We start from the raw sequence: 54187 nt of genomic DNA on the forward strand, positions 1-54187 counted from the left end.
GAAGGAGGATCCGTTCGCGGTGGCGCGGGAGCGGGTGGACTCGGACGGGACGTCCTGGGTCGAGACCTACACCCGCGACCTCCGCTGGGAGGCGTCCTCCCGGTTGACCGCCATCCGCGCGGGCCGCAGTGACGACGATGCCGAGCTGATCACGGCGGACGTCGTCGAACGGTTCATCGCCGGCATGAAGAAGAGCGTTGAGCTGAAAGAGCAAGGCTGAGCACGGGGAAGGGCCTCCCGCGAGTTCGTTCGCGGGAGGCCCTTCTTCATGTCCACACAGGACTCGGCTGCCGCACCCCGCGAGCTGCTCGAGACCGACCCCTCACGCGGTCTCGAACCGCCCTCACTTCTAGAGCACGTTGAACACCTCCTCCGCCCGGTCCCGCTTGACGAACATCTGCCACGCGGCCTCCGCGATGTCGTCCGGGTCGAGCGTGCGCCCGCCCAGTTCGCCGAACTTCTCGGGCTTGCTCGCGACCAGCTCGTAGATGTCGCTGCGCTCGATGGCACCGCCGATCGTGAGCGTGCCCGCGTACACACCCTTCTCGGCCAACGCCGCGTTCAGCGTCACGGCGTAGTTGCGCAACGCGGCCGCCCCCAGCGCCAGCGCACCGAGCATCGGCATCGGCACCACCGCGCTCAGCCCACCGGCGAACAGCAGGCCGCCGCCGCGTCCGGTCACGCCCGGCAGCACGTGCTGGACGACGTCGATCGCCGGGTAGAGCCACTCCATGGCGGCACGCGCCTCGGCGGACGTGGTCGACGTGATCTCCCCCGGAATGTCGTTCAGATCGCTGGCACCCGGCCCGTAGTACACGACGTCCACCGCCCCGACCTCGTCCAATGTGGACAGCAACCGCACGCGGTCGCGCAGGTCGACGGCGAACGCCCGGGCCTTCACACCCGCGTCGGCGAGCGCGGCGAGATATCCGGCGTGCCGGTCACCGCGCCGCGACACCAGCATGACCTCGTACCCCTCACGCCCGAACCGATGCGCAATGGACATGCCGAGCCCAGGACCGACGCCGAGCACAACTGCGGTGGGAGACATGGGTTTCACCCTTCAGAAGACTAATTCGAGGCCACCCTCGACTTACTGCGCCCGACGCTACCACAGAACTCGAGGCAACCCTCGACTTAGCCGCCGAGTAGGATCCGCCCATGGTCACCGCGTCGAGGCCCCTGCGTGCGGACGCGGCACGCAACCGGGAGAAGCTGCTGGCAGCGGCCGCGGAACTCTTCGCGGAACGCGGCCTCGACGTGCCGCTGGAACACATCGCCCGCCGCGCCGAGGTCAGCATCGGCACGCTCTACAAGCACTTCCCGACCCGCGAGGACTTCGCGTCGGCGATCTTCCCCGAACGCCTCGGCGCCCTGGACGTCATCGGCGAGAAGGCCCTGACCGACCCGGACCCGTGGCACGCGTTCGCCGGCTACCTCGACGACCTCTACGCCCTGCAGGCCGAGGACCGCGGCCTGAACGACGTGCTCGCCCGCGACCTCCCCAACGCCCCGGAAGTCGTCTCAGCCTGCCACCGAGGCGCGGGCCACGCGGAAACCCTGATCACGCGCGCGGTCGAGGCCGGAGTGCTGCGCGCCGACTACTCGGTCGCGGACCTGGCCACGCTGACCAGGGCGATGGCCCAGGTCATCCGGGACTCGCCCGGCGAGTGGCGGCGCTTCCTGTCGATCTACGTCGAAGGCCTGCGCGCGACCTGACACGCGGTGGGCGAAACCGGAACCCGGCCACGCTGGGCCGGACCGACCACGCCGTGGGGGGTTTGGGGGCTCGGCCCCCCACCATCACGACGGCCGACCTGGCGAAAGTGGCGCAGCCACTGAGCATGGTCAGCCCGAGGCCGTGGGGCAGGTCGGATTCGAACCGACAACCTGACAGATTATGAGTCTGCTGCTCTGACCGGTTGAGCTACTGCCCCCTGCAGCGGCGGACCAACTCCACCAAAGCCGCTAACGCTGCGTGGTGGAGGATACCGATCACGCCGAACGGCCCTTGCGCACCCCCGTGGCGAGCGACACATAGGCTGCACGCGTGCGTTTGACCCTCCGCGACTTCACCCCGGCGGACGAGCCCGAGGTGCTGCGGCTGTTCGCCGACTGCGACGACTGGTTCCAGGCTGCCACGGGCCACCCGTCCGGGCCCGGTGACGTGCAGAGCCTCTTCTACGCGCTGCCCGAAGGTGCCCGCGACGAGCAGAAGCACCTGCTCGTCGCCGAGGCCCAGGGCATGATCGGGTTCGTCGACCTGGTCGTCGACCATCCCGCGCCGCACCACGCGAGCATCGGGTTCTTCCTGGTGCCCAAGGATCTTCGCAGGTGGGGCATCGGCAGCGAGATGGTCCGGGCGCTCACGCAGCGCTACCCCGCCATCACGCACGTCCACGTCCGCCTCGACGAGTTCAAGCCCGGCAACGAGTTCCTCAAAGCCATGGGCTTCTCGCTCAACGGTCAGCTCGCGGTGCTGGAGATCGCCCCGAGGTCCGACGGCCGGTAGCCGTCCGGGTAGCCGGGGTAGGTGCGGTTGCGCGCACGGGTCAGCTTCAGCTCGCGCCGCACGGGCATCCGCCGCACCACCGAAGCCCGCACCCGCAACGCCAGCCGGCCCGCGGCGCCGACCCAGGCAGGTGGCGAGGAGAACCCGAACGCCCGCACCATCAGCGGGTCCAGCATCGCGACCACGGCCCGTGAGACGACAGGCGAGAGCGCCGACGGGTACCACGAGCAGAACAGGTCCAGCGTGTACTGGCCGATGCGGTGGTTCGACGGCGCGAACACGAAGTGCTCCTGCTCGTAGGCCACCTTGAAGGCCCGATAAGCGTCGAAGTCCTCGGGAATCTCCCGGATTCCCATGCGAGAGCCGACCGCGCGGTAGAAGTGGAACGCCGCGAGCTGCTCGCCCAGCGTCAGCGGTCTCCAGCCGTACTGCGTGAGCCAGTCGATCGGGTCGTAGATGAACGTCGACAGCACGTAGAGCATGTCGTCGTTGGAGATGTCGTAACGGCCGTGCTGCCGGTTCACCACACGCAACGCCTCACGCCCGCGCGGCGAGTCGTAGCCGTGTTCGACGAGTTCGGCCATCAGCACGGCGGTGTCGTCGTAGCGCTTCTGCGGGCGGCGTTCGAACTCGCCGGTGCGCTCCAGCAGGCCCGAGATCGAAGGCACGCAGTACGTGCGGAAAAGCGCCAGCTCCAGCGACTTCTGGTAGTCCCACGGGAACTCCAGGCCCGCGGAGATCCGCATGATCTCCTCGTGGTCGGCGACGGGGTCCAGCGACGTGATGCGGCGGAGGTTCGCGAAGCGGGCCATCCACCCAAGCTGACCGAACCACCGGCGAAGCACCAGGCCCCAGTCGGATGACATGCTGAGTGCTCTCCTAGGCAAGGAACGACGTTGCGCATCACATTCGTCCTGCCCGTCTTCCCGCGCGGCCCGATCGGCGGCTTCCGGGTCGTCTACGAGTACGCGAACCGGTTGACGGCGTTGGGATGCGAGGTCACCGTCGTCCACGAACGGTGGAAGGGCGACGTTCGCGAGGCCATGCGCGACCTGTGGCACGGCCGCAGCCAGCCTCGTCTGCGGTCCGCCCTGAGCTGGTTCGAGATCGACCCAGGGGTCCGGTTGGTGATCGTGCCGGAACTGGAGCCGCACGCCCTCCCGCCGGCCGACGTCACGTTCGCGACGCACTGGAAGACCGGCCGCCTGCTCCCCCACGTCCAGAGCAGGCCGTTCCACCTCGTCCAGGCCTACGACACGTGGGACGACATCGAAGAAGTACACGAAGTGCTGAAGCTGGACGTGCCCAAAGTCGCCGTCTCCACCTACGTGGCAGGAAAACTCGAAGACCTCGGCAACCAGCACGTCGCGGTCGTGCCGAACGGCCTGGACCACGACACGTTCCGGCCACCGGCAGAAGACCGTCCACGCGGCCACTCGGTCTCACTGCTCGTCAGCAAGCATCCCGCCAAGGGATTCGCAACGGGCGTGGCCGCGCTCAGCGAGGTCCGGCGGACCATCCCGGACCTCACGGTGAACGCGTTCGGCGTCGGCCCGAGGCCCGACGACCTGCCGGAGTGGATGACCTACCACCACGGCCTGAGCGGCGAGAAGCTCGTCGACCAGGTCTATCACCGCAGCGCCGTCCACCTGTGCAGCTCGGCGTCGGAAGGCTGGGGCTTCCCCGTGGCCGAGGCGATGGCGTGCGGAACCGCGGTGGTCAGCACACGCAACGGCGGAGTCGAGGACTTCTGCAGCCACAACGAGAACGCGCTGCTCGCGGACAGCACCGGGCTCGCCGAAGCCGTCACGAGAATGCTCGAAGACGAAGCCCTGCGGACCAGGTGCGTCCAAGCCGCCTACCTGACGGCGTCCCGCATGGACTGGAGCGCCTCGGCCCGTTCGTTGATCAGCTTCATCCGCGCGTTCCACTCGACGGCCTCGTAGTGCTCGCTGCCCTCCGAAGACCCCTGCCCAGGCCACTTCCGGTAGTGCAGCCCGACCGCCGACTCGAAAAAACCACTCGAAAGAACACTCGCGGCGATCAACAGCCCGGTGTCGTCACTGCCCGGCACGGCCATCCACCCGCCCAGCATCACCGCGAGATCGCGTCGCATGCACATCGTGGTCGGGTGCACGGGCAAGCGGAAGTTGTTGCGGCGCCAGAGTTCGAGCACCACACCGGGTTCAAGCCGGCCGTGCGCGGGGTCGCCGTCGAACGCGACCAGCGAGCCGTCGGGCATCAGGTCGAGCGCCCGCGACGTGGTCCACTGGACGCCGGAGGAGATCGCGGCGACGTCCCTGGCCAGCACTCCCGCGGTCAGAACGTCGTCCTGGTCCAGGTTCTTCACCAGTTCGCCCCGCGCACGGGACAGCGCGAGGTTGCGGGTGATCGCCACCCCGCCGTGCCGTCCGGAGCCGTGGCTGACGCGATCGTCATGCGGCAGAACCGAAGCGGCGACGCCGGTGCGCCCGTCCTGCTGCACCAGCCATTCCCACGTCCAGCCGTCCGGAAGCTCCTGCGACGCCAGCGATCGGTACGCCTGCAGGAGGTGGTGGGGCTCCGGGTCGTAGACGGCGGTAATCACCGAGATCATGCGCACAGGCCAACTCCGCACGAAACGAGAAGAGGCCCTATCCGCAACGGATAGGGCCTCACCTGCTGTTACGCTCCCCCAACTGGACTCGAACCAGTAACCCTGCGATTAACAGTCGCATGCTCTGCCAATTGAGCTATGGGGGAATGTTCTGTTGTGTCCCGCGCGTCAGGCTTGGTTCCTCCTGACAGTGGGTAACTCTACATGAGTCTCAAAACGGGTTCTTCAACCACCCCCCGTTTTGCGGCAGGATGGCTTCTGACCAGCCACGATGTGAGAGGAGACCCCATGAAGGGCATCATGGTCGGCATGGCGGTCGGCTACGTGCTCGGCGCCAAGGCCGGACGGGAGCGCTACGACCAGATCGTGCGCATGTGGCACCGCTTCACCTCCAACCCCACGGTGCGCAGGACGGCGAGCCAGGCCAAGGACAAGGCGTTCGAGGCCGCTCACCAGGCAAAAGACCTGGCCGCGGACGCTGCGGAGAAGGCGGCGGAGAAGGCTCCGTGGCGCCACCAGGAGGAGGCCAACGGACGTCCTGTGACGCCGCCGGCCACCACTCCGCGTGCCTAGGGCGTGACGATCTTCACACCTGGGCCACCACGAAGATCCGCCTGAACGGGAACCACGTGGTGCCGTCGGCTCGCTCGGGGTACGCCTCGCGCAGCCGCGGCGCCAGTTCCGCGACGTAGGCGTCCCAGTCCGATGAGGACAGCGCCGCCCGCACCGGCCGCAAAGCCGTGCCACTGACCCATTCCAGCACCGGGTCGGGCCCGGCGAGCCGCTGCACGTACGTGGTCTCCCAAGCGTCCACAGAGGAACAGCCAGCCAGCAGCTCCGCGTACTCGATCGGGTCCAGCACGGGCTTCTCCGCCCGGAAGACGTGCTCCAGCGACGGCCCTGCGACCTCGCGGATCAGCCGGTGCGACGCGTCGGCGTAGTTGCCGGGCACCTGGAACGCCAGCCACGCGCCGGAAGGCAGTGCCGCGACCCACTTCTCCACGATCGAGGGATGCGACGGGACCCACTGCAGGACCGCGTTGGACACCACGACATCGGTGTCGGGCAACGGTTCCCAGGTGGTCACGTCATCCACCCGAGCGTCGACACCCGCGGCACGGGCGGCCTCGACCATCTCCGGCGACGAGTCGAACGCCTCCACCACAGCGGAAGGCCACCGCGAAGACAGCGACGCGGTCAGGTTTCCGGGCCCACAGCCCACATCGACCACGCGGCGCGGGGACTCGGCCCCCACGCGCGCCACAAGCTCGTAGAACGGCCGCGCCCGGTGATCGGCGAAGGCCAGGTACTGCGCCGGATCCCACATGCGGCTAACAGTACACGCGTACTGCTAGCCTGCAAGCCTTGAAGCGAACGCGGAAACAGCCGCCCGCACGGCTTCCAGGTCCACGCCGGCGTCGCCCCGCGCCTGCCACACGAACCCGTCCCGGCCGGGGATCTTGCGCTGCAGGATCCACACCCCGGGCGACTCGACGCGCTCGCGGTGCCGGATCGACCCCTCGACGCGCTGGCTGATCGCCTTCAGCACCCGACCGGGTTCCTCGACGGCGAACCGTTGCGCGGGAAGGTCTTCAAGCAACACGACGGGACCTTCCACGCCGGCCTCCCGCGCCTCGATCACCCGCAGCGCGCCCTCCCACTTCGCCTTGCTGATCAGGTGCCACCCGATCCGCCGCGGCCCCGGCACCCACAGCCCGAGCGACGTGGCGACAAGATGCCCGTCCGGCACGGGTGCATGAGCGACCACGGTCTCGTCCGGCTCCAGCGACCCCGTGAACCCGTCCGGCGCACCAGAGCCGAACAACCGGCGGAACAGCCCCACTACAGCACTCCAGCGCTCTGCTGCACGAGTCCCTTGCGGTACTCCTCCAACGCGGCCAGGTCGCCCCACAGCGCCCGGTACTCGTCGGCGTCCTTGATCGGCGACAGCCTGCGCAGCCGCGACTTCACGTCCTCGATCTGCTTGCCGACCTGCACGGCCTGCAGGCGCGCGATCACCATCGACACGTACCGGAACTCGTCGTCCTGCTTGACGGTCAGCGGTTCCACCGCGAGCTCCGTCAGCACCGACCGCACCGACGCGTGCGAACACTGCTGCGAGATCGCGTCCAGGTACGCCGTGCCCGCCAGGCCCGACGACGCGCCACCGGCGTCGCGGATCGCCCGGTGCAGCGCCATGTACGCGGGGTGCGTGAAGGCTTCCTCGGGCAGCGAGTCGTACAGCGGACCGGCGTACTCGGGCAGCCGCAGCGCGACCTTGAGCACCTCTCGTTCCGGTGACAGCGAGATGTCCCGCGGGTTCGGCCGGGGCGGTCCGTCGACCTCCACGCCCAGCGCGATCTGGTTCGGGTCGACGCGCTGAGCGGCCGCCATGGGCGCCTTGCCCCCGGCGACCTGCCGGACCCGCCGCACGACCATGGCCTCGTCGTCCCAGCCCACCCACCAGGCGAGCCTGGTCGCGTAGCCGTCGCGCTTGGCGCGGTCCTTGATCTGCGCGACGAACGGCACCATCTTCTTCAACGCCTCGACGCGCCCGTCCACGGAGTCGAGGTCGTACGCCAGCAGCTGCGCCTTGATCGCGAACTCGATCAACGGCGTGCGCCGCGCCACCAGGTCGCGCACCGCCACATCGCCCTTGGCCTGCCGCAGCTCGCACGGGTCCATGCCGTCCGGCGCCACCGCGATGTAGGTCTGCGCGGAGAACTGCTGCTCCCCCTCGAACGCCTTGAGCGCGGCCTTCTGACCTGCCTCGTCGCCGTCGAAGGTGAAGATGACCTCGCCGTTCACGTCGTCGTCGATCAGCAGCCTGCGCAGCACGTTCATGTGGTCGGTGCCGAACGCCGTGCCGCACGACGCGACCGCCGTCGGCACGCCCGCCAGGTGCATCGCCATCACGTCGGTGTAGCCCTCGACGATGACCGCCTGCTTGCGCTTCGCGATCTCCCGCTTGGCCTGGTCGAGCCCGAACAGCACCTGCGACTTCTTGTAGATCATCGACTCGCTGGTGTTGAGGTACTTCGCCTGGATCGGGTCGTCGTCGAAGATCCGCCTCGCGCCGAACCCGACGGTCTCGCCGCCGATGTCCTTGATCGGCCACAGCAGCCGCCGGTGGAACCGGTCGATCGGCCCCTGGCGGCCCTCCTTGGTGAGCTGCGACTTGATCAGCTCCTGCAGCTCGAACCCGCGGCCCAGCAGGTGCTTGGTGAGCTTGTCCCAGCCGCCGGGCGCGAAGCCGCAGCCGAACTGGCGTGCCGCCGCCTCGTCGAACCCGCGCTCGGCCAGGAACTCGCGCGCCGCCTTCGCGTCAGGCGTCGCGAGCTGCTCCGCGTAGTACTCGGCCGCCGCCTTGTGCGCCTCGATGAGCCTGCTGCGGGTGCCGCGGTCGCGCTGGCTCGTGGCGCCGCCGCCCTCGTAGGTGAGCTGGATGCCCGCCCGGTCCGCGAGCCGCTCGACGGCCTCCACGAACGACAGGTGCTCGACCTTGATCACGAAGGCGATCACGTCGCCGCCCTCGCCGCAGCCGAAGCAGTGGAACGTGCCGTGCGAGGGGCGGACGTTGAACGACGGCGTCTTCTCGTCGTGGAACGGACAGAGCCCCTTGAGCGCTCCACCGCCGGCTCGCTTCAGCGAGACGTGGTCGCCGACGACCTCGTCGATGCGGCTGCGCTCACGCACCAATGCGATGTCGCTTTCCCTGATGCGTCCTGCCACACCCCGAGTCTATGCGCTGACGAACCCGATCCGTTCGTCCACTCCCCGCCACCTGCCGTTGTCCTCTGACAGCGAATGTCCTGGCGCACGCCGACGGGTCCGGACACGCCCGTCCGCGGCTCCTGTCAGACTGCGAAGGTGAGCTTCGACGAGCACCGCAGTCACCTCATCGGCGTCGCGTACCGGCTGACCGGCAGTGTCGCCGACGCCGAGGACGCCGTGCAGGAGGCGTGGCTGCGCTACTCGGCGGCCGAGGGCATCCAGGAGGACCGCGCCTGGCTCACGACCGTCGTCAGCCGCATCTGCCTGGACCGGCTGCGGTCCGCGGCCGTGCGCCGTGAGACCTACGTGGGCTCGTGGCTGCCGGAACCGCTGCTCACCACCACCGAGGCCGACGATCCGCTGGCGTCCGTGGTGCGGTCGGACGGCGTGCGCATGGCGGCGCTGGTCGTGCTGGACAAGCTCACTCCCGACCAGCGCGTGGCGTTCGTGCTGCACGACGCGTTCTCCTTGCCGTTCAACGAGATCGCGGACGTGCTGCAGGTCTCGGAAGCCTCCGCCCGGCAGCACGCCTCCCGTGCGCGCAAGGCCGTCTCGGGCGCCGAGCCGCCACCCCGCGCGGCGCTGGCCGAGCAGCAGGAGGTGCTGGAGAAGTTCCTCCAGGCCATGTCCAGCGGTGACATCGACGCGGTGCTGGGCCTGTTGCACCCGGACGCGGTGATGGTCGGCGACGGCGGCGGCAAGGTGCGCACGACGGTCAACATGGTCACCGGCGCGGACAAGGTGGCCCGCTTCCTCCTCGGTCTCCTGCGCAAGTACGGCTTCGAGGACGACCTCCCCGAGATGCGGCCCGTGCTGGTCAACGGCGAGCTCGGCATCGTCTTCCCCGCGCAGGGGGACGTGGCGGCCCGCGTCACGACGTTCGCCGTGCACGACGGCAAGGTGTTCGCCGTCTACGACATCGCGAACCCGGACAAGCTCGGCCACGTGGACTTTGGTCCAGACCGTAACTAGGCCCGGGATCGTTTAGTCACTAACGTTCTGCGTTGGTCCAGCCCAAGCCCCCTGCCGCGGGTTGCAACCAACGGAGTCCGATCATGCCCGAACAAGACAAACCCACCCGCCGGACGTTCATGGCGACAGGTGCGGCGGCGGCGATCGCGCTGACCGCGGCCGGTACCACGACCGCCCGCAGCGCCCCTCTTCCCCTCACGCCGACCTGCGTCGATGACGACGACACCCCGTCGAACATCGAAGGTCCCTACTTCAAGCGCAACTCCCCGGAACGCACGAACCTGCGCACCACCGGTGTCACCGGGGTCGTGCTCAGCCTGACCGGGTTCGTCTACACGATGAAGTGCGCCCCCATTCAGCACGCACTGCTGGACTTCTGGCAGGCAGATGACAAGGGCGTGTACGACAACACGACGTTCAAGATGCGCGGGCACCAGTTCACCGGCGCGTCGGGTGCGTACGTGCTGGAAACCGTCATTCCCAAGGACTATCCGGGTCGCACGCCGCACATCCACGTCAAGGTGCAGGCGGCGAACGGCCCGATCCTCACCACGCAGCTGTTCTTCCCGGACAACCTCAAGGCGTACGGGATGAACGTGGCCGCGCTGAACCGGCGCGACCGCTACCTCGACCGCGAGTGCGAGGTCGCGCTCGGCCCGCTCGTCGGCAACCGCTACACCGCCAAGTTCGACTTCGTCATCGAGTAGTCACCACCGGAGCCTGAGCACCTTCCCGACGTCGCGGAGCTTCGGGATCGCGCTCACGACCTTCATCTGGATCCTGCCGGACCTGGGCAACGCGCCCAGGTGCGGCAGGTCCACGCTGCGCCAGGCGTCCACTGTGGTCAGTCCGGGCCGCAGTGCCTCGATCTCGCGCGGGTCGTCGACGCCCCAGTGCAGCGTCGCACCGGCGTTGCGCACGGCCGGAACGAGCTTCTGCAGCTTGATCCCCCACGAGCCGTAGACGTCGAACAGCAGCTCACCGCTGGCGAACCTGGTGGTGATCCTGCTGATCAACGCGTGGCCTTCTTCTCGCGTCAGGTACATCGAGAGGCCTTCGAACACGGCCACCGCAGGCCGGTCGGCCGGGATCTGATCGAGCCACGCGTCCTCGGTGACCGACGACGCCACGAGCTGGTAGTCGCCGGTCGGTTCGGGCAACAGCTTGTGCCGCAACGCGACGACGTCCGGCATGTCGACGTCGACCCAGCGCACGGTGTCCGGCCGTTCGACACGATGCGCGCGGGTGTCGAGCCCACACGCGAGGTGCAGCACCGTGCACGTCGGGCTGCGCTCGATGAACTCACGGGTCCAGTCGTCGAGAACCCTTGCGCGGATGGCGACACCGACCGCGCTCGTCAGGTTCATCCCGGTCTTGGCGAAGTCGTAGTCGATGCGGTCGACGGCACGCTTCGCCTCGTCGTCGTGCAGCACGGAGACGGGCTGCTCGCTGTCCACCGCGCGGCCGTACAGAGTGGCGAGCATGGTCTCCTGGGCACCCGTCAGGGTGATCTTCTCCACCTCTCTAGTGTGCCGGGATCCGGCAGGCGTCGCCGCTGGTGAATCCCTGGTCCTTGATGCCGAACGCGCTGTTGAACCTGGCCCGCTGGTTCTCCAGCGAGATCTGGTAGGTCAGCGCGACGAGCTCCTTGCGCCCCAGCAGCTTTTCCAGCTCCGCGACCTGCTCGTCGGTGACGCTGACGGGCGTGTCCGTGATCGCGTCGGCGTACGCGAGCGCCTTGCGTTCAATGTCGGTGAACAGCGGTGAGGTGGCATACGAGCCGATGTGCTTCAACCGTTCGATGTCCAGGCCCTCGTGCTTCATCAGCATCGCGCCGAAGTCGACGCACCACGAGCAGCCGAGCTTGACCGCCGTCCGGTAGACGCAGAGCTCGAACAACGGCCCGTGTCCAGAAATTTTCACGGCCTTCTTGACCGCCAGCTCGTGCCGGCCGCTCGCGATCAGCAGCTTCGGGTGGTGCGCCAGGACCGTGGCCGGCTCCGGCACCGCCCCGAACTCGCGCCGAGCGAACCAGTAGACGGCCTTGGTGAGCAGGCCAGCGTGCTTCTTGGTGACTCCCTGGATCCTCGTCATGCCCACTGGACGGGGCAGCGCGCCAGAACGTGACACCTTTGGGTGACTGGGTTGCGGGGCGGGCAGCTCATAGGGTCCTCGCATGAGCAACGACTTCGTGCTGGACATGGACCACGAGTCGGCCGGTCTGCTGGCGGGAACGCTGCTGGCGGGCGACTCGTGTGCGGTGCCGGTGCGTCACCAGAACGTCCGGCTGCTGCTGTGCGCGCTGCCCGGCGAGGACGGCATGCGGCTCTTCCTGCGCCGCAACAACCCGAGTTAGCGGTCGTACACGGCCACGTAGTCCATCAACAGATCGCGCGAACGCTCGTTGTCGAGAGCGACGGCGTGCATGCGCTGAAAGACCAGCACGGCCCGTTCGACGGTGGCCGCGTCGCTGGCGAGCACCCAGTTCGCGAGGTAGACCAGCGGCGGCTCGTGTTCGTACTGGATCAGCGCGTAGTCCAGCCCGACCGCCGCGGCCCCGCCCGCGCTGGCCGGCACGACCCTGATCGACGGCGCGTGGAACAGCAGGTGCAGCACCTGGTCCTCCATCAGCCGGTTGTTCCCGACGACGGTGCGCAGCGCGTACTCGTGGATGAAGAACACACACCGCGGCAGCACGCCGTCGCGTTGCAGCTCCGGGGCCGGGCTGAGGCCCAGCGCGGCGGCCAGCGCCTTCGCGTAGCTCTCGGTCCTCAGGAGGACGGGAACGGTGACGCCGCTGAAGCAGGTGATTTGCGTGGCGCCGGCCGCGGCGAGCACGACGAGCTGCTCGCCGGCACCGTGCTGGGTCATGACTGGAACGGTAAAGGCGTGATCATGATCTCGCCGTGCGAAACGCTCGCCCATCAGGGCGAATGGTCCGAGAAAATGATCACGGTTGGGCTACCTGGACCACCATCCGGTCGCGGCGGCACCCTCCAGGCCGTGCTCGTCGACTCTCAGCACGGCCTTCACCCCCACCCGCTCCAGCTCCTCGCTCAGTTCGAAGTTCACTCGAACGTCCACTTTGGGCAGTGTCAGGGCGAAGTCGGCCTGATCAGTCAAAAATCCCCCAGGCGTCTACGGACGGGCGACCTGCGCGAGGAAGTAGATCGCACCGGAGCGAGCATGCCGGACCGCGAGCAGGAACGGCCGGTCGACCTGCACCACGATCGGCTCCGTCGGGATCTCGATCGACACGGTGCGGAACGTGACGGCGGTCGCCGCCGCGCCCTCCAGACCTTCTTCGTCGACTCGCAGCACGGCCTCGTGCAGCACGTCGTCGACGAACAGCCTCTCGTCCGGCGAGAGACCGCTGAAGTCGGCGTTCCTCGCGAACATGCGCCGGACCCCGAGGCGCTCCAACACGTTCTTGAGCTGGAACTTCTCGCGAACGTCCACTTTGGGCAGTGAGAGCTCGAGGTTGACCCGGTTGCCCGCCTCGAAGAGCGACGGGGACAGCGGCTGCTCCAGTGACGTGTCCGGCAGCAGGATCACGGCCTCGACGCCGGACGCCGCGGGGAGCACGACCGTCTGCCAGCCGTCGTGGCGGGCGTAGCGGAACTTCTCGGTGACCTTCATCGTCGGCACGTCCACATCACCGCCCGGCGCGTGGAACGGCTTCTGCGCGGTCTCCCAGGCGGAGAACGGGTTCAGCCAGCCGACCTTGAGGTACAGGGCGTTGACGATGATCGCCGCGGCGTCCGGGGGCGGCGGGCTCGTCAGCAGTTCGGGGATCAGGCCGCGGGTGGTCTCGGCGACGTCGGTGTTGACGAGCTTGCGGACCGTCATCGGGTCGCTGAACGCCGTGCGCCGCACCGACTTCGTGAGCGAGAAGTCCGGGTTCAGCGTGAGGTAGTCGTCCGCCCACAGCGTGTTGGCCACGGCCAACTCGGGGACGTCGAGGGCGTCGGAGGGGTCGAAGCCGGCGAGCAGCTGGTCGAGCTCGGCACGGGTCTCGCCACGCGCGGCCTCGCGGGCCAACGCGAGCGCACTGGCCACCGAGAACGGCGACCAGCACGCGTTGGAGGACGGATCAGGTACGGCGACGCGGTGCGTGGTCAGAGCGAAGTCGGCCTGATCGGTCACGTACGGCTCCCTAATGGCGTGGATCTGGCAGTGACATCACTATCGGATCTTCCGGGATGGGCCGCTCCCCCGCTCCTCCCATCGGCCCGAGTGGTTTCGGGTGGCGAGGTTCGCGCACACCGGCCGAACCGTCGTCCCCCTCGTCATCCGCCGAAAAGCCCGCTTCGACAGCTTCCCGGCTCGGTCTCCGCCACGGCCACGGTCGGCCCGGCGGTCTGGACTCGTCCGCCATGCCTTCGAAGCTACGCCGATGCGCGGTGCCAGGCCACGGCCTGCGCGTCGGTGAGCAGCGCGACCTGGTCGATGACGACGCGAAGTCGTGCCGCATAAGAAGAAGCGGCCGCGAACACCGGGCGGAACGCGGGGTCGAGCAGCGCCGGGCGCTCCATCAACCGGGTGACGAGGTCCGTGACGAGCTCGCGCTGTCTGGCCTGCATGACCAGGCGGGCCGGGTCGCTCATCACGTACCGGACGGCCATCGCCTTGAGCAGAGCCACTTCCGCGGCGACCTGGCGTGGAATCTCCAGCGACGCGTTGTACCTCGTGAGCGCGCCGTCGCCGTGGACCTCGCGGGTCGCGGTCACGGCCGCACTCGCGAATCTGCCGACCAGTTCGCTGGTGAGGTTCTTCAACGCCACCTGCGCGCCGAGCGAACCGTCGTACTCGTGCTCGGTCCAGAAGCCGATCACGGGCAGCTCGAGCAGTTGCTCGGCGGTGGCTTCGAGCGCGGCCACGGACTCGTCGGAGAACGTCTTGGCGGCGAGCGACGCGATGGCGTGGCGTTCGTCGGCACGGGCCAGCGCGCCGAGGCTGATGCGGTGGGCCAGGACGCCGTCCTCGACGTCGTGCACCGAGTACGCCACGTCGTCGGACCAGTCCATCACCTGTGCCTCGATGCACCGCTCACGGTCCGGTGCGCCCGCACGCATCCACTCGAACACCTCGAGGTCGTCGTCGTACACGCCGAACTTCACGACGCCCGGCGTGCGCGTCCACGGGTACTTGGTCGACGCGTCGAGCACCGCACGCGTGAGGTTCAGGCCGTGCGCGGACTTGGGTTCTAGTCGGGCGAGGATGCGGAACGTCTGCGCGTTGCCCTCGAAACCACCGCACGGTCCGGCGAGCTCGTTGAGCGCCCTCTCGCCGTTGTGCCCGAACGGCGGGTGGCCGATGTCGTGCGCGAGGCCGGCGGTGTCGACGATGTCCGGGTCGCAGCCCAGTTCCTCACCGATGCCGCGGCCGATCTGCGCGACCTCCAGCGAGTGCGTGAGACGCGTGCGCGGGACACCGGTGACCTCGGAGCCCTCACCGGGCCCGACGACCTGGGTCTTGCCGGCGAGCCGCCGCAACGCCGCGGAGTGCAGCACGCGGGCGCGGTCGCGGGAGTACGGCGTGCGGGTGTCGGTGCGGGCGCCCGGCAGCGCGGCGCTCTTCGGTTCTTCGGCGAGCAGGCGCTCCGCGTCGTGGCCGGTGTATCCCATCAGCCGATTTTAGGGAGCTTGAGCTCGTCGAACACGCCGGCGTGCGCCTTCATCAGGCGGTAGTAGAGCAACGCTCCGGTCTCGCGCTTGATGTAGAACCACTGGGTCTCGCGGGTCTGCACGTTCGGGCCGACGCGCGTCGGTGACGTCCACGTGTGCAGACCGGCGTCCTCCGCCATCGTGCGAGCGCGCAGCGAGTGCCATGGGTCGCTGACGATCACAGCGGTCTTCAGGCCGCGTTCCTTGGCGACCGAGGCCACGGCCCGCAACGAGCCGAGCGTGTCCGCGCCCTCGCCGACCTGCAGCACGTGGTCCTCCGGGACCCCGCGCTTGATCAGCCACAGCTTGCCGACCTGGCCCTCGGTGAAGTTGTCGCCGGGCTGGCGGCCGCCGGTCGTCGCGATGTACCCGACGACGCCCTCCTTGTAGAGGCCGAGCGCGTGTTCGAGCCGGGCTTCGAGCACGTCGGAAGGGACGCCGTTGTACTGCGCGGCGCCGAGGACGATCGCCATGTCGGCCTTCGTCCAGTCGTCGACACGCGCGACCTGCCACACGCGAAACGCCGTCCCGCCCACCACCAGGATGCCCACGATGAGCGCGCCGAAGAGAAGGCGCAGCACGACGCGGCGGATCCTGGCCAGAGGTTTGAGGGGTGGGGTGCGCACCCCATGCATGCTTCCAGAACCGGGCGGGCCCTGTGCGACGGCCCTGTATGACGGCGCTGTATGACGGCGCTGTGCCCGGCCCCGCGTTGACGCCCCTGCGAGGATCATGGTCATGCCTGCTGAGCAGCCCACGATCCTCGCCACCTCGGGAGGCCTGCGCGCAGGCCACCGGACCTTCGTCGAATTCGGCAAGCTGATCCACTTCGCGCTCGACCTGTCCGGAGTCGAGGGGCGCGCGCCGCGGCTCTGCTACGTCGGCACCGCCGGGGGCGACCAGCGGCACATGAACGCGAACATCGTCGAGGCGGGCAGCGTCGCGGGCGTCGACGTCTCGGTCCTGAACCTGTTCACGATGCCGCCGACCGACGACGTGGAGAGCTTCGTGCTGTCCCACGACGTCGTGTGGGTGGGCGGCGGCTCGGTCGCGAACCTGCTCGCGGTGTGGGAGGTCCACGGCCTCGGCGCGATCTTCCGCAAGGCGTGGGAGGCGGGCGTGGTGCTCAGCGGCGTCTCGGCGGGCTCGATCTGCTGGCACGCGGGCGGCGCGACGGACTCGTTCGGCCCGGACCTCCGGATCGTCACGAACGGCCTCGGTTTCCTGCCCTACGGCAACGGCGTCCACTACGACTCCGAGGAGCAGCGCCGGCCCAAAATCCACGAGGCGGTGGCCGCGGGCGTGCTGCCGACGACCTACTGCACCGACGACGGCGTCGGCCTGCTGTACCGGGGCACCGAGCTCGTCGAAGCGGTGTCGGAACGTCCTGGTTCCGGCGCATATGTGGTGGTCAGGGAAGAGTCTTCAGCAACCGCTCAGGAGGAAAAGCTCGACACCAGGCTCCTGTGACACGGAACTTGGAGGGGTGCGCTCGGTACTGATCTTCCTTCTCGCGGCGGCCGTTTTCGTGATCCCGGACGCCTCTCCGTGCCACGCGCACGCCCGTTCGTCGGCCCAGTCGTTGGCTGATATATCGCGCGGTCCCGACATACTGGATACCGATGGCGGTACACCGGATACAGGATCCAGCACATCGGATACGGCCTCCGATGGCGATGGCGATATATCGCATACCAGTCCTGATATATCGGATACGGCCAGCTCGTCGCCAATATCCAATATATCGGCGACTGATATGTTGGATATCGCCGCAGCGGGCGGCAAGTCCGACGTCGGCGTCACCGTCATGGACCTCAAGACAGGCCAGACGATCTCCCAGGACGGCGACAAGCAGTTCTACTCGGCGTCGCTGTCGAAGCTGATCCTGGCCGTCGACGCGTTGCAACAGCCGCTCTCGGCCGACGACGAAGACCTCATCCACCGTGCGTTGAGCGCGAGCGACGACGAGGCCATGGACGTGCTGTGGGAGAGGTTCGACGGCATGGACGCCATCGGCCGAGTAGCCGCTGAAGCAGGTCTCACCGGCACCCACGCCCCGGATGACCCGTCGCAGTGGGGCGAGGTCGTCATCACCGCGAACGACATGGTGCGGCTCTACCACTACATCCTCGGCTCGCCGGTCCGCGACACCATCGTCGGCGCGCTGTCGTCCGCGACGGCCACCGCGGCCGACGGCTTCGACCAGGAGTTCGGCCTGCTCGGCGTCACCGGCGCCTACGCCAAGCAGGGCTGGATGTTCTACCTGCCCAGCGACGTCTACCTGCACAGCGCGGGCGTCCTCGACGACCGCTACGCCGTCGCCGTCCTCACGACGAGCCCGACCGGCAGCTGGACCACCGCCCGCACGGCGGTCAACGCGGTCTCCAAGGCTCTGCTGGTGAAGCTCGGCGTCAACGGCTAGCGCGCCAGCCGTTCCCGCCACTGCCGGTCCAACTCGCCGATGAACTCCCGCAGCACGAGGAGCGCGATCACCAGAAGCACGACCGCCGCGAAGGCCAGCCCGGCCAACAGCATCCCCGCAGCACCGCCCAGAGAGACGAACTTGGCCACCGCGTACGAGCAGGCGCCGAGAACGCCGAAGTACGCGCCGATGTTGTACCGGCGCGCCGAGTAGACGTCCCGCACCCGCACGAGCCGAGTCCCGAGCAGCACCGGCATGAGCGTCACCGGCAGACCGAACACCGGGAGCACCTCCTTGTACCCGGACGTCGTGAACACCACCGCCACCACGCAGACCGACAACGCGATGCCCACCGCGACGAGCACGGTGCCGAGCACCCTGATCCGTTGCGCCTGCGCGCCGGCGTCGGAGTCCGGCACGATCGGACCGGAAGCGGCGACGACGGCCAGGTGCACGGCGCGGGTTGCCCGCGACGTGAGCACCAGTGCCACGGCCACCGGCGCCACGAGCGCCAGCACCACACCTACCGTGGACAACCCCCAGGGCTCGATGCCGAAGACGGACAAGTAGAGCGGGAAGAACAGCGTCAGCCCGACCCCTTCGAGCACGACGAACACGTGCCGCAGCCGGGCCGCCGACTCCGCGTCGGTGATCCGCGTGGCCACCACGCCGCCTGCCACCGGGCACAGGCAGATCAGCCCGCTGGTCACCGCCGCGGCCACCAGCGCCGGCCAGGTCCTCACCTCCGCCAGCGCCGCGACGACCACGACCCAGGCCACGAGCCCCACACCTGCCGCGGCCGACTTCAGGCCGCGGCTTCTGATCTGCTCCCCCGTCACGCCTTCTACACGCCGGAGCGACCCAAGATGTTGCCTTCGATCAGGAACGGGATCCCGGCGGCCGGCGCCGTCAGAACGGCAGGTCCGGGGAACCGACGCCCCACGACTTGACGCTCTGCTCCACCTGGACTGCGGCGAGCAAGGCCATCGCCGCCGACGCCAGCACCGCCGCGGTGAAGGCGACCGAGCTCAGGCTGGTCAGCAGACCGCGCACCTCGGGATACTCCGTGTACAGCGTGTGCAGGGAGGTGGTGCTCGCGGCAACGGAGACGACCACCCCCACCCGCAGCGGCATGGTCTTGGTGAGCGCCTCGGTCACCGTCGTCATGACCAGGCCCGTACCGGCGGCGCCGAACACCGCCAGGACGCCGACCGCCGCGATGCCGGGGCGAACGGTGCTGTACAGCGGCAAGGTCATCGCCGCGACGAACGCGGTGAGCGCCAGCCCCGGCGTGGCCGCGACGAGCACGACGCCGAGTTGCCTGATCTCCTGCGGGCTCTTGTTCGTTCCCCATGCGCGCATGAGGACATCACGCTTCAACGCGGTGATCTGTTGCCTTCCGGCGGAAAAGCTTCGGGCCCGGTGGCAGACACCACCGGGCCCGGAGAACTGCTTCTCAGCAGCCGACCAGGCGAGCGGCCAGGTACGACTCGAGCTGGTCCATCGCCACCCGCTCCTGCGACATCGTGTCCCGCTCCCGCACCGTCACCGCGAGGTCGGTCAGCGTGTCGAAGTCGACCGTCACGCAGAACGGCGTGCCGATCTCGTCCTGACGGCGGTAGCGGCGCCCGATCGCACCGGCGTCGTCGAAGTCGACGTTCCAGTTGCGGCGCAGCGCGGTCGCCAGGTCGCGGGCCTTCGGCGAGAGGTCGGCGTTGCGCGACAACGGCAGCACGGCGACCTTCACCGGCGCGAGACGGCGGTCGAGCTTCAGGACCACCCGCTTGTCCACGCCGCCCTTGGCATTCGGCGCCTCGTCCTCGGTGAACGCCTCCAGCAGGAACGCCATCATCGGACGACCCACGCCGGCGGCTGGCTCGATCACGAACGGCTTGTAGCGCGAGTTCGTGGCCTGGTCGAAGTACGACAGGTCGACGCCCGACTGGTTCGAGTGCGTCGTGAGGTCGAAGTCGGTGCGGTTCGCGATGCCCTCGAGCTCGCCCCACTCCTGGCCGCCGAACTGGAAGCGGTACTCGATGTCGACGGTGCGCTTCGAGTAGTGGGAGAGCTTCTCCTTCGGGTGCTCGTAGTGCCGGAGGTTCTCCTTCGACACACCGAGGTCCGTGTACCAGCGGGTGCGCTCGTCGATCCAGTACTGGTGCCACTCTTCGTCCGTGCCCGGCTCGACGAAGAACTCCATCTCCATCTGCTCGAACTCGCGGGTGCGGAAGATGAAGTTGCCCGGCGTGATCTCGTTGCGGAACGACTTGCCGATCTGGCCGATGCCGAACGGCGGCTTCTTGCGGGAGGTCGTCTGCACGTTCAGGAAGTTCGTGAAGATGCCCTGCGCGGTCTCGGGGCGCAGGTAGTGCAGGCCCTCCTCGGTCTCGACCGGACCGAGGTGCGTCTTGAGCAGGCCGTTGAACATCTTCGGCTCGGTGTACTGGCCGCGCACACCGCAGTTGGGGCACGGCACGTCCGACACGTCGCCCTCGGCGACCTCCTTGCCGGTGCGCTCGGCGTACTCCTCGGACAGCGTGTCCGCGCGGAACCGCTTGTGGCACGACTCGCACTCGACCAGCGGGTCGACGAACGCCTCGACGTGACCGGAGGCGACCCACACGTCACGGGGCAGGATGACCGACGAGTCCAGGCCCACGACGTCCTCGCGGCCGCGGACCATGAAGTTCCACCACTGGCGCTTGATGTTGTCCTTGAGCTCGACGCCCAGGGGTCCGTAGTCCCACGCCGAGCGGGTACCGCCGTAGATCTCCCCGCACGGGTAGACGAACCCTCTGCGCTTGCAGAGGCTGACAACGGTCTCGATGCGATCGGCGGCCAACGGGAACTCCATCGGGGGAATGAGAATCGGGGCCTCAAGCCTAGCCCGTCACGTCACGCCCCGAACGGGCGACCGGAGCCTTACGCTGCAGGAATGGAAGACCGGCTGCGTGAGCTGTGGGACTTCGCCGACCTGGACGGCACCGAGGCGAGGTTCCGCGCGTCACTCGACAACCAGGAGACCGACGACCAGCGCGCGGAGGTGCTGACCCAGCTCGCCCGGATCGAGGGCCTGCGGGACGACTTCGCCGCTGGTCATGCCCTCGTCGACGAGGCCGACGTGCTGGCGGACGCCGACGGCACGGGCCGGGTGCGCGGCCTGCTCGAACGCGGCAGGCTCTTCCGCTCCGGTGGCGAGCCGGAGAAGGCCCAGCCGCTGTTCGTGGCGTCGTTCGTGCTCGCGAAGAAGCGCGGTGACCTGTGGCTCGCCGCCGACGCCGCGCACATGGTCGCGCTGGTCGACGACCCGGAGAAGTGGACGCAGGTCGGCCTCGACCTCATCGCGGAGCACCCGGAACTGGAGCACTGGCTCGGGCCGCTCTACAACAACCTCGGCTGGCACCACTTCGAGAACGAGCGGTTCGACGAGGCACTCGCGGCGTTCGAGCAGACGCCCGCTCCCTACGCGGCCTACGGCAAGGCCAAGACGCTCGCCCTTCTCGGACGTCCCGAGGAAGCCGCGCAGGCCGCGCGGCAGGCACTCGAGCTGCTGCCGGAAGGCTCCGACGAGGAGTTCCTCGCCGAGATGCACAAGATCGCTAGCGAGGCTTAGCCGGACCGCCGGCCTCGCCGAGCCGCACCGTGAAGGCGTCCTCGGCGAGCAGGCTCGTGTGCCTCTCGACGGCGCCGTCCGCGCTGGTCAGCGCCGGCTCGTACATCGCGGGCTCGTCGGTCAGCGCCTCGGACAGCAACGGGATCACGTGTTCGCGCACGGGGAACGGCGACATCGCGCGCCGATAAGCCACCACGGACTCGAACTCGACCGTCAGCACCCACCGGTCGTCCTCGTCGGTGGACCGCGCCAGCGTGCCTTTGTGACACCCCGGCTGTGCCGTCAGGAGCTTCAAAGCCTGTTCGACGCGCGAGGTAAACGTCTCAGGGTCGGATACGCGAAAACGGCACACGAGCAGCACGGTGCAAGGATGACACGGTGACCTCCAAGCGCCCTCTGCTGCCCGGCGACGGCCCACTAGCGCGCGTACGCCCCGTGGTGGCGTTCCTGCTCGTGCTCGGGCTGTTCATCACCGGCGTCCTCGTCGGCGGCACGCTGGGTGCGGCGCTGTTAGGGGTGCTGATCATCGGCGCCGGAGTGCTGCTGGCGGCCACCTGGAGGGTTCTTTCCCCAGCTCAACGCACATTGCGCGTGGTGGTCCTGCTGGTACTGGTCGTCATCACCGTAGAATTGGTTGTGAAAATCCCTACCAGGTGAGGTGCGCCGCCATGACGGTCCAGCTGCACGGCGAGCACTCCCCCGAACGCCACGCCCCCGCACCCGCGCCACCTCGCGCCGCCCACACCCTGGCCGAGGCCGGCGACCTGCTGCGCGCACTGGCGGCCCCGGTCCGCATCGCCATCGTCCTGCAGCTGCGCGAGCACGACCGCTGCGTGCACGAGCTGGTCGAGGCACTGGGAGTCGCCCAGCCGCTGATCAGCCAGCACCTGCGAGTGCTCAAGTCGGCAGGCGTGGTGCACGGCGAACGACACGGCCGCGAGGTCGTGTACCGACTGGTGGACGAACACCTGGCGCACATCGTGGTGGACGCTGTGACGCACGTCGAGGAGAAGTTGTGACCGGACTGAGGTCCACGAAGCAGCGCACGGCCGTCTCGAACCTGCTCGACCAGCTCGACGACTTCCGCAGCGCCCAGGAACTGCACGAGGAACTGCGCCGCCGCGGCGAGGGCATCGGCCTGACCACGGTCTACCGCACCCTGCAGTCCCTGGCCGACGCGGGCCAGGTAGACGTCCTGCGCACCGACTCGGGCGAAGCCATCTACCGCCGTTGCTCGGCCCACCACCACCATCACCTCGTGTGCCGCCACTGCGGCCGCACGGTGGAGGTGGAGGGCCCGGCCGTCGAGAAGTGGGCCGATCGCGTGGCAGCCGAGAACGGCTTCTCCGAGGTCTCGCACACCGTCGAGATCTTCGGCACCTGCGCGGAGTGCACGGCCAAGCTCAAGCAGGCTTAGGCTCAGCCACCACCAAATCCGATATATCAGCGCCCGTCGCTGCCGCCTACCTGCGCTTTAGCAATGAGTCTTTGGACATCGCCCGCAAAAGACTCGTTGCAAAGGCACGGCAAGCAGGCGGTCCGGCAGCTGATATATCGGATATCAGGTGGGGCTCAGGACTCGTAGGGCTCGACCGGCTCGGCCACCGACGTCGACGACTCGACCGTGAAGCTCGGCACCCACGAGTTCTTCTCGTTCGCCGACTTCGGCACGACCTTGCCGCTGACCTCGACCCACTGCTCGTCGGGCAGCGACGGCACGTCGCCGGTCAGCCGCACCTTCAACGGCCGCGCGTCCGCCGCACAGCAGGAGATCGCGAGCCGCGCGACGAAGGTGTTGCCGTCCGCGCGCGTCAGGAACCCGGTCAGCTTGACCCTGCGGCCGTCCAGCGTTCCGGACTCGTCCCACGCCGTGCGCGTCACGAACTCCGTCATGGAGAGCGGGATGACGTCACCGGACGGCAGGTTGCCCAGCAGGTTGCGGGACCGCTGTGTCTGGTTCGTGTCGGCGGACGAGCTCACGACGTCGCCGCCCAGCGCCGGCGGCGAGATCAGGAACACCGCCAGCACCGGCAGCAGCATCAGCCAGGTCGAGCGCGACGAGTGCGAGTGGCTGTGGTCGTGGCCGGAATCGGAATCGGAACCGGCTTCGGAGACGGCCTGGCCGCGCCGGATGTCGCGGATGATCGCGAACAGCGCCAGCACGATCATGATGGTCCCGGCCGCGATCAGCAGCGGCAGCAGGCCCTTCTGCACGTAGCGCAGGTACAGCCCGGAGAAGCTGATCTTCAGCAGCGCGCCGCCGAGCAGGACCAGCAGGATGTTCTGGGTTTCCCGCCTCACAGCAGCACCACTCCCGTCACAACCCCGCACAAGATCGCCACCACGAAGGTAGCGGGCGCGAAGCGGAATGCGAACGCGCGACCGAAAGCACCCGCCTGCAACGCGATCAGCTTCACGTCGACCGCGGGTCCGACCACCAGGAACACCAGGCGCGGCAACAAGGGCAGCGCCGAGAACGCGACAGCCACGAAAGCGTCCGCCTCCGAGCACAGCGCCAGGATCACGGCCAGGAACGCCATGACGATCACGCCCAGCACGACCTGCCCGCCCAGGGTCTGCATCCACGCGACCGGCACGAACGTCTTGAACGTCGCGGCGAACAGCCCGCCCAGCACCAGGAACCCGCCGGCGTCCACGAGGTCGTGGCGCGCGCTCTCGGCAAAGACAGTCCACTTCGAAGAACCGTCGTGGTCCCCGAGACGCGCCAGCGCGCGTTCGGCGATCCACTCCATCTTGCCGAACCGGACCCACAGCCAGCCCATGACCATCGCGGTCAGCAACGAGCCGACGAACCGCGCGACGACCATGATCGGGGTGTCGTTGAACGCCACCGCCGTCGCCACCAGCACGATCGGGTTCACCGCAGGAGCGGCCAGCAGGAACGTCAACGCCACCGCGGGCGCGACGCCCTGCTGCATCAGCCGGCGCGCGACAGGCACTGAAGCGCACTCACATCCCGGCAAAGCAACGCCCGCGACACCGGCCACGGGCACGGCCAGCGCGGTGCGAGTGGGCAGCAACCGGCGCAGCGCCGAAGCCGGCACGAACGCCGCGATCGCACCGGAGATCAGCACGCCCAGGACCAGGAACGGCATGGCCTGCACGCAGATCGCCACGAACACGGTCGACGCGGTGCGCAGCTTCGGCACGTCCAGCAGGTCGACGAGCTTCGACTGGAAGAGCAGTGCGAGAACGAGGATCCCGCACAGCACCTCCAGCGACGTGATCTTCAGCCGAGGCGGGCCGGAGCGCCGCTTCGACGAGCGGATCTCGCCGGTGATCGTCATTCCGAATCCGCGTCCAGATCGAGCAGACGGCGGTAGGTCCGGGCCATGCCCTCGCGGATCTCCTCCGGCGAGGGCGGCTCGGCGAACTCGGCCTCTTCTTCCTCGAGGTCGTCGTCGAAGTCGACGGGCGTGCCATTGACCGTCTCCTCGGCCTCTTCTTCCTCTTCGAGGGCGGCCTCACGCAGCTCGTCGATCGTCGCGGAGACGTCCTCGGCGGACAGAGCGGGCAGCATCGGCTTCACGATCGCCAGCACGCCACCCTCGGCGTCGTCCAGCGCCACGGCCTCGGCCAGCGCCACGGCGTGGTCACGCTCGTACGGACCGCAGATGAACGAGTCCCAGTCGTCGCCGCCCGACGGCTCGAACGTGACGGTCCACGGGAACTCGTTGACGTCCGAGTCCTCTTCCGGCTCGTAAATGATCACGCCACCCATCGAAGGGTCCTTTCTCAAGAAAAGCGGGAGAGGAGCTCGCCGCGCACCTGCGACGCGGTCGAGACGACCAGCATGAGCAGCGTGCTCAGCGGTTCCGGCTTGAGACCGTCCGCCGGGAACGCGTAGCGCAGCATCACGTCGGTGCCACGTTCGGACGCGATCACGCCTAACGTCCCGAACAGGCCCTGACCAGCGCGTTCGGCCACCCAGACGGCGACGTCGCCGACCAGGTCCCACGCTACGACGACCGTCAACGAGAGCACCGTCAGGCCCTCGGCCAGTTCCATGCCCTGCACCGCGCACGGCACGTCGCCGTGGCGGAAGCTCAACGCGCCGTCGTCGTCCACGGAGACGTCGTGGAACAGCTCCAGCGCCTTGCGCGCGGCCTCGAGAGCCTCACCGCTCGCGTTCACGACACCTCCGAATCGGGCTTGTCGATCGCACCACCGAAGCGGCGGTCGCGCTCGGCGAACTTCTCTACGGCGCGCCAGAGGTCGGTGCGGTCGAAGTCGGGCCACAGGATGTCCTGGAACACCAGCTCGGCGTACGCGGACTGCCAGAGCATGAAGTTCGACGTGCGCTGCTCGCCCGACGGCCGGATGAACAGGTCCACGTCCGGCATCTCGGGCTGGTAGAGGTAGCGCGCGATGGTCTTCTCGTCGACCTTGTCCGGGTTGAGCTGCCCGGCGGCGGCGAGACGGGCGATCTCGCGGGCCGCGTCACCGATCTCCGCGCGGCCGCCGTAGTTGATGCACATCGCGAGGTTGAGCTTGTCGTTGTCGCGGGTGCGTTCCTCCGCGACCTCGAGTTCCTTGATGACGCTGCGCCACAACTTCGGCCGGCGGCCTGCCCAGCGCACGCGGACGCCCAGCTCGTCGAGCTCGTCGGTGCGGTGGTGGATGACGTCGCGCGAGAAGCCCATGAGAAACCGGACCTCTTCGGGGCTGCGGCGCCAGTTCTCCGTGGAGAAGGCGTACAGCGACAGCCACTTCACGCCCATCTCGATGGCGCCCTTGGCGACCTCGACGACGACCTGCTCGCCCCGCTTGTGGCCCTCGACCCGCGACAGCCCGCGCTGGTTCGCCCAGCGGCCGTTGCCGTCCATCACGATCGCGATGTGCTTCGGCACGAACTCGACGGGAATGGCCGGGGGAACGGCGCCGGACGGGTGCGGCTCCGGCGGGCGCGGGACGCGCTTCTCACGCTCGGAGCGGCGACGACGCAGCATGGGGCTCGGCATCCTTTCGAGCGGCGGTCGGGTGGCCGCCACATTAGCCGTCGTCGGACTTGGCCTTGCGTTCGACCAGAGGCAACGACCGGAGCTGTCTTTCGAGGTGCCACTGCAGATGCGCCGCGACCAGCCCACTCGCGTCCCGGCGGGCGATGTGCGGAATCTCGTCGACCGCGCCCCACTGCCCGTGCAGCAGCGCCGACAGCAGCGCCAAAGTGTCCTGCGAGGGCGACGCGGACCCCGGCGGGCGGCAGTTCGGGCAGCACGAGCCACCGGCCTGCACGCTGAACGCCCGGTGCGGACCTGGATCGCCGCACTTCGCGCACTCGTTGACCGCGGGCGCCCATCCGGCGAACGCCATCGCACGCATCAGGAACGCGTCCAGCAGCAGCGACGGGTCACGTTCCGCGGCCGACAACGCCCTGAGAGCACCCGTGACGAGCAGATAGAGCCGCACGACCGGTTCGCCCTCTTCAGCGGTGAGCCGGTCCGCAGTCTCGAGGATCGCGCATGCGGCCGTGTAGCGCTGGTAGTCGTTGACGATCCCCACGCCGAACGCGTCGAGCGTCTGCACCTGCGTGATGATGTCGAGCGACCGGCCGGGGTGGAACTGCACGTCGACGTGGCAGAACGGCTCCAGCCGCGCGCCGAACTTCGACGACGTCCGGCGCACGCCCTTCGCCACGGCGCGGAGTTTCCCGTGCCGCTGCGTCAGGAACGTGATGATCCGGTCCGCTTCACCGAGCTTCTGCACGCGAAGCACGATCCCGGTGTCGCGGTACAGGTTGGCCATCAGAAGCCCAGGCGGCGCAACTGCTTCGGGTCCCGCTGCCAGTCCTTGGCGATCTTGATGTGCAGGTCCAGGTACACGCGGCTGCCCAGCAGCGCCTCGATCTGCTTGCGCGCCGCCATGCCGACCTGCTTGAGCCGCTCGCCCCGGTGACCCAGGATGATCGCCTTCTGCGACGGCCGTTCCACGAACACGAACGCGTGAATGTCGATCAGGTCGTCACGGCCCTCGCGCGCCTGCATCTCCTCGACGACCACGGCGATGGAGTGCGGCAGCTCGTCACGCACGCCTTCCAGCGCGGCCTCGCGGATGAGCTCGGCGACCAGCGTCTGCTCGGGCTCGTCGGTCAGGTCGCCGTCCGGGAACAGCTGCGGACCCTCGGGCAGCTTCTTCAGCAGCAGGTCGCTCAGCTTGTCGACCTGGAAGCCGTCGACCGCGGACACCGGGATGATCTCGGCGAACTCCATGACCTTCTGCAACGCGAGCAGCTGCTCCATCACCTGCTGCTGCGAGACCAGGTCGGTCTTGGTGACGATGCCGACCACCGGCGTGCGCTTGGCGACCTTCTCGAGCTCGGCGGCGATGAACTTGTCACCGGGGCCGACCTTCTGGTCCGCGGGCACGCAGAAGCCGACGACGTCGACCTCGGACCACGTCTCGCGCACCAGGTCGTTGAGCCGCTGGCCGAGCAACGTGCGCGGCCGGTGCAGACCGGGCGTGTCCACCAGCACGAGCTGGCCGTCCTCGCGGTGCACGATGCCGCGGATCGTGTGGCGGGTGGTCTGCGGCTTGCTGGACGTGATGGCGACCTTCGTGCCCACCAGCGCGTTCGTCAGCGTCGACTTCCCTGCGTTCGGGCGGCCGACGAAGCACGCGAACCCGGAGCGGTAACCATCCATCTCACCATTGTCCCCGCGCCCCGCTACGGACTTTCGCGGGGCCTTCCGGCACTGGTCCGCGCGGGTGAACGAGCGGACGCTGGCGCCCGCGTCCCCCGCGGTCCGCTCGTATTCCGCGCACTAGGAGATGCGACATGTCGAGAGAAGACCTCGAGCGCCTGAACGACGAAGGTATCGGCGCGTGGGATCGCCACGACCCCGACGGTTTCGTCAGCCTGCTGGCCGACGACTTCGTCTGGATCGACGACACGACCCCGGAACCGATGCGCACGCGGGACGCGGCCCGCGCCTACACGCAGGCCTGGTTCACCGCGTTCCCGGACATGCACATCCGCACGACCAGCATGGTCATCGAGAACGACCAGGTCGCCTGCGAGCTGGAGTTCACCGGCACCAACACCGGCACGCTCGCCATGGGCGGAATGGAGATCCCGCCGACCGGCAAGCCGATCACCAGCCGCGGGACCTACTTCCTCAAGGCCGAGGACGGCAAGATCAAGGAGTTCCACACCCACCCGGACGCGGCGGGGATGATGATGCAGCTCGGGCTGATGCCCGCCTAGACCCGCGCGCGCAGCTCGCCGGAAGCGTCCGCGAGGAAGACCGGTCCGGAGGCCGTGAGATCGCGCACGGCCGCCAGCGACTCGGTGTCCACCGCGGACGCCTCGGTGACGACGACGGCGGCCTCCAGGCCCTCCGCACCGCTCGACACGGCGGCGGCGACCGCGGCCTGCAGCGCCGTGAGCTGCAATGACGGCAACGCGACGGTGGAGGCGTTGTACGTGCGGCCGTCGAGGTCGCGCACGGCCGCACCCTCCGCCGCACCGTTGCGGGCACGGACGGACCGCGCGAGCGTCACGAGCTTGGCGTCCTCGGGGTCGAGGTCAGTCATGGTTTTCGCTCTCCTTGTTCACGGGGCGCACGAGCACAGTGGTGACGCGGATGCGGCCGCGTTCGTCCTTGCCGCCCTCCGCCCGCATGCGCAGGCCCGCGATCTCGGCCTCCGTGCCGGGCAGGGGCACGCGCCCGAGCCGTTGCGCGAGCAGGCCGCCGACGGTCTCGACCTCGTGGTCGTCCAGCTCGGTGCCGAACAACGCGTCCAGGTCGTCGACCGGCAGGCGCGCGCTGACCCGCACGGCACCGTCGTCGAGGTGCTCGACCGGCGGGCGGTCGTCGGTGTCGGACTCGTCGGTGATCTCGCCGACGATCTCCTCGAGGATGTCCTCGATGGTCAGCAGGCCCGCGGTGCCGCCGTACTCGTCGACCACGATCGCCATGTGCCGGCGGGACACCTGCATCTCGCGCAGCAGGTCCGCGATCGGCTTCGAGTCCGGGATGAAGCTCATCGGGCGCATCAGCTCGGAGACGCTCTTCGGGTCCTCGTCCTCGGCGAGCGTGGCCCGCATGAGGTCCTTGAGGTTCACCACGCCGAGCACGTCGTCGACGCTCTCCCCGATCACCGGGACGCGGGTGTAGCCGGTGCGCAACGACAGGGCGAGCGCCTGCCGCAGCGACTTCGACTGCTCGATCCACACGATCTCGGTGCGCGGCACCATGACCTCGCGGGCGATGGTGTCACCCAGCTCGAACACCGAGTGGATCATCTCGCGCTCGCCCTCGTCGACGACGCCGCGTTCCTGCGCCATGTCGACGAGCTCGCGCAACTCCACCTCGGAGCTGAACGGGCCCTCGCGGAAGCCCTTGCCGGGCGTGATCGCGTTACCGATGAGGATCAGGAGCTTCGACAGCGGCCCCAGGACCCGGCCGAGCTGACGGACCGTGCCCGCGGCGGCCAGGCTCACGCCGTACGGGTGCTGACGGCCGATGGTGCGCGGTCCGACGCCGACGAGCACGTACGACACGACGAGCATGCTCAGGCACGAGTACAGGACGGCGAGCCAGTTGCTGTCCTCGTACTGCAGGAACACCGTCGTGACCAGCACCGCCGCCAGCATCTCGCAGAACAGGCGCAGCAGCAGCAACAGGTTGACGTGCCGCGGACGGTCGTTGAGCACCTGCAGCAGCTGGCCGGTGCCCCAGCGCCCCTGTCGTTGCAGCGCCTCGACCCGTGCGCGTGACACGGTGCCGAGGGCGGCGTCCACACACGCGAAGACACCTGCGGCGAGCACGAGCAAGACGGCCAGCACTATGACGCCGGCTGGGTTGCCGCTCATTCGCGTCAGTCTTCTTCGGGATGCTGCGGTGACTGTTCCTGGGGCTTCTGCTCGTCCAGGCCGACGGCGCCCAGCACCTTGTCGTCCGTGCTGCGCTGGTGCGCGGCCCGTTCCGCGTCGTCCCGCGCGGTGCGGAAGTCCCCGAGGATCCGGTTCTGCAGCGTGAACATCTCGCGTTCCTCGGCCGGCTCGGCGTGGTCGTAGCCGAGCAGGTGCAGCACGCCGTGCACGGTCAGCAGGTGCAGCTCGTCCAGCAGGCCGTGGCCCGCCTTCTTGGCCTGGTCCTTGGCGAACGCCGGGCACAGCACGATGTCCCCGAGCAGCGCGGGCCCGAGCCCCGCCGCGTCGGGCCGACGTGCGGAGTCCAGCTCGTCCATGGGGAAGGCCATGACGTCCGTGGGACCGGGCAGGTCCATCCAGCGCTCGTGCAGGTCGGCCATGACGTCCAGCTCGACGAGCAGGACGGACAGCTCGGCCAGCGGGCTCACGCCCATGCGGTCCAGCGCGAAGCGGGCGGCGGAGACGATGGAACCCTCGTCGACTCCGACACCCGACTCGTTGGCGATCTCGATGCTCACGGCGCCTATCGTCCCCGGCGCTGGTTCCCCCGGCGTGCACCGGGTCCGTGGTGTTGCCCGTTCTGGTCGACGAGGTCCTGCTGGACCTGCCACTTGTCGTACGCGTCGACGATGTCGCCCACCAGGCGGTGGCGCACCACGTCCTGGCTGGTCAGCACGGAGAAGTGCACGTCGTCGACACCTTCGAGGATGTCCTTGACGACCCGCAGACCGCTGCGCTGGCCACCGGGGAGGTCGACCTGCGTGATGTCACCGGTCACGACGATCTTCGAGCCGAACCCGAGCCGCGTGAGGAACATCTTCATCTGCTCGGGCGTCGTGTTCTGCGCCTCGTCGAGGATGATGAACGCGTCGTTCAGGCTCCGGCCGCGCATGTACGCCAGCGGCGCGACCTCGATCGTGCCCGCCTGCGTGAGCCGCGGGATCGACTCCGGGTCGACCATGTCGTGCAGCGCGTCGTAGAGCGGGCGCAGGTACGGGTCGATCTTCTCGTACAGCGTGCCCGGCAGGTAGCCGAGCCGCTCGCCCGCCTCGACGGCCGGGCGGGTGAGGATGATCCGGTTGACCTGCTTGGCCTGCAGCGCCTGCACGGCCTTGGCCATGGCGAGGTAGGTCTTGCCGGTGCCGGCGGGGCCGATGCCGAACACGATGGTGTTCTTGTCGATCGCGTCGACGTAGTGCTTCTGGTTCAGCGTCTTCGGCCGGATCGTGCGGCCGCGGCGGCTGATGATGTCCAGGCTCAGCACCTCGGCCGGCGACTCCTCGGCGTTCGCGCTGAGCATCGCGACGGTGCGGCGCACGGTGTTCGTGTCGACCGCCTGCCCGCGGCTGGCGAGGGTGACGAGCTCGGAGAAGACCCGTTCCGCGAAGGCCACGTCGGCGGGGTCGCCGGACAGCGTGATCTCGTTCCCCCGGACGTGCACGTCGGCGTCGAGCAGTTCCTCGGCGAGCCGCAGGTTCTCGTCTCGCGACCCCAGCAGGCTGAGCACCGCGCCGTCGGGCACGGCAAACCGGGACTGACCTTCCTTGGTGCTCTGCTGTGTTTCGTCGGCCACGTGGCCCCGGCCTGCTTCCTGTCGCTCGGATCTGGTGGCGTAGATGCTAGTCCGGCCGAAAATGGGTGGCTACCGGATTGCTCACGGTGTGTGCTCACCGACTGTGGAGATCCGCAGGCTCGGCGTCGACGACGTACCCGAGTGCATGAAGCTCATCACGGACCGGGGTTGGACGTGGCCGGCGCAGCAGTGGGAGCTGCTGCTCACGCTGGGTCCGGGCCTCGGCGCCTTCGAGTCCGGTGCCAGGGGCGGGGCGATCTTGGGCACGGCGTTGGCGACCCCGTACCCCGAGGCGCAGTCGATCAGCGGCGTGCTGGTCGGCACCTGGGCCGAACGCCGTGGCGTCGGCACCGCGCTGATGGTCAATATATTGGATATCAGTGAGACTGGCGTATCCGTGCTGTATGCGACTTCCATGGGCGAACCGTTGTACACAAAACTCGGCTTTCACCCGGTCGGGGTGACGACTGAATACCACGGCGTCTTCACCGGCAAGGCCGCCGGAGTGTCCCGGCCGGCCGCGATATCCGACATACCGGCTTTGGCGGCACTCGACCGCGAGGTCAGCGGGTACACACGCGACAAGTTCTGGGACTTCGCGCCGTCGCGCTACTCGTTGCGCACAGCGGAGTTCGAGGGCGGCCTCGGCCTGATCGGCTCGCGTCAGCTCGCGAACGGCCCCGCGGTCGGCCCGATCATCGCGCCCACGGCGGCCGACGCCTGCGCGCTGATCTCCGATGTCGTGGCGGGCGGGGACCTGTTCCGCGTCGACACCGACGACGCCGACGTCGCGGACTTCCTGCTGGCAAACGGGTTCGAGGCGCGCAACGGCTGCGCACTGATGGTGCACGGCGCGACGACGTTGCCGGGCGACCGGGCGCGCTACTTCGCGCCCGCGTCACTCGCATTGGGATGACCTGGGGGATTTGTGGAGCTGCGACGACTGACGTTCGACGACCTCACCGCGTGCTCCGACCTGGCCGAGAGCCGGTCGTGGCCGCGCGAGGAGAAGAAGTGGGAGTTCCTGCTCGAGCACGGTGAAGGCTGGGGCCTGTTCGACGAGGAAGGCCTCGTCGGCACGACGATCGTGACGCGCTACCCGGAACTGTCGTCGATCAGCATGGTGCTCGTCGCCGAACGCGCCGCTCGCCAGGGCCACGCGCGGCGGCTGGTATCCCATGTACTGGATACGGGTGTCTCGACGTTGTTCGCGACGGAGATGGGCCGTCCGTTGTACGAACAGCTGGGTTTCCGCGCCGTCGGCTTCACCGACATCCACACGGGCACCTTCACCGGACCGGCATCCGATATATCGCATATCGCGACGGCCGCCGATCTCGACGATGTCGTCGCGCTCGACACCAAGGTCACCGGCATCACGCGGCCGTACCTGTGGGAGTCGTTGCTCGCGATGGGAACCATCCGGATCTCGGAGCACGGCGTCGCGGGCACGTGGCAGGTCCGCGACGCGCGGATGCTCATCGGCCCGATCATCGCGGACTCCCCCGCCGCCACCTGCGCGCTCATCGCCGACTGCGCGGCCGGCGTCCCCAGCGTGCGCGTCGACGTCCACGACCCGGAGGTGATCGCGTTCGTGCGCGACCACGGCCTGGAGTCGTGGGGCACGCCCACCTGGATGGTGCGAGGCGCCGACAAGCTGCCCGGTGACCGCGCCCGCTACCGCGCTCCGCTGCTGCAAGCGCTCGGCTAGAGGCGTGGCCCGAACGCGCTATTAGAGACGGGTGCCGCCCAGCACGTGCAGGTGGGCGTGGAAGACCTCCTGCCCGCTGTCCGGCCCGGTGTTGAACACCAGCCGGTACCCCGACTCGGCGACACCTTCGGCCTCGGCGACCTCTTTGGCGGCGGCGAAGAGGTCGCCGAGCTGCTCGCCGGTCAGGTCGACGGCGTTCGGCACGTGCTCGCGCGGAATGAGGAGCACGTGCACCGGCGCCTTGGGGTTGATGTCGCGGAACGCCAGCGTCGTCTTGGTCTCGTGCACGACCGTCGCGGGAATCTCACCGTCGACGATCCGGCAGAACAAACAGGACATGCCCCAGACGCTAGGCGAAGAAGCGGTCCAGCTGCTCGTCGACGGCCTCGATCATGTCGTCGGCCGTCAGCTCGTCCGGCCCGAGCCCGTGGTGGATGTTGAGCCCGTCGATCAGCACGATGAACCTCCGCGCCGCCTTGATCGGCACGACACCCTCCCGCAGTTGCCCCGCTTCCTGCGCAACCGACAGAACGCGCGCGACCTCGCCGTAGAGCTCCCGCGTGCCGTAGCGCTCCAACTCGTGCAACGACGGCTCGACCATCGCCCGCGGCAGGAACGACAACAACACCGCCGCCTCCACCCGCCGTTCCTCGTCCAGCGCGAGCATCTCGTGTGCGACGGCCCGCAACAGCTCCCTACCGCCGACCGTGGCGTCGACCTTCTCCAGCCGCGCGATGAACCGCCGGTACGCGAGCTCCATCGCGAACCCCAGCAAGGAATCCTGCGTCGGGAAGTAGTGGCGCAACGACCCGCTGGACCACCCCGACTCGGCCGCGACGGCGCGCACGGAGGCGTGGTCTATCCCGTCCCGTTGCACGATGCGCCACACGGCTTCGGCAAGTTCGCGGCGGCGTTCCTCGTGGTCGACAACCTTCGGCACCGGCTCTTTTTAGCAGCCGCGCGCAAGCCGAACGACCGACCCGCGGCACAGCTCCCACGACTCGGTGCCCGGCGTGATCATGTCCATGTGCCCGGCGCCCTTCACCACGATGAGCTCCGCCTGCGGTTCCACAGCACAGAAATCGACGCTCTGCGCCACCGGAACGTCCTCGTCGAGCTCACCGTGCACGCAGATCACCGGTTTGCCGATGGGCACCAACGCGGCCGGCGAGGCCTCCGCGAACTGTTCCTCGGAACACAGCTCCAACGCCCGAGACGTGATGTGATGGGTGAAGTCGAGCACGGCCGCCTGGGCCACAGCTCCGACCACTCGCTCGCTGTATTTGGCCGCCCACACAGCGAGGTGCCCGCCGGCGCTGTGTCCCAGCGTCACAACGGGCCCGATGTCGACAGCCTCAATAGCGGCCAACACGTCCTGTCCGGTAACAGGCCACCCACCGTCACCACCAACACGCCGGTACTCAATGTTCCAAACGGCAAATCCGTCAGCAACAAGCACCTCGGCAAGCGGCCGACCGAGCTCCAGCCCATACCGCTGATGCCAAAAACCACCGTGAATGACGACAACAGCACCCTCAGCAACGCCTTCGGGAAGATAAAGCTCCCCGAACTGACTGGCATGCTCACCGTAAGCAATCCGCTGCACACGCAGAACTTACGCGAAAACCGAAGCGACCGATCTTGTCGGACCCGGTGAGTACGTTGAAACGCAGGGGTTCCCAGTCAGGGGGTACCCCTGCGAAAGCCTGCACAAAGACGTCGTAGAGGGCCGTGAAGGCGCTCCAGCGCCGATCAGTCAGGCCCAAAAACAAAAGGGGCGCCTCGCGGTCCGAAGCCTGGGGGTCGCTTCGCCGCGAGGCGCCGACGCCGGACCGAGGGGGGAGGTGTCCGGCGAGTCTTTTGGTCAGAAGGGCCTAATCGTCTACTCCGTTTCCGGATAGACCAATCAACCCCTCTGGCGACTAGGGTAACCCCATCGGCCTGCGATTCGCTACAGCTTCCGTCAAGCCAATCCATCCGATGTTCACCTTGGGAGTGACCGGGGTCACCAGCGAGTGGTGAGTACCCCCAACGCACCAAGAGCAACCGCAGCAGCGGTAGATGCACGCAGAACAGTTGGGCCCAATCGGACGATTCGCGCCCCCGATGATCGCAATGCCTCGAGTTCGTCCGGCGTGATTCCGCCCTCTGGACCGACCACGAGCAGCACATCTCCGGAAGCCGGCAACGGAACGTCGGCCAGCCGTTCGGTCGCGCTCTCATGCAACACGAGCGTCAGAGCAGACGACGACACGCGATGAGAAAGCTGCGCCGTGCTCACGGGTTCGTCGACAAAAGGCACCCGCGAACGCCGCGCCTGCTTCGCCGCCTCACGAACCGTGGATCGCCAGCGTCCCAACGCTTTCGCGCCGCGTGGGCCGTCCTCCCACTTCGTGATGCACCGGGCCGCGCGCCACGGCACCACACCGTCCACACCGGCCTCGGTGGCCAGCTCGACCGCGAGTTCGCCGCGGTCGCCCTTCACCAACGCCTGCGCCAGCACCACTCGCGGCGTCGGCTCCGGGTCCTCCGAACGCTCGAGCACGCGCAACGACAACGCATCCCGCTCCACTGCGACCACCGCGCAGCGCGCCAGCACACCGGAACCGTCGGACAGCACCAGTTCCTCGCCCACGCGCAGGCGTCGAACCGTGGCGGCGTGACGGCCTTCAGGCCCGTCCAGCACGAACTCCTCGCCCGGCGGAAGCGCCGGGACGAGGAAGACGGGCAGCGTCACCGGTGACCGCGCGAGGCACGCAGGCGCGAGAACAGCCCGCCGCCGCCCTTGCCGTTGTGGGACAACGAAGGCTCGTTCTCACCGCGCATCTCGGCCAGGTCGCGCAGCAACGCGGCCTGGGCGGCGTCGAGCTTGGTGGGCACGACGACCTCGAGGTGGACGTGCAGGTCGCCACGACCGTCGACGCGGCCGGTGGACCGCAGCTTCGGCATGCCGCGGCCCGTCAGCACGAGCTGCGTGTTGGGCTGCGTGCCGGGGTCGATCTCCAGCTCTTCCTCGCCGTCCAGCGTCTTCAACGGCAGCGTGGCGCCCAGCGCGGCCGTCGTCATCGGGATCTGCACGACGCAGTGCAGGTCGGCGCCGTCGCGTTCGAAGATCTCGTGCGGGTGCTCCTCGACCTCGACGTAGAGGTCGCCGGCCGGACCGCCGCCGGGGCCGACCTCGCCCTGGCCCGCGAGACGCACGCGCATGCCCTCGGCGACACCGGCGGGGATGTTCACGGAGATCGTGCGGCGCGAACGGACGCGGCCGTCGCCCGCGCACTGCTGGCACGGGTCGGGGATGACCTCGCCGAAGCCGCGGCACACCGGGCACGGGCGCGACGTCACGACCTGGCCGAGGAACGAGCGTTGAACGGACTGGACCTCGCCGCGGCCGTTGCAGGTGTCGCAGCGGATCGGCTTGGAGTCGCTGTTGGTGCCGGCGCCGTGACAGCGGTCGCAGAGGATCGCGGTGTCGACGGTCAGCTCACGCGTCGCGCCCGCCGCGCACTCCTCCAGCGTCATGTCGAGCCGGATCAGCGCGTCGGAGCCTGGCTGCACGCGACTGCGCGGACCGCGGCCGCCGCCGGTCGAGGCGCCGAAGAAGGCGTCCATGATGTCGCCGAGACCGAAGCCCGCGAACGGGTCACCGCCCGCGCGTCCGCCGCCGCCCGAGTCGAGCGGGTCGCCACCGAGGTCGACGACACGGCGCTTCTCGGGGTTCGACAACACCTCGTAGGCGGCCGTGACCTCCTTGAACCGGGCCTCCTCGTTGGGATTGACGTCCGGGTGCAGCTGCCTGGCGAGCTTGCGGTAGGCACGCTTGATCTCATCCTGTGTCGCGTTCTGCGAGACACCGAGGATGCCGTAGTAATCCCTGGCCACCTTGTTCGCTTTCGTGTTCATCTTTCAGAGCAAGAAGTTCTCGTGTGTTCGGTGTTCGGCTTCAGCGGCCGGTGAGGATCTCACCGACGTAGTTGGCAACGGCGCGGACGGCCGCCATTGTTCCGGGGTAGTCCATGCGCGTGGGTCCGACGACGCCGAGGCCGCCCAGCGGATTGTCACGGCTGCCGTAGCCGATGGACACCACGGAAGTGCTGCGCATCTCAGCTGCCTCGTTCTCCTCGCCGATGCGCACCAGCACGCGACCGGGGTCGCGGGAGGCGGCGAGCAGCTTGAGCACGATCACCTGTTCCTCCAGCGCCTCCAGCACCTGCCGCAGCGAGCCGGGGAAGTCGGCGACGTTGCGCGTGAGGTTCGCGGTGCCGCCGAGCACGAGCCGTTCCTCGGGGTGCTCGACGAGCGTCTCGATCAGCACCGTCGCGACCCTCAGCATCGGGTCGCGCAGGTCCTGCCGCACCTCGTCCGGCAGATCCGCGACCCTGACCGAGGCGTCGGTCAGGCGCTGGCCCGACATGGCCTGGTTCAACAGGCCGCGCAGGTGAGCCGTGTCCTCCTCGCTGATCACATCACCCAGCTCGACGATGCGCTGGTCGACCCGACCGGTGTCGGTGATCAGCACGAGCATCAGCCGGGACGGCGTGATCGGCAGCACTTCAAGATGACGGACGGCCGCGCGCGACAGGGTCGGCACCTGGATCACCGCGACCTGCCTGGTGAGCTGCGCGAGCAACCGGACGCTGCGGCGCATCACGTCGTCGAGGTCGAGCGCCCCGTCGAGGAAGCTGCGGATGGCCCGCTTCTCGGCGGTCGAGAGCGGCTTGATCTCACTGAGCTTGTCGACGAAGAGCCGGTAGCCCTTGTCGGTCGGCACCCGGCCGGCGCTGGTGTGCGGCTGGGCGATGTAGCCCTCGTCCTCCAGCGCGGCCATGTCGTTGCGCACGGTCGCGCTCGACACACCCAGGTTGTGCCGCTCGACCAGGGCTTTCGACCCGACGGGCTCCTGGTTGGACACGTAGTCGGCGACGATGGCGCGCAACACCTCGAACCGACGCTCATCGGCGTTCACCGCTGTTCACCTCCGTGTCCGTACCACCCGAGTTTACCCAGGCGATTTCATGCCTGGTGCGCGCTCCGACAGCCTGGGGATGTAAACACCGCAGAACTCGCCGGTTCTCTTGACTGACGGCTCAGCCGAACCGTTGGGTAAAGGCGCCGTCGCCCCGGTCAAGTGAGGGGTGCGCATGCGCAAGCTCTGGTGTCTGCTCCTGGGAGTGATGCTGCTCGCGCCACCTGGCGTCGCGGCGGCGCACGACTCGATCCACAACTCCATCAGGGGCTGGACGATCCTCTCCGACAGCGACGCGGGCGCCGACCAGGTGATCGGCACCGCGCGGAAGTACCAGGTCAACCACCTGCAGTTGTCCCACGAGGTGGTGATGGACCTGCAGGACGTCCGCGACCCGCGCAGACAGGCGCAGGTGAACCGGCTGACCGACCTCGCCCACTCGTCGGGCGTCAAGGAGGTCGCCGCCTGGGACCACGCCCTCTACAACCTCACCTACTACCCCGCCGAGTTCCGCACCGGCCCCGGCGGCACGATCGACCTCGACAACCCGGCGTTCTGGGACTGGTTCCGCGGCGACTACCGCCAGATGCTCGACCTGGTGCCGCGGGTGAACTCGATCGTCCTGACGTTCATCGAGACGGGCGCCCGCGTCGAGAACCAGTACTCCGCGAAGCTCAAGACCGCCGAGGAGAAGCTCGCCTACCTCGTCGACCAGATCGCGTCGGTGATCGACGAGCGCGGCATGCTGCTGTACCTGCGCACGTTCGGCTACTACCCCGCCGAGATGGACCGCACGATCGGCGCGATCGACCGCGTGCAGAACCAGCGCGTCCGCGTGATGGCCAAGGCCCAGCCGCACGACTTCTTCCTCACACACCCGATCGACGTCACGGTGCCGAAGATCAAACGCCCGGTGCTGATCGAGTACGACACCACCGGCGAGTACAACGGCCAGGGCAAGATCGCCAACGCGCTCGTCGCCGAGCACGCCGACCGGTTGAGGCACTACCGCAAGCTCCCCAACGTGATCGGCTACGTCGCCCGCACCGACCGCTACGACGAGTCGCGCATCGTCGGCACACCGACCGAGATCAACCTGTACGCGTTGAAGCGCGCCAGCGAGGGTGCCTCGAACTCCCAGATCTACCTGGAGTTCGCCGCCGTCAAGTACGGCCTCCTCTCGGCGCCTTGGGTGGCCCGCGCGCTGGCGCGGTCGCCGGAGATCATCACCTCGACGCTGTACACGCTGGGCAGCAACACCGCGAACCACTCGCGGCTGGACTACGACCCGTACTGCTCGAGCTACCACCGCAGCGTCTCGGGCAAGTGGATCGACCCACCTGAGACGTTCGTGCGGCACGGCGTGAACAAGAAGTTCCACTACTGGATCGACGTCGCGAACCACCTGTCGCCGCCGCACTGCAAGACCGACGGCATCCTGCGCCGCGAGGCCGGTTACGTGCTCGACCGCGGCTGGGTCACCCCCGGAAACCTGATGACGCAGGAGTACCTCGACTACCTGAACGTCGAGAAGAACTACGGCGTGGGGTTGGCCGAAGCCTCGCTGAGCGACGTCGAACATGTACGAAAGTTGCTGCGTCCCAACGACTATGCGCAACTGAAGTCTTATTTCGAACGGACCGTGATGACCGCCAAGCTGCACAGGGCGGTCGCGAAGGCGTACTTCGGCTACCGGATCTACGTCCAGCAACCGTCCACCGAGCTCGCCCGCTCCATTTGGGACGGTCTCGACGAGGCACAGATCGTTGCCGCCCAGGTGCGGGCGTACCCGGCACCGCCGACCGGGGAGTGGAACTGGGTGATCGACGCAGCCCAGGCCGACCTGTACGCCAAGCGGATCTCCGAGGGCTGGGACCGCTACTCCAACATCAAGGTGCCGCGTCCATGAGAAGAGTTCTGACCGTGCTGCTGGCGATGGCGTTGCTGTCGCCGGCAGCACCGGCCAACGCCAAACCCGACGAGATCCGCGGCTGGACCCTGTTGTCCAACAACGACGCGGGCAACGAGCAGACCATTGCCGCCGCTCGCGACTACCGGATCAACCACCTGCAGCTGTCGCACGACGTGATCCACCACCTGCGTCAGCTCAAGGAGTCCGCGGACCGCCGCCAACGAGCCGTCCGGCTCACTGATCAGGCGCATGCCGCGGGCATCAAGGAGGTCGCGGTCTGGGACCACGCCCTCTACGACCTCACCTACTACCCGGCCGAGTTCCGCACCGGCCCCAACGGCACGATCGACCTCGACAACCCGGCGTTCTGGGACTGGTTCCGCACCGACTACCGCGCGATGCTCGACCTGCTCCCGAACGCCGACTCGGTGATCCTCACGTTCATCGAGACCGGCGCCCGCGTGGAACGCCAGTACTCGGCGCGGTTGAAGACCGCCGAGGAAAAGCTCGCCTACCTGATCGACCAGATCGCGTCCGTGACGGACGAACGCGGCAAACTCCTGTACCTGCGCACCTTCGCGTACTTCCCGGAGGAGATGAACAACGTCCTGCGCGCCCTGGACCTCGTCCAGAACCAGGGCGTCCGCGTGATGGCCAAGGCCCAGCCGCACGACTTCTTTCTCACGCATCCGATCGACGTCACCGTGCCGAAGATCAAGCGCCCGGTGCTGATCGAGTACGACACCACCGGCGAGTACAACGGCCAGGGCAAGATCGCCGGCGCCTTCGTGGCCGACCACGCCGACCGGTTGAGGCACTATCGCGCACTGCCCAACGTGATCGGCTACGTCGCCCGCACCGACCGCTTCCAGGACTCGCACATCGTCGGCACCCCGACCGAGGTGAACCTGTGGGCCCTGCACCGAGCCCCGCAGCTGACGAACTCCCAGATCTACCAGGAGTTCGCACGGCGGAAGTACGGTCCACTCGCCGCACCCCGAGTCGCCCAGGCGCTGGCCCGCTCGCAGGAGATCGTCGAGTCGGTCCTCTACACGCTCGGCAACAACAGCGGCGACCACTCCCGCCTGAACTACGACCCGTACTGCCCCGGCTACCACCGAAGCGTCTCCGGCAAGTGGATCGACCCACCCGTCGAACGGGTCAGGCACGGCGTCGACAAGACCTACCACTACTGGATCGACGTCGTGAACACCCCCGCCCCACCGCACTGCAAGCTCGACCCGATCCTGCGCAACGAGACCCCGTACGTGCTGGACCGCGGCTGGGTCACGCCGGGCAACCTCATGGTTCAGTCCTATTTGGACGACGTGGTGACCGAGAAGAACCACGGCGTCAAGCTCGCCGAGAGGTCGCTGGCCGACATCGAGGCGGTCCGGCGCGTGCTGAAGCCCGCGGACTACGCCCAGCTCAAGGCCTACTTCGAGCGCACGGTCATCTCGGCCCGGCTGCACCGTTCGATCGCCAAGGCCTACTTCGGCTATCGGCTCTACCTGCGCACGCCGTCGGCCGAGCTGGCCCGCACGATCTGGGACGGGCTCGACGAGTCGAAGCTGATGGCCGGCACCATCCGCACCTACCCGGCGCCGCCGGGCAAGGGCGAGTTCGACTGGGTGAGCGACGCCGGCCGGGCCGACACCTACTACCAGCGGATCTCCGAGGGCTGGGACACCTACGGCAACGTCAAGGTCCCGCGCCCCTGACCAGCGGTGAACACGAACGGCCCTGTTTTTGTCGGTCCTGCTCGCTAGGGTCCAAACCATCCGAACACGAGGGTGGGGCCGTGGAGAGCGAGCAGGGCTGGCGCACGAAAGGCGGCCGGACCTACCACAGCGACCCGAGCTGCGAGTGGCTGCACAAGGGCCGGCTTCGACTGATCGGCAAGGACTCGCACGAGGTCGTCGAGGTCCGGTGGGCCGACGTGAGTCCGGGCCAGCTCCAGCCGTGCGACTACTGCTGCGCACCCGCGTGGCTGGAGGAGCACGGCAGGCAGCACCGCGCGGACGGGAAGCCGTGCCTCGTCATGAGCGATGACGAGTGGTGGCGCGGCACGCTGGTCTGGGAGGCGTCCAGGCGGGCGGACGGGTTGTGGTGGGCCACCGTCACGTACGAGAAGAGCGGGCAGCACATCACCGAAGTGCGCAGCCAGCACGACATCCGCGCGCGCTAGGTGTGACGTCCGGGGAGGTGGGTCAGCCTGGTGATGGGTGGCTGGCCTGTTCACCGACGAAGCGCCAGCCATCGGCGTCGGGGATGGTGCCGAACTTGGTGATGTCGACGTGGATCAGTGAGCCGGATGCGGATGTTCGTAGTGGTGCAACGGTTCGCCGGTGACGCGGTCGATGCGGGACAGGTGGTTGATCAGGCAGCGGAGCACTATCGCGTGCACTGTTGAGGCCGACATCCCGAGCCGGCCTGCGATCTGCACCGGTCCCAGCCTCCAACACGGGGTGACGACTTGCCGCACCACTGGTTCGGGAGTTCGACTCGGGCTGTGGCGCGGGCGTGAACTGCGGTCGGTCATGCCCTCGGCGCCTTCGTCACGGTAGCGCTGAGCCCTCTTGCGGGCGGTCTTGTCTGCGACCATGAATCGGTTCCTGGACAGCTCCACTTCACATCCAGGGGCTTCGCCTGTGTTCACGACAGGCCATCACGTCCGGAACAACCTCCCTGGACATCACGGTCAGGGCAGCAGGCGCCGGACCACGGCGTCCGCCAGAAGCCGGCCCCGGTCGGTCAGCACGCACCGGTCGTCGAGCGGCTCCAGAAGCCCGTCCGCGATCGCCGACCGAGCCTCCAGGCGGCCCGCGTCGTCCAGCACGTCGACGGGCAGCCCCTCGGCCAGGCGCAGCTCCAGCAGCACCCGCTCCACCCGCCGGTCCTCGGCCGACAGCAGCTCGCGGCCGGCAGCAGGTGAGAGGCCCTCGGCCAGCAGGGACGAGTAGCGCGCCGGGTGCTTCACGTTCCAGAAGCGCACCCCGCCGACGTGGCTGTGCGCGCCGGGGCCGAACCCCCACCAGTCGGCGCCCTTCCAGTACAGGACGTTGTGCCGGCACTGGGCGGCGGCCGACGTCGCCCAGTTGGAGACCTCGTACCAGGAGAAGCCCGCGCCACCGAGAACCGAGTCGATCATCTCGTAGGACGACGCGAGCACGTCGTCGTCCGGCATCGGCAGGTCACCGCGGCGGATACGACGGGCCAGGCCGGTGCCGTCCTCCACGATCAACGCGTAGGCGGACACGTGGTCGACACCTGCCTCCAGCACCGCGTCCAGCGACGCCGAGAGATCAGCGGGCCGCTCCCCCGGCGTTCCGTAGATCAGGTCCAGGTTCACGTGCTCGAACCCGGCCGCGAGGGCCTCGCGCGCGGCATCCACCGGACGCCCCGGCGTGTGCTTGCGATCCAGGACGGCCAGCACATGGCGGGCAGCCGACTGCATACCGAGCGACACCCGTGTGTATCCAGCCGACCGTATGCCGTCGAAGAACTCGGGAGACGTCGACTCCGGATTGGATTCAGTCGTCACTTCGGCGCCGTCAGCCAGGCCGAACGACTGATATATCGCATCCAATACATCAGTCAGACCCGACGCACCCAGCAGCGAGGGGGTGCCGCCGCCCACGAACACGGTCGACGCAGGCACCGGAGAACCGAGCACGGAGGCGGCGAGGTCCAGCTCGCGCCGCAGCCCCTCCAGCCACGACTCGGGCGACGCGGACGAGCCGAGTTCCCCCGGCGTGTAGGTGTTGAAGTCGCAGTAGCCGCAGCGGGTGGCGCAGAACGGCACGTGCACGTAGATGCCGAACGGACGCGAGCCGACGCCGGCGAGAGCGGAAGAGGGGAGCGAACCGTCGGCGGGCGCGGGCTCGCCTTCGGGCAGAGCGGAGGGCATGCCGCCAAGTGTCCCCCACACAGCCCGAACGGCGGTGTCCAGCCAGGGGAAGTGTCTGTCGGTGACAGAAGTATTACGGAGTGAAACCAGCCTAGGATGTCAACTTCCCCTCGTCAATCTCAGCATTCGGTTGGCGGTGGACCATGCTCTGGACGCCAGGCACACTGGTCACATGCATTCGACTGGAGTTCGCCTCGTGGCCCGGCGCCACGTCGACTTCCGTCGTGTCTCCAGCGCGATGTGCCGTCGTTCGGCATAACCGCGCGCTGATTTGTTCCCGTCGGCGCTTGGTGCGCTGACGAGGCCCCCACCACAAGCACCTCTGGGCTCGCATGCGCCGCAAGCGCCTCGAAATCCCGGAGGATGGCGATGGTCCCGCCGCAGACGTCACCGCGAGCCAAGCAGCGTCGCGGCGAGGGGCAGTGGGCGCTCGGTTACCGAGAGCCGCTGAACCCCAACGAGCGCAGCAAGAAGGACGACAACCCGCTCAACGTCCGGGCCCGCATCGAGAACATCTACGCGCGTGGGGGCTTCGACTCGATCGACCCCGCCGACCTGCGCGGACGGTTCCGCTGGTACGGCCTCTACACCCAGCGCAAGCCGGGGATCGACGGCGGCCGCACGGCAACCCTCGAGCCCGAAGAGCTGGATGACGAGTTCTTCATGATGCGCGTCCGCAGCGACGGCGGAGCGCTCACGACCCAGCAGCTCACGGTCCTCGGCGAGATCTCGCAGACCTACGCCAGGGACACCGCCGACATCACCGACCGGCAGAACATCCAGTACCACTGGATCCGGGTCGAGGACGTCCCCACGATCTGGCAGAAGCTCGAGGCGGTCGGCCTCACCACGATGGAGGCGTGCGGCGACAGCCCGCGCGTCATCCTCGGCTCGCCGGTCGCGGGCATCTCCACGGACGAGATCATCAACGGCCAGCCCGCGATCGACACCATCCTCGAGCGCTACATCGGCGACCCGCGGTTCTCCAACCTGCCGCGCAAGTTCAAGACCGCCATCTCCGGTCTTCAGGACGTCGCGCACGAGATCCACGACATCGCGTTCGTCGGCGTGAACCACCCCGAGCACGGGCCCGGCTTCGACCTCTGGGTCGGCGGCGGCCTGTCCACGAACCCCATGCTGGGCAAGCGTCTGGGCGCCTGGGTGCCGCTGGACGAGGTTCCCGACGTGTGGGAAGCGGTCATCAGCGTCTTCCGCGACTACGGCTACCGCAGGCTCCGGCACCGCGCGCGCATCAAGTTCCTCGTCGCCGACTGGGGCCCGGAGAAGTTCCGCCAGGTCGTCGAGGACGAGTACCTCAAGCGCAAGATGATCGACGGCCCCGCGCCGGAGGTTCTCAAGCAGCAGCTCGACCACATCGGTGTGCACCAGCAGAAGGACGGTCTCTTCTACGTCGGCGCCGCGCCGATCGCGGGCCGCGTGTCCGGGTCGATCCTGGTCGAGGTCGCGAAGTTCGCCGAACGCGCCGGCTCGAACCGGGTCCGGTTCACGCCGCAGCAGAAGATCATCGTGCTGGACGTGGCGGAGTCCGAGGTCAAGACGCTCAAGAGCGACCTCGCCAAGCTGGGCCTGCAGGTCGACCCGTCGCCGTGGCGCCGGGGCATCATGGCCTGCACCGGCATCGAGTTCTGCAAGCTCGCGATCGTCGAGACCAAGGCCCGCGCCAACGACCTCGTCGTGCAGCTCGAGGCCAACCTCAAGGACATCGTCGACGGCGTCACCGAGCCGATCACCGTGCACATCAACGGCTGCCCCAACTCCTGCGCCCGCATCCAGACCGCGGACATCGGCCTCAAGGGCCAGATCGTCACGGACGACGAGGGCAACCAGGTCGAGGGCTTCCAGGTGCACCTCGGCGGCGGGCTCGGCCTCGACGCCGGGTTCGGCCGGAAGCTGCGCGGCCACAAGGTCACCGCGAACGAGCTGTCCGACTACGTCGAGCGGGTCGTGCGGAACTTCGTCGCCCAGCGCGAAGAAGACGAGCGCTTCGCTCAGTGGGTCGCCCGTGCCGAGGAGGGTGACCTGAAGTGAGCGAACGCGCGACGCCGTTCTACTGCCCCTACTGCGGCGATGAGGACCTTCGCCCGCAGGAGGAACCCAGCTACGCGTGGCTGTGCACCGGATGCCGCCGAGTTTTCAAGGTCTCGTTCGTCGGGCTCAACCTGCCGCAGGAGGTGAAGAAGTGAGCGATCTCAAGGAGGACCTCAAGATCGTCGCCGAAGCAGCGCAGGAGGAACTGGCCAACGCTTCCGCGATCGAGGCCCTGGAGTGGACCGCGCGGACGTTCGGCGACAGCTACATCGTCGCCTCCAACATGCAGGACGCCGTGCTGATCGACCTCGCCGCCAAGGTGAAGCCGAACTTCGACGTGCTGTTCCTGCAGACCGGGTACCACTTCCCGGAGACCATCGGCGTGCGTGACGCGGTCGGGGTCGTCTACCCGGAAGTGCGGATCGTCAACGCCGAGGCCAAGCAGTCGGTCGAAGATCAGGAACGCGAGTTCGGCCTGCTGTACCAGACGGATCCGGCGAAGTGCTGCGACCTGCGCAAGGTCGTGCCGCTGCGCCGCGAGCTCGCGAAGTACGACGCGTGGGTCACCGGCGTGCGCCGCGTGGACGCGCCCACGCGGGCGAACACGCCGATCGTGCAGTGGGACGAGCGCAACGGCCTGGTGAAGATCAACCCGATCGCGCCGTGGTCGGACGACGAGTTCAACGCCTACATCCAGGAAAAGGGAATTCTCGAGAACCTGTTGGTGCAGGAGGGTTACCCCTCGATCGGCTGCTTGCCGTGCACCTCGAAGCCGTTGCCGGGGCAGGACGCCCGCAGCGGCCGATGGGCAGGTCAGTCGAAGACGGAATGTGGGCTGCACGGATGACACTCACGCTTGACACCCTGGGACGCCTCGAATCCGAGGCGATCCACATCTTCCGCGAGGTCGCGGGCGAGTTCGACCGGCCGGTGATCCTCTTCTCCGGCGGCAAGGACTCGACGCTGCTGCTGCACCTCGCGATCAAGGCGTTCTACCCGGCGCCCGTGCCGTTCCCGCTGCTGCACGTCGACACCGGGCACAACTTCGACGAGGTCATCGAGTTCCGCGACCGCGTTGTGGCACAACACGGTCTGCGTCTCGAGGTCGCGAAGGTCCAGGACTGGATCGACGACGGCCGCCTCGAGGAACGTCCGGACGGCACGCGCAACCCGTTGCAGACCGTTCCGCTGCTGGACTCCATCACGCAGCACAAGTTCGACGCGGTCTTCGGCGGCGGACGCCGGGACGAGGAACGCGCTCGTGCCAAGGAGCGGATCTTCAGCCTGCGCACGGCGTTCGGTCAGTGGGATCCGAAGCGCCAGCGCCCGGAGCTGTGGAACCTCTACAACGGCCGGCACCGCGCCGGTGAGCACGTCCGCGTGTTCCCGCTGTCCAACTGGACCGAGCTCGACGTGTGGAACTACATCGAGCGCGAGGGCATCGAACTGCCGGACATCTACTACTCGCACCAGCGCGACGTGTTCCTGCGTGACGGCATGTGGCTCGCCGAGGGTCCGTGGGGCACCGCGCGCGAGGGCGAGACGTTGCTGCGCAAGACGGTTCGCTACCGCACGGTCGGCGACGGCTCCTGCACGGGCGCCGTCGAGTCCGACGCTGCCGACATCCACGCGGTGATCGCCGAGGTCGCCGCGTCACGACTGACCGAGCGCGGCGCCACGCGTGCCGACGACCGGCTGTCCGAGGCCGCCATGGAAGACCGCAAGCGGGAGGGGTACTTCTAAATGAGCGACCTGTTGAGGCTGGCCACGGCGGGCAGCGTGGACGACGGAAAGTCCACGCTCGTCGGCAGGCTGCTCTACGACACCAAGTCCGTGCTCGCGGACACGCTCGACGCCGTGCACCGCGCGAGCGCCGACCGCGGTCTCGCGACGCCGGACCTGTCGTTGCTGGTCGACGGCCTGCGGTCGGAACGCGAGCAGGGCATCACGATCGACGTGGCGTACCGGTACTTCGCCACGCCGAAGCGAAGCTTCGTCCTCGCTGACACGCCTGGACACGTGCAGTACACCCGCAACACGGTGACGGGCGCGTCCACGGCGCAGCTCGCGGTTCTGCTGGTCGACGCGCGCAAGGGCGTCATCGAGCAGACCCGCCGCCACGCCGCGGTTCTCGCACTGCTGGGTGTGCCGCGTCTCGTGCTGGCGGTCAACAAGATCGACCTCGTGGACTACGACGAGGTGACGTTCTCCCGCATCGCCAAGGAGTTCACAGCGCACGCGACTGCCCTCGGCTACGCCGAGGACGCGGTCGTCGAGATCCCGGTGTCGGCGCTGGCCGGCGACAACGTCGTGGAGAAGTCCGCGAACACGCCGTGGTACTCCGGGCCGACGTTGCTGGAGCACCTGGAGAACGTGCCGGTCGAGCCCGACCCGCACGACGCGCCGTTTCGGTTCCCGGTGCAGTACGTGATCCGTCCCCGCACCGCCGAGCACCTCGACTACCGCGGCTACGCCGGTCTGGTCGCCGCGGGCACGGTCAAGCCGGGCGACGAGATCGTCGTGCTGCCGTCGGGCCGCCGCTCGACCGTCACGAAGATCGACACCATGGACGGCGAGCTGACCGAAGCCGCGGCCGGTCAGTCGGTCACGCTGCTGCTGGCCGACGACATCGACATCTCGCGCGGCGACCTGATCGCCTCCGCGGGCAACGCGCCGACCGTCACGGACGACTTCGAGGCCACGCTGTGCTGGCTCGCGGAGAAGCCGCTGCGGCCGGGCGCTCGCGTGCTCGTCAAGCACGGCACGCGCACCGTGCAGGCGATGGTCACCGAGCTGCGCGACCGCTTCGACGAGCAGAACCTGTCCAGTGTGGACAGCCCTGGTTCGCTGGAGCTCAACGAGATCGGCCGCGTGTCGTTGCGACTCGCGGAGGAAGTACCGCTGGACGACTACAGCTTCAGCCGGCGCACCGGGTCGTTCCTGGTGATCGACGTGAGCGACGGATCGACGCTCGCCGCCGGACTGGTCGGGGCTCCGCTGCCGCTGCTTGAGGACGGCGTGGAGAGCTGTACCGGGGGTAGCGCCGCTGCCCCCGACAACCACGCCCTCGTCTCCCCCGGTCCCTGAAAGGCCATGTTCCCGTGAACCTCAAGCCCGCCGTTGCCCTTGCCCTGATCGCTCTGACAGCACTGTCCGGTTGCAGCCGCGCCGGTTCCAGCGACGCCCCCGCCGCCCAGTCGAAGGGGCCCGCGTCCGAGGTTCGCATCGGGTACTTCCCGAACGTGACCCACGCCGCCGCGTTGATCGGTGTCGAGAAGGGCCTGTTCGCCAAGGAGCTCGGCAGCACCAAGCTCACGACGCAGACGTTCAACGCGGGCCCGGACGAGGTGAACGCGCTGCTGGGCGAGTCCCTCGACATCGCCTACATCGGGTCCGGTCCCGCGATCAACGCCTACGCGAAGTCCAAGGGCGAGGCGGTCAAGCTGATCTCCGGCGCGACGTCGGGTGGCGCGCAGCTGGTCGTGAAGCCCGACGTCAACTCGGTCGAGGACCTCAAGGGCAAGACCGTCGCGACGCCGCAGCTCGCGAACACCCAGGACGTGTCGCTCAAGAAGTACCTGGCGGGCAAGAACCTCACCGGCCAGGTGACCGTCACGAACGTGGAGAACGCTCAGTCGCTCGACCTGTTCAAGAAGGGCGACATCCAGGCCGCGTGGCTGCCTCAGCCGTGGTCGGCACGCCTGGTCGCCGAGGCGGGTGCGAAGGTCCTGCTGGACGAGAAGGAGCTGTGGGAGGGCGGGCAGTTCCCGACCACGGTGGTCATCGTGCGGACGAAGTTCCTGCAGGAGCACCCGGAGACCGTCGAGGCCGTGCTCAAGGGCCACGTGGCCGCGGTCGACTGGGGCAAGGCGAACAAGGACGACGCGAAGACGACGGTCAACTCCGCGCTGGAGAAGCTGACGTCGAAGAAGCTCGGCCAGAAGATCCTCGACGCCGCGTGGGACAACATCGAGCTCACGACCGACGCGCAGGCCAAGACCTTCCCGCAGCTCGCGAAGGACGCCGTGACCGCGGGCGTGGCCACCGAGGCGGCGAACGTCGCCGGGTACGCCGACTTCACGTTGCTGAACAAGGTTCTTCAGGCACAGGGCAAGCCGCAGGTGCAGACAGCCGGACTGGACAAGAAGTAGCCGAGGGGAAGGCACACGATCATGACCGCCACGCTCGAGACCACTGTTTTGTCCACTGTGGACACCGCTGTCGAACTGGCCGGCGTCCGCAAGGTGTTCGGCCACGGCAGCTCGGCCGTGGTGGCGCTCGACGGCGTCGACCTCAAGGTCAAGCCGGGTGAGTTCGTGTGTCTTCTCGGCGCGTCGGGCTGCGGCAAGAGCACGCTGCTGAACATCGTCGCCGGTCTGGACGGCGCGTCGTCGGGCTCGTTGCAGCTCAACACGTCGCGCCCGGCCGTGATGTTCCAGGAGCCCGCTCTGATGCCGTGGCTCACCGCCACCCGCAACGTCGAGCTGGCGCTGCGCTTCGCCGGTGTCGGCCGGTTGGCGCGCAAGCGTCGCGCGCTGGAGCTGCTGGAGCTCGTGCGGCTCGGTGATGTCGCGGACAAGCGTCCGCACGAGCTTTCCGGTGGCATGCGTCAGCGCGTGGCTCTGGCCCGCGCGCTGGCGTCCACCACCGTGTCCGCTGACGGTGCTCCCGCCCTGCTGCTGATGGACGAGCCGTTCGCGGCGTTGGACGCCATCACGCGTGACGTGCTGCAGAGCGAGCTGCTGCGCGTGTGGGAGACCACCAACACCGCGATCATCTTCGTGACGCACGACGTCCGCGAGGCCGTGCGCCTCGGTCAGCGCGTCGTGCTGCTTTCCTCCCGCCCCGGCCGTGTGGTGCGGGAGTGGGACGTCACGGATTCGTCCGACACGGTTCTCGACGAGATCAACACGCACCTGCGAGAGGTCATCAGTGGTCACGCCTCCTGACACTCTCGACAAGGTCGGCGCCGGCCTCGACGCGCTGGACGTGCCCATAGAGGCGCACAAGCCGCCGGTCTGGCGCCGTTTCCTGAAGACCGGCGTGCCGCCGATCATCGCGTTCGCACTGCTTTTGGGCGTGTGGCAGGCGTTGTGGGCGTCGGCGATCCTGCCGGAGTTCCAGTTGCCCGCGCCCGCCACCGTGTGGGACGAACTCGTGCGCAGCATCGGTACGGGTGAGGCGTTCAGCATCCTGTGGACCTCGTTGCACCGCGCGGTGTTCGGGTTCATCGCGGCGGTGCTGATCGCGACACCGCTGGGGTTGCTGGTCGCCAAGGTGCGGGTGGTGCGCGCGGCGATCGGGTCGTTGCTGACCGGTCTGCAGTCACTTCCCTCGGTGGCTTGGGTTCCGGCCGCGATCCTGTGGTTCGGCGTGACGCCGTCCACGATCTACTTCGTGGTGCTGATGGGGTCGGTGCCGTCGATCGCCAACGGGCTGGTGGCGGGGATCGACCAGATTCCGCCGTTGCTGCCTCGGGTGGGACGTGCTCTAGGCGCCGGACGGTTGGCTTCCGCGCGGCACATCCTGTTGCCCGCCGCGCTGCCCGGCTACTTGGCGGGGTTGAAGCAAGGCTGGGCGTTCTCGTGGCGGTCGCTGATGGCCGCGGAGATCATCGCGACCTCGCCGCAGCTCGGTGTCGGGCTCGGCCAGTACCTGCACAACGGGTCGTCGTTGAACGACATCAACATGGTGATCGCGGCGATCTTCTTGATCCTGCTGGTGGGCATCGGGATCGAGCTGATGCTGTTCCGGCCGTTGGAGCGCGCTGTGCTGCGGGCCCGTGGACTGACGGGGGCGCTGTGACTTCTTTTGGGATCCCGCTTGTGGCCGTTGCCCACGGCAGTCGTGATCCCCGGTCGGCCGCGTCGATCCATCAGTTGCTGGACGTCGTGCGGTCGTTGCGGCCCGAGATGGACGTGCGCGGGTGCTTCCTGGACCTGTGCGCGCCTCGGTTGAGCGACGTGCTGCGCGGGCCGTCGGTGGTCGTTCCTTTGTTGCTGGGCAAGGCTTATCACGCACGGGTGGACGTTCCGGCCGCGGTCGCCGAGTCGCGGGTGCCTGCTGTCGTGACCGATGTGCTGGGGCCGGATCCGCGGTTGGAGTCGGCGGCGTTGCGGCGGCTGTCCGAGGCCGGGGTCTCCTTCGGGGACCGGACTTTGGGGGTTGTCCTGGCCGGTGCCGGGTCGTCGCACGGTCCGGCCAACGAAGCGGTGGCTCGCGTTGCCCGGCGGTGGGCTCGCGAGTCCGGGTGGGCCGGGGTCGAGGCCGCGTTCGCCTCGATCGCCTCGCCTGACGTGCCCACCGCTGTCGAGCGGTTGAAGGCTCGCGGGGCCACCCGGATCGCCGTGGCGTCGTGGTTTCTCGCGCCGGGGTTGCTGCCGGACAAGGTGGCGTCCCTGGCGGGCGACGCCGTGGTGGCGCGCCCGCTCGGTGACGACGTCGAGATGGCTCAGCTGGTGCTGGACCGGTACGACCAGGCCTTGGCGCGCCAGAGCGTCGCGGCTTAGCTCCTCTGGTTCGAGAGGTAACCCGAGGTCGCCCAGCCGATGCCGAGCAACGCTCCCCCGGCGATCGCGACGGCGGTGAGGGCACTCGAGTCGGTGACCGCGAGCAGGCCGACCACGGCCGCGTAGACCATCGACAGGATGAGCAGGACCAGGCTGGACTTCTTTCTCGTCATGGCCGGGAATGCTGGCTTCTCCGGTGTTCTGCCCGCATCGACGGTCCGGTGGGTTTGCGGGTCAGTCGACCGGCTACTGGTGTTTTCGCGCGCGTGGCCGCACAGTTTCCCGGTGTCCTCCGATGACGCCTGGGACCGCACCAAGGTCGCCTGGCACGTGGCCTTCGCCGTGTTCGCTCTGGTCGGTGTGGTGCTGGTGCTCGCCGAGGACCGGGTCCAGCCCTTCGCGCTCGTGCTACTGGCCGCGTTGTGCGTCTGGTACTGGCGCGTCGGGGCGCCTTTGGCCCGCGACGCACGTGGCGTCCGGTACCTGGCCGTGGCGATCCCTTTGGTGATCGCGATGTTCGCGTTGGTGCCCGCACTCTCCGTGCTGTTCTTCACCTTGTACCCGCACATCTGGTCGTTGCTGCAACCACGCCTGGCGATCTGGGCGACCGCGCTGACGTCCCTGTCGATCGGCACCGTCGTGCTGGTGACGGGAAGCTTCAGCCAGGACTCCGTGGGCGCGGCCGTGATCATCTTTCTGAGCGTGGTTCCCGCCGTGATGCTGGGCCTGTGGATCGCCCGGATCATCGCCCAGAGCCGCGAACGGGCGTTGCTGGCCGACGTCAGCCACGAAGCCGGCGTGCTCACCGAACGTGAACGCCTCGCCCGCGACCTCCACGACACTTTGGCTCAGGGCGCCACCTCGGTGCTGTTGCTGCTGCGGGCCGCTCGCACCACAGCTGATCCTGAGGTGCGCGAACGACATCTGGCTCTGGCCGAGCAGACCACCGCCGAGAACCTGGCCGAGATCCGCTCCCTGGTAGCCGCTCTCACTCCTGCTGCTCTCGACGGCTCTTCGCTGCCCGCCGCGCTGGAACGCCTGACTTCCCGGCTCGGCCGCGAACTCGGTCTCTCGGCCTCGATGACCTTGACCGGCGACTATCGCCC

The 54187-nt window shown here is 68.4% G+C and carries 66 protein-coding genes, 2 tRNA genes and 1 pseudogene (2 of these 69 cut by a window edge); 30 read left to right on the forward strand and 39 right to left on the reverse strand.

Annotated features, from left to right (window positions below):
* On the forward strand, positions 1-220 hold the 3' portion of the coding sequence (locus tag ABZ345_RS31920; RefSeq protein ID WP_359856878.1) for a hypothetical protein. The gene continues 74 nt to the left of window position 1, outside the view; the window shows 220 of its 294 coding nt (coding positions 75-294); the start codon falls outside the window, past its left edge; it ends in the stop codon at positions 218-220.
* A 129-nt stretch (positions 221-349) separates the two neighbouring features.
* On the opposite strand, the gene ABZ345_RS31925 is transcribed toward ABZ345_RS31920, so the two are convergent.
* The gene (locus tag ABZ345_RS31925; protein ID WP_359856881.1) at positions 350-1051 is read right to left on the reverse strand and encodes an SDR family NAD(P)-dependent oxidoreductase; all 702 of its coding nucleotides are present in this window, start codon (positions 1049-1051) and stop codon (positions 350-352) included.
* Between the two features lie 110 nt (positions 1052-1161).
* On the opposite strand from ABZ345_RS31925, the gene ABZ345_RS31930 reads away from it, so the two are divergent.
* Positions 1162-1719: a TetR family transcriptional regulator gene (locus ABZ345_RS31930; protein WP_359856884.1), complete on the forward strand. Its 558-nt coding sequence runs from the start codon at positions 1162-1164 to the stop codon at positions 1717-1719.
* A gap of 143 nt (positions 1720-1862) precedes the next feature.
* On the opposite strand, the gene ABZ345_RS31935 is transcribed toward ABZ345_RS31930, so the two are convergent.
* A tRNA-Ile gene (locus tag ABZ345_RS31935) sits at positions 1863-1937 on the reverse strand.
* 113 nt (positions 1938-2050) lie between these two features.
* Between ABZ345_RS31935 and ABZ345_RS31940 the strand changes: the two genes are divergently transcribed.
* Entirely contained in the window at positions 2051-2512 is a 462-nt protein-coding gene (locus ABZ345_RS31940; protein WP_359856886.1) for a GNAT family N-acetyltransferase, read from the forward strand.
* On the opposite strand, the gene ABZ345_RS31945 is transcribed toward ABZ345_RS31940, so the two are convergent.
* Positions 2467-3324, reverse strand: a complete 858-nt coding sequence (locus ABZ345_RS31945; protein ID WP_359856890.1) for an oxygenase MpaB family protein — start codon at positions 3322-3324, stop codon at positions 2467-2469. The two genes, ABZ345_RS31940 and ABZ345_RS31945, sit on opposite strands and share 46 nt — an antisense overlap.
* 84 nt (positions 3325-3408) lie before the next feature.
* On the opposite strand from ABZ345_RS31945, the gene ABZ345_RS31950 reads away from it, so the two are divergent.
* On the forward strand, positions 3409-4458 hold the full coding sequence (locus ABZ345_RS31950) for a glycosyltransferase family 4 protein (RefSeq protein WP_359856893.1): 1050 nt from the start codon (positions 3409-3411) through the stop codon (positions 4456-4458).
* On the opposite strand, the gene ABZ345_RS31955 is transcribed toward ABZ345_RS31950, so the two are convergent.
* A complete protein-coding gene (locus ABZ345_RS31955) occupies positions 4371-5108 on the reverse strand; it encodes a glycosyltransferase family 2 protein (RefSeq protein WP_359856896.1) in 738 nt (245 codons plus the stop codon). The two genes, ABZ345_RS31950 and ABZ345_RS31955, sit on opposite strands and share 88 nt — an antisense overlap.
* 73 nt (positions 5109-5181) lie before the next feature.
* A tRNA-Asn gene (locus ABZ345_RS31960) sits at positions 5182-5254 on the reverse strand.
* Positions 5255-5396: 142 nt separating this feature from the next.
* Between ABZ345_RS31960 and ABZ345_RS31965 the strand changes: the two genes are divergently transcribed.
* Positions 5397-5681 carry a hypothetical protein gene (locus ABZ345_RS31965; RefSeq protein ID WP_359856899.1) on the forward strand — a complete coding sequence of 95 codons (285 nt, stop codon included), beginning with the start codon at positions 5397-5399 and terminating at the stop codon, positions 5679-5681.
* Between the two features lie 13 nt (positions 5682-5694).
* Here the strand turns inward: ABZ345_RS31965 and ABZ345_RS31970 are convergent, their stop codons facing one another.
* The 3 genes from ABZ345_RS31970 to dnaG are packed head-to-tail and all read right to left on the reverse strand — an operon-like array spanning position 5695 to position 8840.
* Positions 5695-6435 (reverse strand): trans-aconitate 2-methyltransferase, encoded by a 741-nt coding sequence (locus tag ABZ345_RS31970; protein WP_359856902.1) that lies wholly within the window; start codon positions 6433-6435, stop codon positions 5695-5697.
* Positions 6436-6459: 24 nt separating this feature from the next.
* Entirely contained in the window at positions 6460-6951 is a 492-nt protein-coding gene (locus tag ABZ345_RS31975) for a hypothetical protein (protein WP_359856904.1), read from the reverse strand.
* Positions 6951-8840 carry a DNA primase gene (gene dnaG / locus ABZ345_RS31980; protein ID WP_359856906.1) on the reverse strand — a complete coding sequence of 630 codons (1890 nt, stop codon included), beginning with the start codon at positions 8838-8840 and terminating at the stop codon, positions 6951-6953. The genes ABZ345_RS31975 and dnaG overlap by 1 nt, the downstream gene beginning before the upstream one ends.
* Positions 8841-8978: 138 nt before the next feature.
* Here dnaG and ABZ345_RS31985 point away from each other — a divergent pair, with 138 nt between their 5' ends.
* Positions 8979-9854 carry a sigma-70 family RNA polymerase sigma factor gene (locus tag ABZ345_RS31985; RefSeq protein ID WP_359856909.1) on the forward strand — a complete coding sequence of 292 codons (876 nt, stop codon included), beginning with the start codon at positions 8979-8981 and terminating at the stop codon, positions 9852-9854.
* 83 nt (positions 9855-9937) lie between these two features.
* A complete protein-coding gene (locus ABZ345_RS31990) occupies positions 9938-10561 on the forward strand; it encodes a dioxygenase (protein WP_359856912.1) in 624 nt (207 codons plus the stop codon).
* Here the strand turns inward: ABZ345_RS31990 and ABZ345_RS31995 are convergent, their stop codons facing one another.
* Together ABZ345_RS31995 and ABZ345_RS32000 are read right to left on the reverse strand one after the other, a co-directional pair.
* Positions 10562-11374, reverse strand: coding sequence for a class I SAM-dependent methyltransferase (locus ABZ345_RS31995; protein WP_359856914.1), 813 nt, complete (start codon positions 11372-11374; stop codon positions 10562-10564).
* A 4-nt stretch (positions 11375-11378) separates the two neighbouring features.
* Entirely contained in the window at positions 11379-11948 is a 570-nt protein-coding gene (locus ABZ345_RS32000) for a carboxymuconolactone decarboxylase family protein (protein WP_359856917.1), read from the reverse strand.
* A gap of 82 nt (positions 11949-12030) precedes the next feature.
* On the opposite strand from ABZ345_RS32000, the gene ABZ345_RS32005 reads away from it, so the two are divergent.
* A complete protein-coding gene (locus ABZ345_RS32005) occupies positions 12031-12210 on the forward strand; it encodes a hypothetical protein (protein WP_359856920.1) in 180 nt (59 codons plus the stop codon).
* On the opposite strand, the gene ABZ345_RS32010 is transcribed toward ABZ345_RS32005, so the two are convergent.
* From ABZ345_RS32010 to ABZ345_RS32030, 5 genes are all read right to left on the reverse strand, one after another.
* Complete coding sequence (locus tag ABZ345_RS32010) at positions 12207-12725, reverse strand: Scr1 family TA system antitoxin-like transcriptional regulator (protein ID WP_359856921.1); 519 nt, start codon at positions 12723-12725, stop codon at positions 12207-12209. The two genes, ABZ345_RS32005 and ABZ345_RS32010, sit on opposite strands and share 4 nt — an antisense overlap.
* Before the next feature lie 90 nt (positions 12726-12815).
* On the reverse strand, positions 12816-12938 hold the full coding sequence (locus ABZ345_RS32015; protein WP_359856924.1) for a hypothetical protein: 123 nt from the start codon (positions 12936-12938) through the stop codon (positions 12816-12818).
* Positions 12939-12992: 54 nt separating this feature from the next.
* Positions 12993-14000, reverse strand: a complete 1008-nt coding sequence (locus ABZ345_RS32020; RefSeq protein WP_359856927.1) for a serpin family protein — start codon at positions 13998-14000, stop codon at positions 12993-12995.
* 242 nt (positions 14001-14242) lie between these two features.
* A complete protein-coding gene (locus ABZ345_RS32025; protein WP_359856930.1) occupies positions 14243-15481 on the reverse strand; it encodes a deoxyguanosinetriphosphate triphosphohydrolase in 1239 nt (412 codons plus the stop codon).
* Positions 15481-16146: a YdcF family protein gene (locus ABZ345_RS32030; RefSeq protein WP_359856933.1), complete on the reverse strand. Its 666-nt coding sequence runs from the start codon at positions 16144-16146 to the stop codon at positions 15481-15483. Before ABZ345_RS32030 ends, ABZ345_RS32025 begins: the two co-directional genes overlap by 1 nt.
* A 112-nt stretch (positions 16147-16258) precedes the next feature.
* Between ABZ345_RS32030 and ABZ345_RS32035 the strand changes: the two genes are divergently transcribed.
* On the forward strand, positions 16259-16990 hold the full coding sequence (locus tag ABZ345_RS32035) for a peptidase E (RefSeq protein WP_359856935.1): 732 nt from the start codon (positions 16259-16261) through the stop codon (positions 16988-16990).
* A 286-nt stretch (positions 16991-17276) separates the two neighbouring features.
* On the forward strand, positions 17277-17942 hold the full coding sequence (locus ABZ345_RS32040; protein WP_359856937.1) for a serine hydrolase: 666 nt from the start codon (positions 17277-17279) through the stop codon (positions 17940-17942).
* Here the strand turns inward: ABZ345_RS32040 and ABZ345_RS32045 are convergent.
* From ABZ345_RS32045 to ABZ345_RS32055, 3 genes are all read right to left on the reverse strand, one after another.
* A complete protein-coding gene (locus ABZ345_RS32045; RefSeq protein ID WP_359856939.1) occupies positions 17939-18781 on the reverse strand; it encodes a hypothetical protein in 843 nt (280 codons plus the stop codon). The genes ABZ345_RS32040 and ABZ345_RS32045 overlap by 4 nt on opposite strands.
* Before the next feature lie 70 nt (positions 18782-18851).
* A complete protein-coding gene (locus ABZ345_RS32050; RefSeq protein WP_359856942.1) occupies positions 18852-19304 on the reverse strand; it encodes a hypothetical protein in 453 nt (150 codons plus the stop codon).
* 94 nt (positions 19305-19398) lie between these two features.
* Positions 19399-20784: a glycine--tRNA ligase gene (locus tag ABZ345_RS32055; protein ID WP_359857101.1), complete on the reverse strand. Its 1386-nt coding sequence runs from the start codon at positions 20782-20784 to the stop codon at positions 19399-19401.
* A 93-nt stretch (positions 20785-20877) separates the two neighbouring features.
* Between ABZ345_RS32055 and ABZ345_RS32060 the strand changes: the two genes are divergently transcribed.
* Positions 20878-21555, forward strand: coding sequence for a hypothetical protein (locus ABZ345_RS32060; RefSeq protein ID WP_359856945.1), 678 nt, complete (start codon positions 20878-20880; stop codon positions 21553-21555).
* Here ABZ345_RS32060 and ABZ345_RS32065 read toward each other — a convergent pair.
* On the reverse strand, positions 21542-21973 hold the full coding sequence (locus tag ABZ345_RS32065; RefSeq protein ID WP_359856948.1) for an antibiotic biosynthesis monooxygenase: 432 nt from the start codon (positions 21971-21973) through the stop codon (positions 21542-21544). The genes ABZ345_RS32060 and ABZ345_RS32065 overlap by 14 nt on opposite strands.
* On the opposite strand from ABZ345_RS32065, the gene ABZ345_RS32070 reads away from it, so the two are divergent.
* Genes ABZ345_RS32070 through ABZ345_RS32080 form a run of 3 tightly spaced genes read left to right on the forward strand, consistent with a single transcriptional unit; the run spans position 21934 to position 22972 of the window.
* Positions 21934-22212, forward strand: coding sequence for a hypothetical protein (locus ABZ345_RS32070; RefSeq protein ID WP_359856950.1), 279 nt, complete (start codon positions 21934-21936; stop codon positions 22210-22212). The two genes, ABZ345_RS32065 and ABZ345_RS32070, sit on opposite strands and share 40 nt — an antisense overlap.
* Positions 22213-22223: 11 nt before the next feature.
* Positions 22224-22574 carry a metalloregulator ArsR/SmtB family transcription factor gene (locus tag ABZ345_RS32075; RefSeq protein ID WP_359856952.1) on the forward strand — a complete coding sequence of 117 codons (351 nt, stop codon included), beginning with the start codon at positions 22224-22226 and terminating at the stop codon, positions 22572-22574.
* On the forward strand, positions 22571-22972 hold the full coding sequence (locus ABZ345_RS32080; protein ID WP_045310969.1) for a Fur family transcriptional regulator: 402 nt from the start codon (positions 22571-22573) through the stop codon (positions 22970-22972). Before ABZ345_RS32075 ends, ABZ345_RS32080 begins: the two co-directional genes overlap by 4 nt.
* Before the next feature lie 155 nt (positions 22973-23127).
* Here ABZ345_RS32080 and ABZ345_RS32085 read toward each other — a convergent pair whose 3' ends face one another.
* Genes ABZ345_RS32085 through era form a run of 7 tightly spaced genes read right to left on the reverse strand, consistent with a single transcriptional unit; the run spans position 23128 to position 28217 of the window.
* Positions 23128-23856: a TIGR03943 family protein gene (locus tag ABZ345_RS32085; protein WP_359856954.1), complete on the reverse strand. Its 729-nt coding sequence runs from the start codon at positions 23854-23856 to the stop codon at positions 23128-23130.
* The gene (locus ABZ345_RS32090; protein WP_359856957.1) at positions 23853-24863 is read right to left on the reverse strand and encodes a permease; all 1011 of its coding nucleotides are present in this window, start codon (positions 24861-24863) and stop codon (positions 23853-23855) included. Before ABZ345_RS32090 ends, ABZ345_RS32085 begins: the two co-directional genes overlap by 4 nt.
* Positions 24860-25297 carry a hypothetical protein gene (locus ABZ345_RS32095; protein WP_359856959.1) on the reverse strand — a complete coding sequence of 146 codons (438 nt, stop codon included), beginning with the start codon at positions 25295-25297 and terminating at the stop codon, positions 24860-24862. The genes ABZ345_RS32090 and ABZ345_RS32095 overlap by 4 nt, the downstream gene beginning before the upstream one ends.
* A 14-nt stretch (positions 25298-25311) precedes the next feature.
* Entirely contained in the window at positions 25312-25710 is a 399-nt protein-coding gene (locus tag ABZ345_RS32100; protein WP_086667743.1) for a YbjN domain-containing protein, read from the reverse strand.
* On the reverse strand, positions 25707-26525 hold the full coding sequence (locus ABZ345_RS32105; protein WP_359856962.1) for an isoprenyl transferase: 819 nt from the start codon (positions 26523-26525) through the stop codon (positions 25707-25709). The genes ABZ345_RS32100 and ABZ345_RS32105 overlap by 4 nt, the downstream gene beginning before the upstream one ends.
* 43 nt (positions 26526-26568) lie before the next feature.
* On the reverse strand, positions 26569-27321 hold the full coding sequence (recO, locus tag ABZ345_RS32110; protein WP_359856964.1) for a DNA repair protein RecO: 753 nt from the start codon (positions 27319-27321) through the stop codon (positions 26569-26571).
* Entirely contained in the window at positions 27321-28217 is an 897-nt protein-coding gene (era, locus tag ABZ345_RS32115; protein ID WP_319970072.1) for a GTPase Era, read from the reverse strand. The genes recO and era overlap by 1 nt, the downstream gene beginning before the upstream one ends.
* Before the next feature lie 134 nt (positions 28218-28351).
* Here era and ABZ345_RS32120 point away from each other — a divergent pair, with 134 nt between their 5' ends.
* Positions 28352-28780 carry an ester cyclase gene (locus ABZ345_RS32120; RefSeq protein ID WP_359856967.1) on the forward strand — a complete coding sequence of 143 codons (429 nt, stop codon included), beginning with the start codon at positions 28352-28354 and terminating at the stop codon, positions 28778-28780.
* Here the strand turns inward: ABZ345_RS32120 and ABZ345_RS32125 are convergent.
* Genes ABZ345_RS32125 through ABZ345_RS32140 form a run of 4 tightly spaced genes read right to left on the reverse strand, consistent with a single transcriptional unit; the run spans position 28777 to position 32024 of the window.
* On the reverse strand, positions 28777-29109 hold the full coding sequence (locus ABZ345_RS32125; RefSeq protein WP_359856970.1) for a cytidine deaminase: 333 nt from the start codon (positions 29107-29109) through the stop codon (positions 28777-28779). The two genes, ABZ345_RS32120 and ABZ345_RS32125, sit on opposite strands and share 4 nt — an antisense overlap.
* Positions 29102-30391, reverse strand: coding sequence for a hemolysin family protein (locus ABZ345_RS32130; protein ID WP_359856973.1), 1290 nt, complete (start codon positions 30389-30391; stop codon positions 29102-29104). The genes ABZ345_RS32125 and ABZ345_RS32130 overlap by 8 nt, the downstream gene beginning before the upstream one ends.
* A 5-nt stretch (positions 30392-30396) precedes the next feature.
* On the reverse strand, positions 30397-30969 hold the full coding sequence (gene ybeY, locus ABZ345_RS32135; protein ID WP_359856976.1) for an rRNA maturation RNase YbeY: 573 nt from the start codon (positions 30967-30969) through the stop codon (positions 30397-30399).
* Positions 30970-30974: 5 nt separating this feature from the next.
* On the reverse strand, positions 30975-32024 hold the full coding sequence (locus ABZ345_RS32140; RefSeq protein ID WP_359856979.1) for a PhoH family protein: 1050 nt from the start codon (positions 32022-32024) through the stop codon (positions 30975-30977).
* Between the two features lie 103 nt (positions 32025-32127).
* On the opposite strand from ABZ345_RS32140, the gene ABZ345_RS32145 reads away from it, so the two are divergent.
* Positions 32128-32940, forward strand: a complete 813-nt coding sequence (locus ABZ345_RS32145; RefSeq protein WP_359856981.1) for a hypothetical protein — start codon at positions 32128-32130, stop codon at positions 32938-32940.
* 12 nt (positions 32941-32952) lie between these two features.
* Entirely contained in the window at positions 32953-33735 is a 783-nt protein-coding gene (locus ABZ345_RS32150; protein ID WP_359856984.1) for a GNAT family N-acetyltransferase, read from the forward strand.
* 21 nt (positions 33736-33756) lie between these two features.
* Here ABZ345_RS32150 and ABZ345_RS32155 read toward each other — a convergent pair whose 3' ends face one another.
* From ABZ345_RS32155 to hrcA, 6 genes are all read right to left on the reverse strand, one after another.
* On the reverse strand, positions 33757-34074 hold the full coding sequence (locus ABZ345_RS32155; RefSeq protein WP_359856987.1) for a histidine triad nucleotide-binding protein: 318 nt from the start codon (positions 34072-34074) through the stop codon (positions 33757-33759).
* A 10-nt stretch (positions 34075-34084) separates the two neighbouring features.
* On the reverse strand, positions 34085-34675 hold the full coding sequence (locus tag ABZ345_RS32160; RefSeq protein ID WP_359856990.1) for a TetR family transcriptional regulator C-terminal domain-containing protein: 591 nt from the start codon (positions 34673-34675) through the stop codon (positions 34085-34087).
* 9 nt (positions 34676-34684) lie between these two features.
* Positions 34685-35341 carry a prolyl oligopeptidase family serine peptidase gene (locus ABZ345_RS32165; RefSeq protein WP_359856993.1) on the reverse strand — a complete coding sequence of 219 codons (657 nt, stop codon included), beginning with the start codon at positions 35339-35341 and terminating at the stop codon, positions 34685-34687.
* Positions 35342-35740: 399 nt separating this feature from the next.
* Positions 35741-36472 carry a 16S rRNA (uracil(1498)-N(3))-methyltransferase gene (locus tag ABZ345_RS32170; RefSeq protein ID WP_359856996.1) on the reverse strand — a complete coding sequence of 244 codons (732 nt, stop codon included), beginning with the start codon at positions 36470-36472 and terminating at the stop codon, positions 35741-35743.
* Positions 36469-37617, reverse strand: a complete 1149-nt coding sequence (gene dnaJ, locus ABZ345_RS32175) for a molecular chaperone DnaJ (protein ID WP_359857103.1) — start codon at positions 37615-37617, stop codon at positions 36469-36471. The genes ABZ345_RS32170 and dnaJ overlap by 4 nt, the downstream gene beginning before the upstream one ends.
* 61 nt (positions 37618-37678) lie before the next feature.
* Complete coding sequence (hrcA, locus tag ABZ345_RS32180) at positions 37679-38701, reverse strand: heat-inducible transcriptional repressor HrcA (RefSeq protein WP_359856998.1); 1023 nt, start codon at positions 38699-38701, stop codon at positions 37679-37681.
* A 175-nt stretch (positions 38702-38876) separates the two neighbouring features.
* On the opposite strand from hrcA, the gene ABZ345_RS32185 reads away from it, so the two are divergent.
* From ABZ345_RS32185 to ABZ345_RS32195, 3 genes are all read left to right on the forward strand, one after another.
* Positions 38877-40610, forward strand: a complete 1734-nt coding sequence (locus ABZ345_RS32185; protein ID WP_359857001.1) for a hypothetical protein — start codon at positions 38877-38879, stop codon at positions 40608-40610.
* Positions 40607-42334, forward strand: coding sequence for a hypothetical protein (locus tag ABZ345_RS32190; RefSeq protein ID WP_359857004.1), 1728 nt, complete (start codon positions 40607-40609; stop codon positions 42332-42334). The genes ABZ345_RS32185 and ABZ345_RS32190 overlap by 4 nt, the downstream gene beginning before the upstream one ends.
* 80 nt (positions 42335-42414) lie before the next feature.
* A complete protein-coding gene (locus ABZ345_RS32195; protein ID WP_359857006.1) occupies positions 42415-42801 on the forward strand; it encodes a hypothetical protein in 387 nt (128 codons plus the stop codon).
* A gap of 46 nt (positions 42802-42847) precedes the next feature.
* Here the strand turns inward: ABZ345_RS32195 and ABZ345_RS32200 are convergent.
* Both ABZ345_RS32200 and hemW read right to left on the reverse strand, forming a co-directional pair.
* A pseudogene (locus ABZ345_RS32200) lies at positions 42848-43221 on the reverse strand (leucine zipper domain-containing protein); the annotation flags it as partial.
* Between the two features lie 93 nt (positions 43222-43314).
* Positions 43315-44523, reverse strand: coding sequence for a radical SAM family heme chaperone HemW (gene hemW, locus ABZ345_RS32205; RefSeq protein ID WP_359857009.1), 1209 nt, complete (start codon positions 44521-44523; stop codon positions 43315-43317).
* 369 nt (positions 44524-44892) lie between these two features.
* Here hemW and ABZ345_RS32210 point away from each other — a divergent pair, with 369 nt between their 5' ends.
* The 9 genes from ABZ345_RS32210 to ABZ345_RS32250 are packed head-to-tail and all read left to right on the forward strand — an operon-like array spanning position 44893 to position 53081.
* On the forward strand, positions 44893-46572 hold the full coding sequence (locus tag ABZ345_RS32210; protein ID WP_359857012.1) for a nitrite/sulfite reductase: 1680 nt from the start codon (positions 44893-44895) through the stop codon (positions 46570-46572).
* Positions 46569-46727: a hypothetical protein gene (locus ABZ345_RS32215; protein WP_030472080.1), complete on the forward strand. Its 159-nt coding sequence runs from the start codon at positions 46569-46571 to the stop codon at positions 46725-46727. Before ABZ345_RS32210 ends, ABZ345_RS32215 begins: the two co-directional genes overlap by 4 nt.
* Complete coding sequence (locus ABZ345_RS32220; protein WP_359857015.1) at positions 46724-47419, forward strand: phosphoadenylyl-sulfate reductase; 696 nt, start codon at positions 46724-46726, stop codon at positions 47417-47419. Before ABZ345_RS32215 ends, ABZ345_RS32220 begins: the two co-directional genes overlap by 4 nt.
* Entirely contained in the window at positions 47416-48315 is a 900-nt protein-coding gene (gene cysD, locus ABZ345_RS32225) for a sulfate adenylyltransferase subunit CysD (RefSeq protein ID WP_359857018.1), read from the forward strand. Before ABZ345_RS32220 ends, cysD begins: the two co-directional genes overlap by 4 nt.
* Positions 48316-49659 carry a GTP-binding protein gene (locus ABZ345_RS32230; protein WP_359857021.1) on the forward strand — a complete coding sequence of 448 codons (1344 nt, stop codon included), beginning with the start codon at positions 48316-48318 and terminating at the stop codon, positions 49657-49659.
* Positions 49660-49673: 14 nt separating this feature from the next.
* Complete coding sequence (locus ABZ345_RS32235; protein WP_359857024.1) at positions 49674-50723, forward strand: ABC transporter substrate-binding protein; 1050 nt, start codon at positions 49674-49676, stop codon at positions 50721-50723.
* A 21-nt stretch (positions 50724-50744) separates the two neighbouring features.
* Positions 50745-51521, forward strand: coding sequence for an ABC transporter ATP-binding protein (locus ABZ345_RS32240; protein WP_359857027.1), 777 nt, complete (start codon positions 50745-50747; stop codon positions 51519-51521).
* Positions 51505-52377: an ABC transporter permease gene (locus ABZ345_RS32245; protein WP_359857030.1), complete on the forward strand. Its 873-nt coding sequence runs from the start codon at positions 51505-51507 to the stop codon at positions 52375-52377. The genes ABZ345_RS32240 and ABZ345_RS32245 overlap by 17 nt, the downstream gene beginning before the upstream one ends.
* A gap of 11 nt (positions 52378-52388) precedes the next feature.
* Positions 52389-53081 (forward strand): sirohydrochlorin chelatase, encoded by a 693-nt coding sequence (locus ABZ345_RS32250; protein WP_359857106.1) that lies wholly within the window; start codon positions 52389-52391, stop codon positions 53079-53081.
* Here the strand turns inward: ABZ345_RS32250 and ABZ345_RS32255 are convergent.
* Positions 53078-53254: a hypothetical protein gene (locus ABZ345_RS32255; protein ID WP_359857033.1), complete on the reverse strand. Its 177-nt coding sequence runs from the start codon at positions 53252-53254 to the stop codon at positions 53078-53080. The genes ABZ345_RS32250 and ABZ345_RS32255 overlap by 4 nt on opposite strands.
* 112 nt (positions 53255-53366) lie before the next feature.
* Between ABZ345_RS32255 and ABZ345_RS32260 the strand changes: the two genes are divergently transcribed.
* Positions 53367-54187: the 5' portion of a sensor histidine kinase gene (locus ABZ345_RS32260; protein ID WP_359857037.1), read on the forward strand. The gene runs 283 nt beyond the window's last position; the window shows 821 of its 1104 coding nt (coding positions 1-821); the start codon lies at positions 53367-53369; the stop codon falls past the right edge of the window.

The sequence above is a fragment of the Lentzea sp. NPDC005914 genome (genome assembly GCF_040629405.1).
In the GTDB taxonomy this organism is placed as follows: domain Bacteria; phylum Actinomycetota; class Actinomycetes; order Mycobacteriales; family Pseudonocardiaceae; genus Lentzea.

Coding starts and splice junctions, on each gene's coding strand:
- ABZ345_RS32105 (WP_359856962.1), bottom strand. CDS start 26,525: ATGCTGCGTCGTCGCCGCTCCGAGCGTGAGAAGCGCGTCCCGCGCCCG.
- ABZ345_RS32010 (WP_359856921.1), bottom strand. CDS start 12,725: ATGACCCAGCACGGTGCCGGCGAGCAGCTCGTCGTGCTCGCCGCGGCC.
- ABZ345_RS31970 (WP_359856902.1), bottom strand. CDS start 6,435: ATGTGGGATCCGGCGCAGTACCTGGCCTTCGCCGATCACCGGGCGCGG.
- ABZ345_RS31965 (WP_359856899.1), top strand. CDS start 5,397: ATGAAGGGCATCATGGTCGGCATGGCGGTCGGCTACGTGCTCGGCGCC.
- ABZ345_RS31925 (WP_359856881.1), bottom strand. CDS start 1,051: ATGTCTCCCACCGCAGTTGTGCTCGGCGTCGGTCCTGGGCTCGGCATG.
- ABZ345_RS32255 (WP_359857033.1), bottom strand. CDS start 53,254: ATGACGAGAAAGAAGTCCAGCCTGGTCCTGCTCATCCTGTCGATGGTC.
- recO (WP_359856964.1), bottom strand. CDS start 27,321: ATGGCCAACCTGTACCGCGACACCGGGATCGTGCTTCGCGTGCAGAAG.
- ABZ345_RS32155 (WP_359856987.1), bottom strand. CDS start 34,074: ATGTCCTGTTTGTTCTGCCGGATCGTCGACGGTGAGATTCCCGCGACG.
- era (WP_319970072.1), bottom strand. CDS start 28,217: ATGGATGGTTACCGCTCCGGGTTCGCGTGCTTCGTCGGCCGCCCGAAC.
- ABZ345_RS32025 (WP_359856930.1), bottom strand. CDS start 15,481: ATGGGATACACCGGCCACGACGCGGAGCGCCTGCTCGCCGAAGAACCG.
- ABZ345_RS32230 (WP_359857021.1), top strand. CDS start 48,316: ATGAGCGACCTGTTGAGGCTGGCCACGGCGGGCAGCGTGGACGACGGA.
- ABZ345_RS32095 (WP_359856959.1), bottom strand. CDS start 25,297: ATGGGTGGCGTGATCATTTACGAGCCGGAAGAGGACTCGGACGTCAAC.
- ABZ345_RS32035 (WP_359856935.1), top strand. CDS start 16,259: ATGCCTGCTGAGCAGCCCACGATCCTCGCCACCTCGGGAGGCCTGCGC.
- hemW (WP_359857009.1), bottom strand. CDS start 44,523: ATGCCCTCCGCTCTGCCCGAAGGCGAGCCCGCGCCCGCCGACGGTTCG.
- ABZ345_RS31955 (WP_359856896.1), bottom strand. CDS start 5,108: ATGATCTCGGTGATTACCGCCGTCTACGACCCGGAGCCCCACCACCTC.
- ABZ345_RS32060 (WP_359856945.1), top strand. CDS start 20,878: ATGGAAGACCGGCTGCGTGAGCTGTGGGACTTCGCCGACCTGGACGGC.
- cysD (WP_359857018.1), top strand. CDS start 47,416: ATGACACTCACGCTTGACACCCTGGGACGCCTCGAATCCGAGGCGATC.
- ABZ345_RS32185 (WP_359857001.1), top strand. CDS start 38,877: ATGCGCAAGCTCTGGTGTCTGCTCCTGGGAGTGATGCTGCTCGCGCCA.
- ABZ345_RS32005 (WP_359856920.1), top strand. CDS start 12,031: ATGAGCAACGACTTCGTGCTGGACATGGACCACGAGTCGGCCGGTCTG.
- ABZ345_RS32050 (WP_359856942.1), bottom strand. CDS start 19,304: ATGCGCGCATGGGGAACGAACAAGAGCCCGCAGGAGATCAGGCAACTC.
- ABZ345_RS32130 (WP_359856973.1), bottom strand. CDS start 30,391: ATGAGCGGCAACCCAGCCGGCGTCATAGTGCTGGCCGTCTTGCTCGTG.
- ABZ345_RS32040 (WP_359856937.1), top strand. CDS start 17,277: ATGTTGGATATCGCCGCAGCGGGCGGCAAGTCCGACGTCGGCGTCACC.
- ABZ345_RS32090 (WP_359856957.1), bottom strand. CDS start 24,863: ATGACGATCACCGGCGAGATCCGCTCGTCGAAGCGGCGCTCCGGCCCG.
- ABZ345_RS32000 (WP_359856917.1), bottom strand. CDS start 11,948: ATGACGAGGATCCAGGGAGTCACCAAGAAGCACGCTGGCCTGCTCACC.
- ABZ345_RS32240 (WP_359857027.1), top strand. CDS start 50,745: ATGACCGCCACGCTCGAGACCACTGTTTTGTCCACTGTGGACACCGCT.
- ABZ345_RS31945 (WP_359856890.1), bottom strand. CDS start 3,324: ATGGCCCGCTTCGCGAACCTCCGCCGCATCACGTCGCTGGACCCCGTC.
- ABZ345_RS32075 (WP_359856952.1), top strand. CDS start 22,224: ATGACGGTCCAGCTGCACGGCGAGCACTCCCCCGAACGCCACGCCCCC.
- ABZ345_RS31930 (WP_359856884.1), top strand. CDS start 1,162: ATGGTCACCGCGTCGAGGCCCCTGCGTGCGGACGCGGCACGCAACCGG.
- ABZ345_RS31990 (WP_359856912.1), top strand. CDS start 9,938: ATGCCCGAACAAGACAAACCCACCCGCCGGACGTTCATGGCGACAGGT.
- ABZ345_RS32190 (WP_359857004.1), top strand. CDS start 40,607: ATGAGAAGAGTTCTGACCGTGCTGCTGGCGATGGCGTTGCTGTCGCCG.
- ABZ345_RS32120 (WP_359856967.1), top strand. CDS start 28,352: ATGTCGAGAGAAGACCTCGAGCGCCTGAACGACGAAGGTATCGGCGCG.
- ABZ345_RS32125 (WP_359856970.1), bottom strand. CDS start 29,109: ATGACTGACCTCGACCCCGAGGACGCCAAGCTCGTGACGCTCGCGCGG.
- ABZ345_RS32210 (WP_359857012.1), top strand. CDS start 44,893: ATGGTCCCGCCGCAGACGTCACCGCGAGCCAAGCAGCGTCGCGGCGAG.